Source organism: Pantoea sp. RIT413 (assembly GCF_003057675.2).
In the GTDB taxonomy this organism is placed as follows: domain Bacteria; phylum Pseudomonadota; class Gammaproteobacteria; order Enterobacterales; family Enterobacteriaceae; genus Pantoea; species Pantoea eucrina.
On sequence record NZ_QBJB02000001.1, the window covers coordinates 744,197 to 790,266 of the forward strand.

Annotated in this window: 44 protein-coding genes (1 of these 44 cut by a window edge); 22 read left to right on the plus strand and 22 right to left on the minus strand. The window is 56.6% G+C overall.

Annotated elements, in window-relative coordinates; translation table 11 throughout:
* Together pflB and pflA are read left to right on the plus strand one after the other, a co-directional pair.
* Positions 1-1,692: the 3' portion of a formate C-acetyltransferase gene (gene pflB / locus DBY66_RS03475; RefSeq protein ID WP_108569200.1), read on the plus strand. 591 nt of this gene lie to the left of the window's left edge; 1,692 of the gene's 2,283 nt are visible here — the last part of the coding sequence; its start codon lies beyond the left edge, outside the window; its stop codon occupies positions 1,690-1,692.
* Positions 1,693-1,839: 147 nt separating this feature from the next.
* On the plus strand, positions 1,840-2,580 hold the full coding sequence (gene pflA / locus DBY66_RS03480; RefSeq protein WP_039383546.1) for a pyruvate formate lyase 1-activating protein: 741 nt from the start codon (positions 1,840-1,842) through the stop codon (positions 2,578-2,580).
* A gap of 39 nt (positions 2,581-2,619) precedes the next feature.
* Here pflA and DBY66_RS03485 read toward each other — a convergent pair whose 3' ends face one another.
* Entirely contained in the window at positions 2,620-3,771 is a 1,152-nt protein-coding gene (locus DBY66_RS03485; protein WP_108569199.1) for an MFS transporter, read from the minus strand.
* 13 nt (positions 3,772-3,784) lie between these two features.
* On the opposite strand from DBY66_RS03485, the gene DBY66_RS17845 reads away from it, so the two are divergent.
* Positions 3,785-3,931 (plus strand): hypothetical protein, encoded by a 147-nt coding sequence (locus DBY66_RS17845; protein WP_158249855.1) that lies wholly within the window; start codon positions 3,785-3,787, stop codon positions 3,929-3,931.
* A 158-nt stretch (positions 3,932-4,089) separates the two neighbouring features.
* Here DBY66_RS17845 and serS read toward each other — a convergent pair whose 3' ends face one another.
* The 5 genes from serS to lrp all read right to left on the minus strand — a co-directional run bounded on the left by serS (position 4,090) and on the right by lrp (position 11,677).
* Positions 4,090-5,382, minus strand: a complete 1,293-nt coding sequence (gene serS / locus DBY66_RS03490) for a serine--tRNA ligase (RefSeq protein ID WP_039383543.1) — start codon at positions 5,380-5,382, stop codon at positions 4,090-4,092.
* Between the two features lie 96 nt (positions 5,383-5,478).
* Positions 5,479-6,825, minus strand: coding sequence for a replication-associated recombination protein A (locus tag DBY66_RS03495; protein WP_108569198.1), 1,347 nt, complete (start codon positions 6,823-6,825; stop codon positions 5,479-5,481).
* Positions 6,826-6,832: 7 nt separating this feature from the next.
* Positions 6,833-7,444 carry an outer membrane lipoprotein chaperone LolA gene (lolA, locus tag DBY66_RS03500; RefSeq protein WP_039383538.1) on the minus strand — a complete coding sequence of 204 codons (612 nt, stop codon included), beginning with the start codon at positions 7,442-7,444 and terminating at the stop codon, positions 6,833-6,835.
* Between the two features lie 178 nt (positions 7,445-7,622).
* Positions 7,623-11,063 (minus strand): DNA translocase FtsK 4TM domain-containing protein, encoded by a 3,441-nt coding sequence (locus DBY66_RS03505; protein WP_108569197.1) that lies wholly within the window; start codon positions 11,061-11,063, stop codon positions 7,623-7,625.
* 119 nt (positions 11,064-11,182) lie between these two features.
* Positions 11,183-11,677, minus strand: coding sequence for a leucine-responsive transcriptional regulator Lrp (gene lrp / locus DBY66_RS03510; RefSeq protein ID WP_006118610.1), 495 nt, complete (start codon positions 11,675-11,677; stop codon positions 11,183-11,185).
* A gap of 520 nt (positions 11,678-12,197) precedes the next feature.
* On the opposite strand from lrp, the gene trxB reads away from it, so the two are divergent.
* The 5 genes from trxB to infA all read left to right on the plus strand — a co-directional run bounded on the left by trxB (position 12,198) and on the right by infA (position 18,081).
* A complete protein-coding gene (gene trxB, locus DBY66_RS03515) occupies positions 12,198-13,163 on the plus strand; it encodes a thioredoxin-disulfide reductase (protein ID WP_071668681.1) in 966 nt (321 codons plus the stop codon).
* Positions 13,164-13,306: 143 nt separating this feature from the next.
* Entirely contained in the window at positions 13,307-15,088 is a 1,782-nt protein-coding gene (gene cydD, locus DBY66_RS03520) for a cysteine/glutathione ABC transporter permease/ATP-binding protein CydD (protein ID WP_108569196.1), read from the plus strand.
* Complete coding sequence (gene cydC, locus DBY66_RS03525) at positions 15,076-16,791, plus strand: cysteine/glutathione ABC transporter ATP-binding protein/permease CydC (RefSeq protein WP_108569195.1); 1,716 nt, start codon at positions 15,076-15,078, stop codon at positions 16,789-16,791. Before cydD ends, cydC begins: the two co-directional genes overlap by 13 nt.
* A 32-nt stretch (positions 16,792-16,823) precedes the next feature.
* Positions 16,824-17,516 (plus strand): leucyl/phenylalanyl-tRNA--protein transferase, encoded by a 693-nt coding sequence (gene aat / locus DBY66_RS03530; protein WP_104084718.1) that lies wholly within the window; start codon positions 16,824-16,826, stop codon positions 17,514-17,516.
* A gap of 346 nt (positions 17,517-17,862) precedes the next feature.
* Complete coding sequence (infA, locus tag DBY66_RS03535; protein ID WP_002211347.1) at positions 17,863-18,081, plus strand: translation initiation factor IF-1; 219 nt, start codon at positions 17,863-17,865, stop codon at positions 18,079-18,081.
* Positions 18,082-18,171: 90 nt separating this feature from the next.
* On the opposite strand, the gene clpA is transcribed toward infA, so the two are convergent.
* Together clpA and clpS are read right to left on the minus strand one after the other, a co-directional pair.
* Positions 18,172-20,451, minus strand: coding sequence for an ATP-dependent Clp protease ATP-binding subunit ClpA (gene clpA, locus DBY66_RS03540; RefSeq protein WP_108569194.1), 2,280 nt, complete (start codon positions 20,449-20,451; stop codon positions 18,172-18,174).
* A gap of 55 nt (positions 20,452-20,506) precedes the next feature.
* Positions 20,507-20,827, minus strand: coding sequence for an ATP-dependent Clp protease adapter ClpS (clpS, locus tag DBY66_RS03545; RefSeq protein WP_039385772.1), 321 nt, complete (start codon positions 20,825-20,827; stop codon positions 20,507-20,509).
* Positions 20,828-21,150: 323 nt separating this feature from the next.
* Between clpS and cspD the strand changes: the two genes are divergently transcribed.
* A complete protein-coding gene (gene cspD, locus DBY66_RS03550; protein WP_071668677.1) occupies positions 21,151-21,372 on the plus strand; it encodes a cold shock-like protein CspD in 222 nt (73 codons plus the stop codon).
* Positions 21,373-21,449: 77 nt separating this feature from the next.
* Here the strand turns inward: cspD and DBY66_RS03555 are convergent, their stop codons facing one another.
* A complete protein-coding gene (locus tag DBY66_RS03555; RefSeq protein ID WP_108569411.1) occupies positions 21,450-23,078 on the minus strand; it encodes an ATP-dependent endonuclease in 1,629 nt (542 codons plus the stop codon).
* Between the two features lie 141 nt (positions 23,079-23,219).
* Between DBY66_RS03555 and DBY66_RS03560 the strand changes: the two genes are divergently transcribed.
* The 3 genes from DBY66_RS03560 (at position 23,220) to ltaE (ending at position 27,026) form a co-directional block, all read left to right on the plus strand.
* Entirely contained in the window at positions 23,220-24,116 is an 897-nt protein-coding gene (locus DBY66_RS03560; RefSeq protein WP_071668675.1) for a lysine exporter LysO family protein, read from the plus strand.
* 113 nt (positions 24,117-24,229) lie between these two features.
* Entirely contained in the window at positions 24,230-25,951 is a 1,722-nt protein-coding gene (gene poxB, locus DBY66_RS03565; protein WP_108569193.1) for a ubiquinone-dependent pyruvate dehydrogenase, read from the plus strand.
* 67 nt (positions 25,952-26,018) lie between these two features.
* A complete protein-coding gene (gene ltaE / locus DBY66_RS03570; RefSeq protein WP_104084715.1) occupies positions 26,019-27,026 on the plus strand; it encodes a low-specificity L-threonine aldolase in 1,008 nt (335 codons plus the stop codon).
* A gap of 3 nt (positions 27,027-27,029) precedes the next feature.
* On the opposite strand, the gene DBY66_RS03575 is transcribed toward ltaE, so the two are convergent.
* Both DBY66_RS03575 and DBY66_RS03580 read right to left on the minus strand, forming a co-directional pair.
* Positions 27,030-27,854, minus strand: coding sequence for an N-acetylmuramoyl-L-alanine amidase (locus DBY66_RS03575; protein ID WP_108569192.1), 825 nt, complete (start codon positions 27,852-27,854; stop codon positions 27,030-27,032).
* Positions 27,854-28,174, minus strand: coding sequence for a heavy metal-binding domain-containing protein (locus DBY66_RS03580; protein ID WP_039383506.1), 321 nt, complete (start codon positions 28,172-28,174; stop codon positions 27,854-27,856). The genes DBY66_RS03575 and DBY66_RS03580 overlap by 1 nt, the downstream gene beginning before the upstream one ends.
* A gap of 109 nt (positions 28,175-28,283) precedes the next feature.
* On the opposite strand from DBY66_RS03580, the gene DBY66_RS03585 reads away from it, so the two are divergent.
* The 6 genes from DBY66_RS03585 (at position 28,284) to artJ (DBY66_RS03610) (ending at position 32,809) form a co-directional block, all read left to right on the plus strand.
* Positions 28,284-28,823, plus strand: a complete 540-nt coding sequence (locus DBY66_RS03585; RefSeq protein ID WP_094111971.1) for a lipoprotein — start codon at positions 28,284-28,286, stop codon at positions 28,821-28,823.
* 236 nt (positions 28,824-29,059) lie between these two features.
* On the plus strand, positions 29,060-29,788 hold the full coding sequence (artP, locus tag DBY66_RS03590) for an arginine ABC transporter ATP-binding protein ArtP (protein WP_039383501.1): 729 nt from the start codon (positions 29,060-29,062) through the stop codon (positions 29,786-29,788).
* A 15-nt stretch (positions 29,789-29,803) separates the two neighbouring features.
* The gene (artJ, locus tag DBY66_RS03595) at positions 29,804-30,535 is read left to right on the plus strand and encodes an arginine ABC transporter substrate-binding protein (RefSeq protein ID WP_071668670.1); all 732 of its coding nucleotides are present in this window, start codon (positions 29,804-29,806) and stop codon (positions 30,533-30,535) included.
* A gap of 6 nt (positions 30,536-30,541) precedes the next feature.
* A complete protein-coding gene (gene artQ / locus DBY66_RS03600; protein WP_071668669.1) occupies positions 30,542-31,255 on the plus strand; it encodes an arginine ABC transporter permease ArtQ in 714 nt (237 codons plus the stop codon).
* 3 nt (positions 31,256-31,258) lie between these two features.
* Positions 31,259-31,927, plus strand: coding sequence for an arginine ABC transporter permease ArtM (gene artM / locus DBY66_RS03605; RefSeq protein WP_094111973.1), 669 nt, complete (start codon positions 31,259-31,261; stop codon positions 31,925-31,927).
* Positions 31,928-32,077: 150 nt separating this feature from the next.
* Positions 32,078-32,809, plus strand: a complete 732-nt coding sequence (gene artJ, locus DBY66_RS03610; RefSeq protein WP_039383495.1) for an arginine ABC transporter substrate-binding protein — start codon at positions 32,078-32,080, stop codon at positions 32,807-32,809.
* 24 nt (positions 32,810-32,833) lie between these two features.
* Here artJ (DBY66_RS03610) and rlmC read toward each other — a convergent pair whose 3' ends face one another.
* The 10 genes from rlmC to DBY66_RS03660 all read right to left on the minus strand — a co-directional run bounded on the left by rlmC (position 32,834) and on the right by DBY66_RS03660 (position 41,653).
* Complete coding sequence (gene rlmC, locus DBY66_RS03615; RefSeq protein WP_104084712.1) at positions 32,834-33,976, minus strand: 23S rRNA (uracil(747)-C(5))-methyltransferase RlmC; 1,143 nt, start codon at positions 33,974-33,976, stop codon at positions 32,834-32,836.
* A gap of 41 nt (positions 33,977-34,017) precedes the next feature.
* Positions 34,018-34,482, minus strand: a complete 465-nt coding sequence (locus DBY66_RS03620) for a YbjO family protein (protein WP_039383491.1) — start codon at positions 34,480-34,482, stop codon at positions 34,018-34,020.
* A gap of 66 nt (positions 34,483-34,548) precedes the next feature.
* Complete coding sequence (gene potI / locus DBY66_RS03625; RefSeq protein WP_071668666.1) at positions 34,549-35,394, minus strand: putrescine ABC transporter permease PotI; 846 nt, start codon at positions 35,392-35,394, stop codon at positions 34,549-34,551.
* Positions 35,391-36,347, minus strand: a complete 957-nt coding sequence (gene potH / locus DBY66_RS03630) for a putrescine ABC transporter permease PotH (protein ID WP_108569191.1) — start codon at positions 36,345-36,347, stop codon at positions 35,391-35,393. Before potH ends, potI begins: the two co-directional genes overlap by 4 nt.
* 9 nt (positions 36,348-36,356) lie before the next feature.
* Complete coding sequence (gene potG / locus DBY66_RS03635) at positions 36,357-37,490, minus strand: putrescine ABC transporter ATP-binding subunit PotG (protein ID WP_148310066.1); 1,134 nt, start codon at positions 37,488-37,490, stop codon at positions 36,357-36,359.
* A 119-nt stretch (positions 37,491-37,609) separates the two neighbouring features.
* On the minus strand, positions 37,610-38,719 hold the full coding sequence (potF, locus tag DBY66_RS03640) for a spermidine/putrescine ABC transporter substrate-binding protein PotF (protein WP_108569190.1): 1,110 nt from the start codon (positions 38,717-38,719) through the stop codon (positions 37,610-37,612).
* 460 nt (positions 38,720-39,179) lie between these two features.
* Positions 39,180-39,659: a YbjN domain-containing protein gene (locus DBY66_RS03645; protein WP_039383479.1), complete on the minus strand. Its 480-nt coding sequence runs from the start codon at positions 39,657-39,659 to the stop codon at positions 39,180-39,182.
* Positions 39,660-39,746: 87 nt separating this feature from the next.
* Entirely contained in the window at positions 39,747-40,649 is a 903-nt protein-coding gene (gene rimK / locus DBY66_RS03650) for a 30S ribosomal protein S6--L-glutamate ligase (RefSeq protein WP_108569189.1), read from the minus strand.
* A gap of 17 nt (positions 40,650-40,666) precedes the next feature.
* A complete protein-coding gene (nfsA, locus tag DBY66_RS03655) occupies positions 40,667-41,389 on the minus strand; it encodes an oxygen-insensitive NADPH nitroreductase (RefSeq protein WP_039383474.1) in 723 nt (240 codons plus the stop codon).
* Positions 41,390-41,401: 12 nt separating this feature from the next.
* Positions 41,402-41,653, minus strand: a complete 252-nt coding sequence (locus DBY66_RS03660) for a DUF1418 family protein (RefSeq protein WP_108569188.1) — start codon at positions 41,651-41,653, stop codon at positions 41,402-41,404.
* A gap of 196 nt (positions 41,654-41,849) precedes the next feature.
* Here DBY66_RS03660 and DBY66_RS03665 point away from each other — a divergent pair, with 196 nt between their 5' ends.
* The gene (locus tag DBY66_RS03665) at positions 41,850-42,113 is read left to right on the plus strand and encodes a GrxA family glutaredoxin (RefSeq protein WP_039383469.1); all 264 of its coding nucleotides are present in this window, start codon (positions 41,850-41,852) and stop codon (positions 42,111-42,113) included.
* 25 nt (positions 42,114-42,138) lie between these two features.
* Here DBY66_RS03665 and ybjM read toward each other — a convergent pair whose 3' ends face one another.
* On the minus strand, positions 42,139-42,507 hold the full coding sequence (gene ybjM, locus DBY66_RS03670) for an inner membrane protein YbjM (RefSeq protein WP_039383466.1): 369 nt from the start codon (positions 42,505-42,507) through the stop codon (positions 42,139-42,141).
* Between the two features lie 251 nt (positions 42,508-42,758).
* On the opposite strand from ybjM, the gene DBY66_RS03675 reads away from it, so the two are divergent.
* From DBY66_RS03675 to ybjG, 3 genes are all read left to right on the plus strand, one after another.
* A complete protein-coding gene (locus tag DBY66_RS03675; RefSeq protein WP_108569187.1) occupies positions 42,759-44,447 on the plus strand; it encodes an aspartate:alanine antiporter in 1,689 nt (562 codons plus the stop codon).
* Positions 44,448-44,646: 199 nt separating this feature from the next.
* Entirely contained in the window at positions 44,647-45,402 is a 756-nt protein-coding gene (locus DBY66_RS03680; RefSeq protein WP_108569186.1) for a phosphatase PAP2 family protein, read from the plus strand.
* Complete coding sequence (gene ybjG, locus DBY66_RS03685) at positions 45,389-45,994, plus strand: undecaprenyl-diphosphate phosphatase (protein WP_071668662.1); 606 nt, start codon at positions 45,389-45,391, stop codon at positions 45,992-45,994. Before DBY66_RS03680 ends, ybjG begins: the two co-directional genes overlap by 14 nt.
* Positions 45,995-46,070 lie beyond the last annotated feature (76 nt).

The window sequence follows — 46,070 nt, forward strand, 5'->3', positions numbered from 1 at the left end:
GTGGCGCAGTTCACATCGCTGCAGCACGATATGGAAAACGGCGTGGATCTGGAAGCCACTATTCGCCTGCGCGAGGAGATCGCTGAACAGCATCGCGCGCTGGGCCAGATCAAAGCGATGGCGGCAAAATATGGTTGTGATATCTCGCTGCCGGCTACCACCGCACAGGAAGCGGTACAGTGGACCTACTTTGGTTATCTGGCGGCAGTAAAATCGCAAAACGGTGCCGCCATGTCGTTTGGCCGCGTGTCTACTTTCCTCGATATCTATATTGAACGTGATATGCAGGCTGGCAGGCTCACCGAAGAGCAGGCGCAGGAGTTGATTGACCATCTGGTCATGAAGCTGCGCATGGTGCGTTTCCTGCGCACGCCGGAATATGATGAGCTCTTCTCAGGCGACCCTATCTGGGCGACCGAATCACTCGCCGGTATGGGCGTTGACGGGCGCACCCTGGTGACCAAAAATACGTTCCGCTTCCTGAATACGCTGTACACCATGGGTCCCTCCCCTGAACCCAACATGACCATTCTCTGGTCCGAGAAGCTGCCGCTCAACTTTAAGAAATATGCGGCTAAAGTCTCCATCGATACCTCGTCGCTGCAGTATGAAAATGACGATCTGATGCGTCCTGACTTTGATAATGACGACTACGCTATCGCCTGCTGCGTCAGCCCGATGATTGTCGGCAAGCAGATGCAGTTCTTTGGCGCACGCGCCAACCTGGCTAAAACGCTGCTGTACGCTATCAATGGCGGGGTTGATGAAAAACTCAAAATGCAGGTCGGACCGAAAGAAGCGCCGATTACTGATGAAGTACTCGACTTTGACACGGTCATGGCGCGTATGGATCACTTTATGGACTGGCTGGCGAAGCAATATGTCACCGCGCTGAACATTATCCACTTCATGCATGATAAATACAGCTATGAAGCTGCGCTGATGGCGCTGCACGATCGCGACGTTTATCGCACCATGGCGTGTGGTATTGCCGGGCTATCAGTGGCAGCGGACTCCCTCTCCGCCATCAAATATGCACGGGTAAAACCGGTGCGTGATGCGGATGGGCTGGCCACCGACTTTGAGATTGAGGGCGACTATCCGCAATTTGGTAATAACGACCCGCGCGTAGACGATCTGGCCTGCGACCTGGTAGAGCGGTTTATGAAGAAAATTCAGCAGCTGCAAACCTATCGTAATGCCGTGCCGACCCAGTCCGTGCTGACCATTACCTCAAATGTGGTATACGGTAAAAAAACCGGTAATACCCCGGATGGCCGCCGCGCCGGTGCGCCGTTTGGTCCGGGGGCTAACCCGATGCACGGACGCGATCAAAAAGGTGCCGTGGCCTCGCTGACCTCGGTGGCTAAACTGCCATTTGCCTATGCAAAAGATGGTATCTCCTACACCTTCTCTATCGTGCCCAACGCGCTCGGCAAAAATGATGAGGTACGAAAATCAAACCTGGCGGGCCTGATGGATGGCTATTTCCATCATGAAGCGGCGCTGGAAGGCGGTCAGCATCTGAATGTTAACGTCATGAATCGCGATATGCTGCTGGACGCAATGGCGCATCCGGAAAATTATCCGCAGCTCACCATACGCGTTTCAGGTTATGCGGTACGGTTTAACTCGCTGACCCGGGAGCAGCAGCAGGATGTGATCACCCGGACCTTCACTGCCTCACTCTGATGATAAACAGGGCTCCCTGACAGGAGCCCTGCTTCAGAGTCCGTTTTGCCAGCGTGCTGACGCGGGAACGCTGGCAAAACGGACTTCCCTGCTGAGCACAACAGAGATTGTGCTGCCTGAAACAGGCCAAACCGGAGAACCATCGCTATGTCTGCTGTCGGTCGCATTCACTCTATTGAATCCTGCGGGACCGTTGACGGTCCTGGCATCCGTTTTATCACCTTTTTTCAGGGCTGCCTGATGCGCTGCCTCTACTGCCATAATCGCGATACCTGGGATACTCACGCGGGTAAAACAGCGACGGTTGAAGAGCTGATGCGGGATGTGATCGCCTGTCGCCATTATATGAACGCGTCAGGCGGTGGTGTGACCGCCTCCGGCGGAGAAGCGATCCTGCAGGCTGAATTTGTGCGCGACTGGTTCCGCGCCTGTAAGCAGGCGGGCATTCACACCTGCCTTGATACCAACGGCTTTGTGCGGCGCTACGATCCGGTAATCGATGAGCTGCTGGAGGTCACCGACTTAGTGATGCTCGATCTGAAACAGATTAACGATGAGATCCATGAAATTCTGGTCGGCGTTTCCAATCACCGCACGCTCGATTTTGCCCGCTACCTGCAGAAGAAAAACAAACGCACCTGGATCCGCTACGTGGTTGTGCCGGGCTATTCAGATGATGACGACTCTGCACACCGCCTCGGCAGGTTTACCGCTGACATGCAGAATGTGGAAAAAATAGAGCTGCTTCCCTATCACGAGCTGGGCAAGCATAAATGGGAGGCTATGGGGGAAACGTACCAGCTGGCTGGCGTCAGGCCACCAGCCAGAGAGACGATGGAGCGGATTAAAGCGATTCTGGCAGGCTACGGGCACAGCGTGATGTACTAAGACCCGCGCGCGCGACCTGCTCTCTGATATTTACACCTGTCAGGCGTGCGCCACCGGCGTCGCATGATGATCGGCTTTGCGCAGCAGCATGACCAGATAGACCAGTGCCACCGCAGCGATCATCACAAACAGCAGCTGGTCAGAGTAACGCTGCATTAGCATTGAAGTCATTGCCGGCCCCACCAGGCTGCCCACGGTATAGCTGAACAGCAGCGCCTGATTCATCGCCACCAGCTCATGGTGCGCAACGGTTTCACAGGCCCATGACATGGCAACCGGATAGAGCGTAAAGCCTGCCAGCCCCAGCACAAACAGCGCCGGCGCCATCGCCGTATCGCCCAGCATCGCCACGGCGCCGAGGATCACGACAAACACCTGCACGCGCAGGACCATCAGGCGTCCAAAGCGATCGGCCAGACGCCCGACGGGCCACTGTCCGATAATACCGGAGCTCACCAGCAGCGCCATCCAGTAGCCTACTGAGGCGTCACTCATACCGCGATGCGACAGATAGAGCGGCATCAGTCCATAGAGCGAGCCCAGCACAATGCCGGAGATGATGCAGCCATTGATGCCCAGACGTGAACTGCGGCGGCGCAGCATGCTCCAGATACGCGTAGTGGACGCCTCTTCGCTCTCTCCGGCCGTGCTCACCTGCACAAAAAGCAGTGGCAGCATAGCGCAGACAATCAGTGCCGTGACCCAGGGGATCACGTGCAGCAGTTCAGTGGACACGCTGCTGACCAGCAGCTGCCCGGCTACCGTACCGAGATAATAGACAATCATATAGGCAGCCAGCAGCTGACCGCGGTTACGCACCGTACCGCTGCAGAGCAGAGCGCTTTCAACCACTACCCAGATCAGCGCGCAGCCCACGCCGGCGCTGAAGCGCAGCAGCGTCCAGCTGGAGAAGCCTTCCAGCAGCACCATTCCCATCGTCGACAGGGCAAACAGCACGCTGGCGAAATAGAAGCAGCGATTAAAGCCGTAGCGCGCAATCAGCCAGCCAGCCAGCAGCGTACCCGCCAGATTCCCGGTGTAATAGGCGGAACTCGCCATCCCTACCTGCCAGGTAGGCAGCTGCTCATGGGCAAGCCAGAGCGGCACCAGCGTATTAAGCACAGCGATAGAAACCGTCATCAGCATTAAGCCGCAGAGCAGCAGCAGGACGGGGCGCGACCAGGTAAGCATAAGGATAAAACCAATGGAAAGAAGCGAGAATTGCGCGCAGTTTGCCACTGGAAAATGGAAAGTCAACGAACAGAAAAACAGCACCGCACAATTTGCTGCTGAACAATTTATTTTTTTTATCTTCAGGAGGTTAGAAGCATCATCGCCAGAGCAGAATTAAAATCTATCGCTATGAATTTACAGATTTTTAGCGCTTAACCGCTGCTTCTCTTCGATAACGTTTATTTGTGATAGCTTTGCCGCAAAATCGGATTGCTGCGCACGGCATCGCCCATAAAAAAACCCGGCCAGAGCCGGGTTCTTTTAATCAGCGGACAATCAGCCGATATACTCCAGACCGCCCATATAAGGACGCAGTACGTCCGGTATGGCAATGCGGCCATCTGCCTGCTGATAGTTTTCCAGAACCGCGACCAGCGTACGCCCCACCGCCAGACCCGATCCGTTCAGCGTGTGCAGCAGACGCGGCTTTTTATCGCTCTTGCTGCGGCAGCGTGCCTGCATACGACGCGCCTGGAAATCCCACATGTTGGAGCAGGAAGAGATTTCACGATAGGTATCCTGCGCCGGCAGCCAGACTTCGAGATCGTAGGTTTTAACCGCGCCAAAGCCCATATCGCCGGTGCAGAGCAGCACTTTACGGTATGGCAGATTAAGCAGCTGCAGCACTTTCTCCGCATGACCGGTCAGCGCTTCCAGCGCATCCATAGAGGTTTCCGGCGCCACAATCTGCACCATTTCCACTTTATCAAACTGATGCATACGGATCAGCCCGCGCGTGTCGCGGCCGTATGAACCCGCTTCAGAGCGGAAACAGGGCGTGTGTGCGGTCAGCCTGATCGGCAAACTCTCTTCTTCAACGATTTCATCACGCACCAGGTTGGTCAGCGGCACTTCCGCGGTAGGGATCAGCGCATAGTTGCTGCTACCCGCTTCTTCACCCAGCGGTTTGGTGTGAAACAGATCTTCGCCAAATTTTGGCAGCTGCCCGGTGCCATACAGCGTATCGTGGTTAACCAGATACGGCACATAGGTTTCCAGGTAGCCATGTTCCTGCGTGTGCAGATCGATCATAAACTGGCTCAGAGCGCGATGCAGACGCGCAATCTGGCCCTGCATGACGATAAAGCGAGAGCCGGTCAGTTTAACAGCGGCGGCAAAATCGAGCCCCCTGACAGATTCACCCAGCTCTACGTGATCTTTTACCGGGAAATCAAACTGGCGCGGCTCGCCCCAGCGGCTGATTTCCAGATTCTCACTGTCATCTTTACCCAGAGGAACGTCATCAGCTGGCAGATTGGGCAGCGCCAGCGCAAAATCGCGGATCTCATTTTGCAGCACATCCAGTTCCGCTTTTGCCGCATCCAGACGTTCACCCAGCGTATTCACTTCCTGACGCAGCGGCTCGATATCTTCCCCACGGGCTTTTGCCTGGCCGATGGATTTGGATCGGGCATTACGCTCAGCCTGCAGATTTTCGGTTTCGACCTGCAGTACTTTGCGGCGCTCTTCTAAGGAGCGCAGCGTATCCACATCCAGTTTAAATCCCCGGCGTGCCAGTTTTTCTGCGACTGCGTCTGGCTCGTTACGCAGCAGATTGGGATCGAGCATGCTTATCCTGTGTAATAAAAGGTTGATTGAAAAATGAGGGGTTGCATCCCACTGGAATGCAATGAATTCCTTACTCACCTTACCGTAACGCGTTTATCAGCGGTAGCGTTTTATCGGGCTATTTTCATCCTGCTCAGCCAGCCAGGCGAGTTTTTCACCGATCTTTCCTTCCAGTCCGCGCGGCACAGGATGGTAATAGCGGACATCGCGCATTTCCGGCGGGAAAAAGACTTCGCCGGCCGCATAGGCGTTGGGTTCATCATGCGCATAGCGATAGCTTTTACCCAGCCCCATCTCTTTCATCAGCTTTGTCGGCGCATTACGCAGATGATCCGGCACATCGTAATCAGGATGCTCGCGCGCATCGCGCAGCGCCGCTTTGAAAGCCGTGTACACTGCGTTGCTTTTCGGCGCACATGCCAGATAGACAATCGCCTGCGCAATCGCACGCTCGCCTTCTGCCGGCCCGACGCGCGTAAAGCAGTCCCAGGCTGAAATGGCTACCTGCATGGCGCGCGGATCGGCATTTCCGACATCTTCCGAGGCGATAGCCAGCAGACGCCGTGCGACATAGAGCGGATCCCCGCCGGCGGTAATAATCCGGGCGTACCAGTAGAGCGCCGCGTCGGGCGCAGAGCCGCGCACCGATTTGTGCAGCGCCGAGATGAGATCGTAAAAGCGATCGCCCTGGTTATCAAAGCGCGCCGCACGCTCGCCAGCCACTTCGGTCAGCAGCTGCGGCGTCAGCTCCCGCTTGCCCTGCGCGCTGACATCTGCCATATCCGTCATCATTTCCAGCGTATTCAGCGCACGGCGCGCGTCACCGCTTACCAGTTCGGCAATCATCCGGCGCGTGGCGTCAGGCAGCACGATATCACTGTCACCATAGCCGCGAGTGCTGTCTTCCATCGCCTGCGTCAGCACCTGCTCAATCTCCTCTGTCGTCAGTGATTTGAGCAGATAGACGCGCGCACGCGACAGCAGCGCAGAGTTGAGTTCAAACGAAGGGTTTTCCGTGGTAGCACCGATAAATGTGATGGTGCCATCTTCAATATGTGGCAGAAAGGCATCCTGCTGGCTTTTATTGAAGCGATGGACCTCATCCACAAACAGGATAGTGCGGCGGCCGGCGTGGCGGTTTTGCCGGGCGCGCTCAATTGCCTCACGAATATCTTTTACGCCTGACGTGACCGCTGAGATGCGTTCCACATCAGCATTACCGTAGTGCGCGATGATCTCTGCCAGCGTGGTCTTGCCGGTGCCCGGCGGTCCCCACAGAATCATCGAGTGCAGCTGCCCGGCTTCAATCGCCCGCGGCAGCGGTTTGCCAGGGGCCAGCAGATGCTGCTGGCCGATATACTCCTGAAGCGTCGTAGGCCGCATTCTGGCGGCCAGCGGTTTAAACGCATTTGAAGGGGCAAAATCCAGAGAGAGATTACTCAACTCAACCTCACTGACGCTGGTCGTCTACCGTTACCCCTTTTGGTGGCGTAAAGGTAAATTTATCGGGACTGATAGCACCATTTTTCTGGCTCTTCAGCTGGTAGCTGCTGCGCTGGCCATCCTGCTCAACCGCGCTGAACTGATTGATAGTGCCCGATGACGATACGTTGATGGTGAACTGTTTCAGGTTGCCGTCGCTGTTTTTTGGCGTCAGCTCAAAGCTGTCACCCTGCTGTTTGATGTTGTACTGCTTCCAGTCGCTGGGCTGATTGCGGGCAATAAGCATAAATGGCGTATTGCTGGTGGCATTCTGCAGCAGGCTCACGCTGGCCTGTTCAACAAACGGATTGTAGAACCACAGGTTTTTACCGTCGGAGACAATAACGCTCTCATCCGGCGCCGTCATGTGCCAGTTAAACAGGCTGGGACGCTTAACCCACAGCTCGCCTTCACCATCCTGCACATTGGCACCGCTGCCGTCGGTGACTTTCTGGCTAAAGCTGGCATGGAAACTGTTTACTTTGTTCAGGCGCTGCTGCAGGTCGCCGGAGGCATCCGCCAGCGCTGATGCTGAAACAAAACCGGCCAGCAGGCCACAGGCAATAACGCGTAATTTCATCTGATTCGATTCCTTATTCACTGTTCCTGATACTCACTGCTATTAAACGTAGTTGCCGTATTGTCTCTTCGACAGAAGAAAAAGCCGAAAGGTCCCAAAGATATGGGGATTGCGCAACAGATAAACAATGGGCCAGTTGTTAACTGGCCCATCAGGAAAGTTGTGCTGTCAGCCGGCGTTACATTTCATGTGGCGGCGGCGAAAGCACCTCGCGGTTACCGTTATGGCCCGGCTCAGAAACAATCCCCTGCGCTTCCATCTGCTCAATGATACGTGCCGCACGGTTATAGCCGATACGGAACTGACGCTGCACACCAGAGATAGAGGCGCGACGTTTCTCAACCACAAAGGAGACGGCCTGATCGAATAGCGGATCGAGCTCTTCATCACCATCCATCCCGCCTGCGCCGCCTTCGCTCTCCTCGCCCGCGGTGATGCTGTCGATATACTGCGGGCGTCCGCGCGCTTTCCAGTCCTGCACGACAGCATGAACTTCCTGATCGCGCACGAATGCGCCGTGCACGCGTACCGGCATTGAGGAGTTAGGTGGCATATAGAGCATATCACCCATTCCCAGCAGCGATTCTGCGCCGCCCTGATCGAGGATGGTACGCGAGTCAATCTTACTTGATACCGTAAAAGCGATACGCGTAGGAATGTTGGCTTTAATCAGACCGGTAATCACGTCAACCGACGGACGCTGGGTTGCCAGCACCAGGTGAATACCGGCAGCACGCGCTTTCTGCGCCAGACGCGCTATCAGCTCTTCTACCTTTTTACCCACCGCCATCATCAGGTCGGCAAACTCATCCACCAGCACAACGATATAGGGCAGCTTCTCGAGTACGGGCGGCGTCATGTCCATGCTGTCACCCGGCTTCCAGAACGGATCGGGAATCGGACGGCCCATCGCCGCAGCCTGCTCAATTTTTTCGTTATAACCGGCGAGGTTACGTACGCCCAGCGCAGACATCAGTTTGTAGCGACGCTCCATCTCCACCACGCTCCAGCGCAGCGCGTTAGCAGCGTCTTTCATGTCGGTGACCACCTCGGTAAGCAGGTGCGGGATCCCTTCATAAACTGACAGCTCAAGCATTTTCGGGTCGATCATGATAAAGCGCACCTCTTCCGGGGTCGCTTTATAGAGCATACTGATAATCATGGTGTTAACGCCAACCGACTTACCGGAACCGGTGGTACCGGCAACCAGCAGGTGTGGCATTTTTGCCAGATCGGCGACAACAGGCTGTCCGGATATATCTTTACCCAGCACCACTGACAAAGGAGAAGGATTATCGCGGAACTTATCGCAATCCAGCACTTCACGCAGATAGACCGTCTGACGATGTTTGTTCGGCAGCTCAAGTCCAACGTAAGGTTTACCGGGGATCACCTCTACCACACGCACTGCCACGGCTGACAGTGAACGCGCCAGATCGCGGGAAAGGTTTGAGATCCTCGCCGCTTTAACGCCCGGCGCCAGATCGAGCTCAAAGCGGGTGATCACCGGACCCGGAGAGATCCCTACCACTTCCGCTTTTACCCGGTAGTCAGCCAGACGCGCTTCTACCAGGCGCGCCGTCTGTTCCAGAGCAAACATATCCACCGGCTCTTCTTCTTCCGGAGGAGCCGTCAGCAGCTCAAGTACCGGAAGCGGCGTGGAAGGTTTTTCCAGCGGTCGTTCATGACGCACCAGGAAAGGGTGAAACAGACTATCCTGCGCCGGTACGGCCGGTGCTGCGGCAGGCTCTGCTGCCGGTGCAGCTGGCTGCTGCCACTCTACGGCTGGTTCGGCTGCCGGTGCGGCTGGCTGCTGCCACTGCGCGGCTGGTGCTGCTGCCGGTGCGGCTGGTTCGGCTGCCGGTGCGGCTGGCTGCTGCCACTGCGCGGCTGGTTCGGCTGCCGGTGCAGCTGACTGCTGCCACTGCGCTTCAGGCTCCGGCGTTGCCGCAATAGTAAACAGCGGTTCACTCGGCGTATCATCAACCAGATCTTTCATCGGCGAGAAGTCAAAAGCAGCCGAGGTATCCAGATTAAACACCGGCGCTTTTTCTTCCTGCGGTGCGCTGTAACGCTGCTGCTGCTGCGCCGCAAACTGGCTCGCCAGCTGCGCCTGATGCTGCGCCTCCTGATCGTCCTCTTCAGTATGCGACTCCCAGCTTTCACCATAGCGCTGCTGCTGCTGTGACTGAAATGCATCACGCAGCTGCGCTTCCTGAAGCGTAGCCTCTTCCTCATACTGTGGCTGATGCAGCGTGGCGCTCACGTCGGGCTGTTGCTGCTCTGCTTCTTCGCGCGCTTTCTCCTCTGCCATACGCTGTGAAGGCAGTTTGATGCCATAAGAGGCGAGTTCACGTCGGGTCGGCAGTTTAACTTTGTTAGGTCGCGGCAGCTCCGGACCAATCCCCTGTTTTACCTGCGGGTTACGATCGCGCTCAGGCACAATGTCAAAAACAGGCGACAGCGACTCTTCCGCACGCTGTACGGCCGCGGTGGCAGCACCTGTGGCCGCGGCGGCCGTGAATGCAGGGGCGGCAGCAGAGAAGCGATCGGCACTTTGCCAGTCGCCCATGCGCGGGCCATCTTCATCCGGTGCAGCAGGCGACGCGACAGGCTCTGCCGGCAGTTCAAAATGATAAAGCGGTGGCGTCTGCGGTGCTGGCGTGGCGGTCACAACCGGTTGAGATGTGACCGGTTGCGGCACGGCAGCCTGCGTAACTGCTGGCTCCGCCGTCGGTGCAGGTTCTGCTACGGCAGCCGAAGCGGGCGGTGCCTGACGGGCAGCTTCACTGACCGCAGAAAGCGCCGCAGCGGTTGCGCTGGACGCTTTAGCCAGCAGCGGTTCGCTGGCCAGCTCAGCAGAGAGTGCAGGCGCAGACGCAGGCGCTCGCGGCGCAGCCAGCAAAACATCCTCTTCGTCAGCAGCCTGAGACGCCACAACCGGGCGCAATGGGATATTCGCTTCCTCTTCATACTCATCCTCTTCCCAGCGATCGTCATGACGAGAGCGGTTGCTGGCAAAAGTCAGCACGCCCATCACTACGCTCCCGATTTTTTCAGCGATAGCGAGCCATGACCAGCCGGTATAGAGCGTGATGCCTGCGGCCCAGATACAGAGCAGCGTCAGCGTGCCGGTTGCACCATGCAGCCACGGCGCCATGGCATTGCTGACCAGACTGCCAATCACCCCGCCTGAGGCAAAGTACCAGATATCATCCACGTTCAGCGCAGCCAGTCCGCAGGTGGTCACCACCAGTGCCAGCACGCCTATCAGGCGCAATCCAACGGCAAAATAGTCGATATAATCCTGCCGATCGCGCTGACGGAAAGTGATCCAGCACAGCCCCAGGATAACGGGTGGAATGGCATAGGCCATCACGCCAAAGATAAACAGCAAAGTATCTGCCAGCCAGGCACCTGGACTACCCCCGATATTGTGGATAGGTTCATGCCATGCGGTCTGGGACCAGCTGGGATCGGAAGGGTTAAAACTGACCAGTGACACCATCAGATAGATGGCGAACAAGGCTACAAGGATGAGCAACGCCTCGAGCAGACGACGTCCACTGCTCAGCGGTTGTAACGAAACATCTTTATCTTCTGTGTATTCCTGGCTCAAGAGAACTCTCCAGGTGCCTGTAAAATAAGAAGGCAACAGCGCCGGAAGAGCCCGACGCTGGTCCTGTATGAATTCACAGGAGTGTACCTAAATCCTGCACGCTTTGCACCTTCCCTGCGTTAGCGGGTTTTAATGACCAGCCGGTTACTCTGTTTCACCTCTTCCATCACGACATAGGTGCGGGTGTCGTTTACGCCTGGCAGGCGCAGCAAGGTTTCTCCCAGCAGTTTACGATAGGCAGACATATCAGGCACGCGGGTTTTCAGCAGATAGTCAAAGTCACCGGAAACGAGGTGACACTCTTGAGTTTCCTCAAGTTTTTGCACTGCGGCGTTAAATTGCTCAAACACGTCAGGGGCACCGCGATTCAGAGTAATCTCAACAAATACCAGCAGGGATGCATCAAGGTAGTGCGGGTTAAGCTGAGCGGTGTAGCCGAGGATAAAGCCCTGTCGCTCCAGGCGGCGAACACGCTCAAGGCATGGCGTTGGCGAAAGGCCTACGCGCTTGGAAAGCTCAACATTGGAGATACGGCCATCTTTTTGCAGTTCATTCAGGATATTTCTGTCGATACGATCCAGATCTTTTCCGGGGCGCTTTTTATTGTCTACCATTATTATTGTCTCTCTTAATTCCTTCCCTATGCCTGCCACAACCCTGAAAAATGCGTATTCCAGAGCCTTACTGAATTGAAGACCATAAGCCTGTGCAGTCGCGCACCATCCGTATGACGCATGCTGTCTGTCCACATCATGCGTCATTACCAATGTCAGGCTGAGATTTTCTGACGCCACCGCGCAAAACAGCAATCAATTACCGTTCTGAACCGCCAGAGACTCTCTGCTTCTTCCAATGTTTTCGCAAATGCGCAGGCGATTGTCAAAGTAAAACATCTAAATTCAGTACAAGATGCCAGATACCGTGCTGGAGCCCTGTTTTTAAATGATATTTTCAGGGCGGTGATGCCTTTTATTTACTCAGAATGCACTCTTTTAGCGCAACGCTGCAGCAAAGATGCGTTTCATCGTCTACGCCGCTTGCAGCAATTGCTAACAAAATGGTGCAAAGCTTTTTTTGCTGTCCTAATTTCCCTACAATCAAAATCACTGTTGTCAGAAACACACTGAGGAATGCATGAGTACGGCCAAACACAGCAAACTGCTTATCCTGGGCTCAGGCCCAGCCGGTTATACCGCTGCAGTTTATGCGGCACGCGCTAACCTGAATCCGGTTCTGATTACCGGTCTGGAAAAGGGCGGCCAGCTTACGACGACCACCGAAGTTGAAAACTGGCCAGGCGACCCGCATGACCTGACCGGGCCGTCGCTGATGGAGCGTATGCATGCGCATGCCGAAAAATTCAACACTGAAATCCTGTTCGATCATATTCATACCGTTGACCTGCAGCAGCGCCCTTTCCGCCTGACCGGCGACAGCGGCGAATATACGGCGGACGCCCTGATTATTGCGACGGGTGCATCTGCACGCTATCTGGGTCTGCCTTCTGAAGAGGCATTTAAGGGCCGTGGCGTCTCTGCCTGTGCGACCTGCGACGGTTTTTTCTATCGCAACCAGAAAGTTGCGGTGATCGGCGGAGGCAATACTGCTGTTGAAGAGGCGCTGTACCTTGCCAACATCGCGTCTGAGGTGCACCTGATTCACCGCCGCGACACCTTCCGCGCAGAGAAAATTCTGATCGACCGGCTGATGGAGAAAGTGCGCAGCGGCAACATTGTGCTGCATACGCACCGCACGCTGGAAGAAGTGACCGGTGACCAGATGGGTGTGACCGGCGTGAAGCTGCTGGCAACTAACGGTGAGCCTGCAGAATCGCTTGAGGTCGCAGGCCTGTTTGTCGCCATCGGCCACAGTCCAAACACCGCCATTTTTGAGGGCCAGCTGGCGCTGGAAAATGGCTACATTAAGGTGCAGTCCGGCCTGCACGGTAACGCCACGCAGACCAGTATTCCGGGCGTCTTTGCCGCAGGCGATGTGATGGATCACACTTATCGTCAGGCGATTACCTCTGCCGGTACCGGCTGTATGGCAGCGCTGGATGCAGAGCGCTATCTGGATGGGCTGGTTAAAACCGATCGGTAACGTGTTAATAACCTGATCATAATCAAAGTGAGGCGACCTGTTCAGGTCGCCTTTTTTATGTACCGCGTGCTAAAGTGCTGCCGACCGCAATAACCGGATACTTTATCGGGTTTTCGCCCTGTTTCAGAAGAGCAGACGACAGTATGAATAAATCACGGCAAAAGCGCCTGCTGGGCTGGTTACGGCAGCAGCGGGCCTCCGGCGCTACCGCCCTGCGGCTGGCTGCGCTATGCGGCTTTGCCTCCGCACTCGTTCTTATCGCCCAGGCGTGGCTGATGGCTACGCTACTGCAGCAGCTGGTTGTCTCCGATTGGCCCCGCTCGTCGCTGGTCACTCAGTTTCTGCTGTTGCTGTTCTGTTTTCTGTTGCGTGCCAGCTTTAACTATGGCCGGGAGATGGCAGGCTTCCGCGCCGGTCTCGCCATCCGGCGGGCGCTGCGGCGCCAGCTGCTTGATCGCATCGATGCGCTCGGACCGGCCTGGATACAGGGCAGACCTGCCGGCAGCTGGTCAACGCTGCTGCTTGAGCAGATTGAACAGCTGCAGGAATATTATGCGCGTTATCTGCCACAGATGACGCTGGCGGTTGCTATTCCCTGCGCAATTTTGCTAGCTGTGTTTCCCGTTAACTGGGCTGCAGGGCTGATCCTGCTGGTCACCGCTCCGCTGATCCCGCTATTTATGGCGCTGGTGGGCATGGGCGCAGCGGACGCCAGCCGGCGTAACTTTCTCGCGCTATCGCGCCTGAGCGGCGATTTTTACGATCGTCTGCGCGGACGCGACACGCTGCGGCTGTTTCACCGTGCAGCGGCTGAGAAGCAGGCTATTGCCGCCAGCACCGATAGCTTTCGGCAGCGGACAATGGACGTGCTGCGCCTCGCTTTTCTCTCCTCGGCGGTGCTGGAATTTTTCGCCTCGCTGGCGATTGCCGTTGTCGCCGTCTATTTTGGTTTTTCTTACCTTGGCGAATTTAATTTTGGTCATTATGGTACTGGCGTAACGCTGTTTGCCGGCTTTCTTGCGCTAATCCTTGCGCCGGAGTTTTTCCAGCCGCTGCGCGATCTGGGTACCTTTTATCACGCCAAAGCGCAGGCGGCAGGCGCAGCAGATGCGCTGGAAACGTTTCTGCAGGCGACACCGGATGCCCGGCCACAGGGGCCAGTTCGCCCGTGGTGTGACGAGGCTCCTCTGACGCTGACCGCAGAGGATCTGGTGGTAATGAGTCCTGGCGGCCACGCGCTGACGCAGCCGCTTAACTTTACCCTGCGCGCAGGCTGCCGGGTCGCGCTGTTCGGTGAAAGCGGCGCAGGCAAAACCGTGCTGATGAACGCGCTGCTCGGTTTTCTGCCCTGGCAGGGCGTGCTGCGGGCCAATGGCGTGGATCTGCGCCATATCGATCGTGCAGAGTGGCAGCGGCAGCTTGCCTGGGTGGGACAGAATCCGCAGCTGCCTGCACAAACGCTGCGCGATAACCTGATGCCGGATCGACCCGTTGAGGAGAGCAGACTGCAGGCTGTATTAGCCCAGGCTGGCGTAAGCGCATTTCTGACGAGCCTGCCGCTGGGGCTGGATACGCCGACTGGCGAGGATGGTGTCGGGCTTTCTGTTGGTCAGGCTCAGCGGATTGCGGTTGCCCGTGCGCTGCTGAAGCCGGCAAAACTGCTGCTGCTGGATGAACCGGGTTCAGGTCTGGACAGCACCAGCGAATATCACGTCATGCAGGCGCTTAACCAGGCGGCACGGCAGCAGACAACGTTAATGATTACGCACCAGCTGCACGATCTGGCGCAGTGGGATGAAGTGTGGGTCATGCAGCAGGGTGCGCTGGTACAGCAGGGAAGCTGGCAGCAGCTCAGCAGGCAGCCCGGGCTGCTGCAGGAGATGATACGGCAACGTCAGCAGGAGGTTTCACTGTGCGCTCAATAATGCCTTTTCTGCGTCTGTTCCGGCAGCACCCCTGGCGCCTGGGATTGGGGATCGCGCTGGCTATCCTCACCCTGCTTGCCAGTGTGAGCCTGCTTACGCTCTCGGGCTGGTTTCTGGCTGCCTCCTCGCTGGCAGGGCTGGCCGGGCTCTACGCCTTCAACTATATGCTGCCGGCGGCAGGCGTGCGCGGTGCCGCGATTATACGCACCGCCGCGCGTTATTTTGAGCGTCTTGTCAGTCATGACGCCACTTTCCGGGTGCTGCAGCATCTGCGTGTCTACACCTTCAGCCGCCTGATGGCGCTGGCACCTGAGCAGCTATCGCGCTTTCGTCATGGCGAGCTGCTGAATCGTTTTGTCAGCGATGTCGATACGCTCGATCATCTCTACCTGCGTATTATTTCGCCCCTGGCCGGTGCGGCAGTGGTCATTATCGTCGTAACCTGCAGTCTCTCTCTGCTCAGCCTGCCTCTGGCGCTGCTCTTAGGCGGCAGCATGCTGCTGACCCTGCTGCTGCTGCCCGCCCTCTTCTGTTATTTTGGTCAGGCTTCCGGCGCGCGTATCGCCCGCTCTCAGGCGAGCTGGCGGCTGCAGCTTGCTGGCTGGCTCATGGCTCAGGCTGAGCTAAAAATCTATGGTGCAGCGACGGCCTGGCGTCAGCGGCTGGACAGCACAGAGCAGCAGTGGCAGCGCGCGCAGCAACAGCAGCATCACCTGCAGGCGTTTGCGCAGAGCCTGCTGCTGCTGATAGCCGGTCTGACCGTAACGCTGTTGCTGTGGGTGTCAGCTGCTTCTGTCGGGGGCGCAGCGATTGCGCTGTTTCTGTTCTGTGGCCTCGCGGCGTTTGAAGCGCTGGCACCGGTTGCCGGCGCTTTTCTGCCGCTGGCGCAGGTCAGCAGCGCCGCACGGCGCGTGCAGGAGATTATCGATCAGCCGCCTGCCATCCATTTTCCGCCAGCCATGCCGAATACGGCGCCGGGTATCAGCCTCACGCTGGATAACGTTTCATTTAGCTATCCGCAGCGCCCGGAGCCGGTATTAGCGCATTTTTCACTGCAGCTGCGACAAGGCGAACGTATCGCTCTGCTCGGCCCGACCGGCTGCGGTAAATCGAGCCTGCTGGCGCTTATCACCCGCAGCCGGGAAGCCACTGCGGGAAGTATTCAGCTTAATGATACTCCGCTCTCACAGTGGGATGAGACCAGCCTGCGGCAGCGTATCAGCGTGGTGACGCAGCGCGTGCATCTTTTCAGCCAGACGCTGCGGGACAACCTCTTACTGGCGCGCCCCACGGCCAGCGACAGTGAGCTGACAGCCGCTCTGACACAGGTCGGGCTCGGCTTTCTGGCTGAACAGCCTGGCGGACTGGATAGCTGGATGGGTGAAGGCGGCAGACCCCTTTCCGGCGGCGAACTGCGGCGGCTGGCCATCGCCCGCGCCCTGCTGCACAACGGCGATCTCTGGCTGCTGGATGAACCCACTGAAGGGCTGGACGCCACGACCGAGCAGCACATTCTGCAATTACTGCTGCGGGTCAGCAAGGGTAAGACGCTGATTATGGTGACACATCGCCTGCAGGGTCTGGAGAAGATGGATCGCATCTGCGTCATGGATCAGGGCGCCATTGTGGAATCAGGTTCTCATGACGTATTAATCTCAAAAGCGGGTCGCTACTGGCGTTTCCGTCAGCGCTTTGCGTTATAGTCTGGAGATGACGCTTCTGAGTAGCTGATGCCATGAGACTGGTACAACTTTCACGTGATTCACTGCACTTCCCGCCGCCGGAAATGGCGCTGCGCGAACCAAACGGTTTGCTGGCGATGGGCGGCGATCTCTCGCCTGCACGTCTGATTAACGCCTACCAGCACGGTATTTTTCCCTGGTTTTCGCCCGGCGATCCGATTCTCTGGTGGTCGCCCGATCCGCGGGCCGTGCTGATGCCAGACGCCTTTCATCTCAGCCGGAGCATGGCGCGTTTTCACCGTCGCTCTCCCTATCGCGTGACCATGAACCACGCCTTTGCACAGGTACTTGAAGGCTGCGCGACCGGACGTCAGGAGGGAACCTGGATCACCTTTGAGGTCAAACGCGCCTGGCTGCGCCTGTATGAACTGGGGCATGCGCACTCTGTTGAAGTGTGGCATGAAAACAGCCTGGTCGGGGGTATGTACGGTCTGGCGCTCGGCCAGATGTTCTGCGGAGAATCGATGTTCAGCCGGCAGGAAAACGCTTCAAAAACCGCGCTGTGGGTATTTTCGCAGCACTTCCGGGCTCATCAGGGCAGGCTTATCGATTGTCAGGTGCTTAATCCCCATACGGCATCGCTCGGCGCAACGGAAATTCCGCGCGCTGACTATCTGCAGGAGCTAAAAAAGCTGGCGTGGCAGCCGGTTGCTGAAGGATGCTGGCAGACGCAGACCCTTTTTTAGCCCTCTCCGCAGATGTTTTGCACACAAATCCACATAAAAGTGATACAATAAGCGAGTTTGGTATGTCGTCCGCGCTTCGCTGTGGCGAGCCGGAATTGCCAGGCTGGGAATCTCACCTGTTTCCTGAAACTGTTTCATCCACCCCAGCCGGGCCGGTTGCTGCAGATTCTTAGCCCGCTAATCCCCCGCAGACGTCAACAACACCCGAATTTATCCGTACTGCACGCGCGACAGCGCGACGCACGGCGAAGCGTTGGCAAAAACAGCCAACGTTTCTTTACATAAATCATGGAATTCGGCATTATCTTGCCGGTTCAACAGTTTGGTAGTTCACCCAGAGGATTCGATGGCCAAAGAAGACAATATTGAAATGCAGGGTACCGTACTGGATACGTTACCTAACACCATGTTCCGCGTAGAGCTTGAAAACGGGCACGTGGTTACCGCTCATATCTCCGGTAAAATGCGCAAAAACTATATCCGCATCCTGACGGGTGACAAAGTCACTGTAGAGTTGACCCCGTACGACCTGAGCAAAGGCCGCATTGTCTTCCGCAGTCGCTAAGCTGCTGCACACGTCGCGGGCTGGTTAAGTTTCCAGCCGCAAAAAAAAAGGCCGGATAATTATCCGGCCTTTTGTTTTATTGCCCTGGCATTAGTGCACAGTGCCTTCCGTTTTGCGCTTCTCTGCGCTCAGGAAGTGATAAGTAAGCTGGTTTTTTTCTTTATCCAGCGCCACTGACACAGAGCCACCATCCACCAGCGAACCAAATAGCAGTTCATTGGCCAGCGGTTTTTTCAGGCTTTCCTGAACCGTACGCGCCATCGGACGCGCGCCCATCGCCTTATCGTAGCCTTTTTCTGCCAGCCAGTCGCGCGCGTCGTCGCTCACTTCCAGTGAGACGCCCTTCGCATCCAGCTGCGCCTGCAGTTCAACAATAAACTTATCGACGACCTGATGGATCACCTCAGTAGAGAGGTGACGGAACCAGATAATGTTGTCGAGACGGTTGCGGAACTCTGGCGTAAAGATCTTTTTGATCTCCTCCATCGCATCCGTACTGTTATCCTGCTGAATCAGACCGATTGACTTACGTTCAGTTTCGCGTACGCCGGCGTTAGTGGTCATGACCAGCACCACATTACGGAAGTCCGCTTTACGCCCGTTGTTGTCGGTCAGCATACCGTTATCCATAACCTGCAGCAGCAGGTTAAAGACATCCGGGTGCGCTTTCTCAATTTCATCCAGCAGCACCACAGCGTGCGGATGCTTGATCACCGCATCCGTTAACAGACCGCCCTGGTCAAAGCCCACATAGCCAGGAGGTGCGCCAATCAGACGGCTGACCGTATGGCGCTCCATATATTCCGACATATCAAAACGCAGCAGCTCAATGCCCAGCGCTTTCGCCAGCTGCACGGTGACTTCTGTTTTACCTACCCCGGTCGGACCGGCGAACAGGAAGGAGCCGACCGGCTTGCGATCCTGACCCAGACCAGCGCGACTCATTTTAATCGCTTCGGTCAGTGCCTCAATCGCATTATCCTGGCCAAATACCAGCATTTTCAGGCGGTCGCCCAGGTTTTTCAGCGTATCGCGATCGGTGGCCGATACGCTCTGTTCCGGTATACGTGCAATCCGTGCCACAACCGATTCAATATCGGATACGTTAACGGTTTTCTTACGCTTGCTCACCGGCACGAGACGCGCCCGCGCGCCCGCTTCATCGATGACGTCAATGGCTTTATCCGGCAGATGACGATCGTTGATATATTTGACCGCCAGCTCTACCGCGGCACGCACCGCCTTCGCGGTATAACGCACGTCATGATGCGCTTCATATTTCGGCTTCAGTCCGTTGAGGATCTGCACGGTCTCTTCAACCGAAGGCTCAGTAATATCAATTTTCTGGAAGCGGCGCGCCAGTGCGCGATCTTTCTCGAAAATATTGCTGAACTCCTGATAGGTTGTGGAACCCATCACGCGGATTTTACCGCTGGAGAGCAGTGGCTTAATCAGGTTAGCGGCATCCACCTGCCCGCCCGATGCTGCACCGGCACCGATGATGGTGTGGATCTCATCAATAAACAGGATGCTGTTGTTATCCTGCTCCAGCTGTTTGAGCAGCGCTTTAAAGCGCTTTTCAAAATCGCCGCGATATTTGGTGCCCGCCAGCAGAGAGCCGATATCCAGTGAATAGATAGTGCACTCTTTCATCACCTCAGGTACATCACCCTGCACAATACGCCAGGCGAGCCCTTCAGCAATCGCGGTTTTACCTACGCCCGATTCACCCACCAGCAGCGGATTGTTTTTACGCCGGCGGCACAGCACCTGCACGGCGCGCTCCAGCTCTTTTTCACGCCCGATAAGCGGGTCGATACCGCCAACGCGAGCAAGCTGGTTAAGATTGGTGGTGAAGTTCTCCATACGCTCCTCCCCGCCTGCCTGCTCTTCATTGACCGGATTGTCCGCGTTATTCTGCGACTGGCCGGGCTCATCTTTACGTGTGCCGTGAGAGATGAAATTCACCACATCGAGACGGCTGATTTCATGTTTGCGCAGCAGATAAGCCGCCTGCGACTCCTGCTCGCTGAAAATGGCAACCAGGACATTGGCGCCTGCAACTTCACTGCGACCGGAAGATTGAACGTGGAATACCGCCCGCTGCAGCACGCGCTGGAAGCTGAGCGTAGGTTGCGTATCGCGCTCAGCTTCGCCGACCGGCAGCACCGGCGTGGTTTGTTCGATGAAGGCTTCGAGTTCCTGACGCAGAGCCACAATATCCACCGTACAGGCTTCCAGTGCCTCTCTGGCCGACGGGTTACTGAGCAGTGCCAGTAACAGATGTTCGACGGTCATAAACTCGTGACGGTGCTCGCGCGCTCTGGCGAAAGCCATGTTTAAACTGAGTTCCAGTTCTTGATTGAGCATTTGGCACCTCCCCCAATTATCGCTCTGACTGCCTGTTTCCTATATGGAGACAGGTTCAGGCTTTTTCCAGCGTACACAGCAAAGGATGTTGATTCTCTCTGGCATAGTTGTTCACCTGCGCAGCTTTTGTCTCTGCTACTTCAGCGGTGAAAACACCGCAGACTGCCTTTCCATGATAGTGAACTTTCAGCATCAGTTGCGTGGCGCGTTCAATATCATAAGAAAAGAACTTTTGCAGAACGTCAATAACAAATTCCATAGGTGTATAATCGTCATTATTCAGGATGACTTTATACATTGAAGGCGGCTTTAACCCTTCACGTACTTTGTCTTCGGCCAGGTGTTCAAAATTAAGCCAGTCGTTTGTGTTTGCCATAATCGTCCATTGGAATTCTGCGTTGCGGTCATGCATTTTAGCCTGCAGTAACCTGAAGTTTAACACGTCTGTCAAGCCGGGTTTGCTATCGCTGCTATCGGTACGAAAAGCAGATGCGCGACCTGTATCACAAAATTTTCAATAGCGTTAACTGCCTCAAATTTTGGTGATTTTCTGCCCATGCATCCGGGTCGATTGCTTGACGATAAGGTCCGTTTCTCTACATTCTACATGCACAAGCTGATTGAGTTTTAAACAACCTCGACTCACAGCTGCGATGACCTCACCTACTTATCAGAATGTCTTGCGAGGGAAGTAAAAGCATGGAGACGGGTACTGTTAAATGGTTCAACAACGCCAAGGGCTTCGGCTTTATTTGTCCGGTTGGCGGTGGCGATGACATCTTTGCGCACTACTCCACCATTCAGATGGAGGGTTACAGAACGCTTAAAGCGGGTCAGCACGTTCAGTTTGATGTTCACGAAGGGCCAAAAGGCAACCATGCCAGTCTGATTGTCCCCTGTGAGGCGTCGCTGCATTCCTGACCGGCGCAGCGCGCGGTTATTCTGACCACTCCGCCCCTGAAATGCCAGCCGGTAACGCTGGCATTTTACTTTTCATCCTATCCTGCACGCCGCTGTGCCAGCATTTTCACCTGACTAAAAAGCGCTCTGAACAGCGGCGGAATCGCCTGCGGACCGCGCTCCCCGGCTGCCAGCGCCACGGCAATGGCCAGCTCAGGCTTAGAGCTGTGATGGATCGCCTGCGTAATAATACGCCGTGGCGTCATCGCAATGTTTAACGGCAGGTGCGCCATCTGATGATAGACCGCGCGGAATCCGTGCTGATAGAGAAAGTGTTCAATGTCAGCTGCCGGAAACTGCGTCAGGTGCACCTCTTCCTTTTCGTGGGTCAGCAGCTGGCTGCGGGTGGTCGCCGCATATTTCTTTCCTGCCTCATCGCCATCGGTCAATACGTGCCAGGCAATTCCCATACGCCGGGCAAATTTCAGCAGTGGCTTCAGGCCTGCCTGGGCAAACTCGATCACCCGGATCCCTTCTGCGGCAAAATGATCGCCCTGCTGTCGCGCCAGCTCGTTAACGATCCACACCTCCGTCTCGCCCTCTACCAGCAGCCAGCAGCGGGCAAACAGCGCGGCGGGTCGATTAACGCGAATATGAAACGCGATGCGGCGATGATCCTCGGCGCTCAGCCCCGCTTCGCCGATACGCCACGCCGCTACGCGGCTCGCTTCACGCACCAGACGGCAGAGGTTTTCCAGCGGCGTCTGGGAAACCAGTTCACCTGAATTGGTGGTGACCAGCCGCTGCAGCGGCAGCAGCGTCAGTAAATTCCAGGTAACCGAAAGCATTATCGGGTGCAGCCGGGTTTCAGGATCCTCGACCAGCAGAACAGGCTGGGCGCCGTCTGGCAGCGCATTGCTGCCGGGCAGCAGTGCCAGCAGCCGCAGCTGCACCTCGCGACGATGCTCTGCACTAGCCCCCGCCAGCAGCCGGTTAAGCGCATCCAGCGCCTGCCAGCCTGCGCTGCCGTCGCGCAGTTCCGGTGCCATTCGCGGGTGACTGACGCCGGGTTGCTGAACGAGAAAATAGTGCGCCATCAGCTGCTGCATTGTCTGTACGCCCCGCAGCAGCACCTCATCGCTCACCGCCCGGCCGCCCGCCGCGCGATTGAGCTGCTGTAACACGCTCTGCAGCGCCTGCAGACCCGGATCCCGACCCTCACCGCCTGGTTCATGCGTCCGATGGCGCTGTCCGAACCGTGCATCGCGTAAACGCAGCACCGGATGGTGCTGCCGCAGCCAGCTTATCGCCGCCGCCGTCGGCTCCGCTGCCAGCAGCTGATTACGCGCGTCAATAAAACGCCAGCTGCTTTTCACGCCGTCCGCTTTGCAGGTAGCCCGCAGACTAAAGCGCAGATAACTCCCCTGCTCATCGTGCTGCCAGAAAGGCTGCAGCAGGGTGTTTTCCCGCTCTGCTTCACAGGCGCGAAAGCGCACCACTATCTGTAGTGTGCGCCAGCGTGCCGCGGGGGCCGCGGCGGGGAAATGGAAATCCTCTTCGCTGAGGGTGGCGTGCGCGCTGGCCGGATCCAGCATGAGTGAGAACGCGTCCAGCAGGCTTGATTTGCCCCAGGCGTTTTCACCTATCAGAAGATTCGTCATCGTAAGCGGCAGCGAGAGCTGATTAATGCCGCGAAAGCCGCTGATATCAATATGATCCAGAATCATAGGGTTATCCTGTACAGAGGTTGCCTGAGCATGGTGTACGGTGGCGTATGGGTCAAGGCGCAGATTATCCGCAGACGGTGATTTACAGCGTGCGCTTTTTTGATTAGCGTGGCGTCCTTTTCCCACGGACGGATGTTCGCTATGTATGGTCTGATGATTATTCTGCTGCCGCTGATCGCTGGTTATCTGCTGCATCTGCAGCAGCCGGTACTGCTACGCGCGGTGGCACGGCTGCTCAGTGCGCTGGTCTATATCATTCTGTTTTTTATGGGCGTGAGTCTGGCATTTCTTGATAATCTCAGCACGAATTTGCTCACCATTTTTTATACCGCTTTTATCTCTGGTCTCTTGATTCTCGCCTGTTCGCTGCTGGCGTTCTGGCTGCTTGAGCAGCGTCTGCCGTGGCGGCATCAGCATAAAGCGCAGGCGCTGCCGTCGCGTCTCGCGATGGCGCTGGACTCACTCAAGCTGTGCGGCTCGGTGCTGGGCGGATTTCTGCTCGGCCTGACGCAGTGGGCTCCGCTGCGCCATGCGGCCACCGTCAGCGAATATGCCCTGATCCTGATGCTGTTTCTGGTGGGCGTTCAGTTGCGCAGCAGCGGCATGACGCTGCGGCAGATTACGCTTAACCGGCGGGGTGCGCTGGTGGCGGCCGTGTCGCTGGCTGGCGCACTGGCCGGAGGCGCACTCGCCGCTGTCTGCCTTGGACTGCCGCTCAAAACCGGCCTCGCGCTGGCCAGCGGCTTTGGCTGGTATTCGCTTTCAGGCATTCTGATGACGGACGCGTTTGGTCCCGTTATCGGCAGCGCAGCGTTCTTTAACGATCTGCTGCGTGAGCTGATCACAATTATGCTGATCCCGCTGCTTATTACCCGGCACCGCAGTATGACGCTGGGCCTGAGCGGTGCCACCTCCATGGATTTCACCCTGCCGATTCTGCAGCGCGCCGGCGGCATGGAGATCGTCCCTGCAGCCATCGTGCACGGCTTTATTATGAGCCTGCTGGCCCCGGTGCTGATCGCCTTTTTTTCCGCCTGACGGGTCTGCAGCGCACTTTTTCACGGCTGGCGCGCAGCGGCTTCGTCTACGCTTTCTGACTGACAGATTTTTGCCATCAGCATAGATGGCCCCCCATCAGAAAGGAGCAAATGATGAAACAAACTGTGGCCGCCCTGCTGGCACAAACGCTGGAGAGCGCAGGCGTAAAACGTATCTGGGGCGTAACCGGTGATTCGCTTAACGGCCTGAGTGACAGCCTGAATCGCATGGGTACGATTGAATGGATGCCAACGCGACATGAAGAGGTGGCCGCGTTTGCCGCCGGTGCAGAAGCGCAAATCAGCGGCGAGCTGGCGGTCTGCGCCGGCTCCTGCGGTCCCGGTAACCTGCACCTGATTAACGGGCTGTTTGACTGCCATCGTAACAATGTGCCGGTGCTGGCGATTGCCGCGCATATTCCTTCCAGCGAAATTGGCAGCGGCTATTTTCAGGAGACGCATCCGCAGGAGCTGTTTCGCGAATGCAGCCACTACTGTGAGCTGGTCTCTAATCCGGAGCAGCTGCCGCAGGTTCTGGGCATCGCCATGCGTAAAGCGATCCTCAACCGCGGGGTCTCTGTGATTGTCCTGCCGGGTGACGTGGCGCTGCAGCCCGCCCCGAAAAGTGCACGCAGCGAATGGTATCCGCCGCAGCTGCCGCAGGTCGTGCCGGCCGCAGCGGAGCTCGCTACCCTGGCGGAAACGCTTAACGGCGCGGGCAATATTACGCTGATGTGCGGCAGCGGCTGCGCCGGTGCCCATGCTGAAGTTGTCGCCCTGGCGGAACGGCTTAAGGCGCCGGTAGTGCATGCGCTGCGCGGCAAAGAACACATCGAATATGACAACCCGTATGATGTTGGTATGACCGGGCTGATTGGTTTCTCTTCCGGCTATCACGCCATGATGAATGCCGACACCCTGATCCTGCTCGGCACGAAATTCCCCTATCGTGCCTTCTATCCTTCCAGCGCGCGTATCATTCAGATCGATATCAACCCCGGCAGCCTGGGGGCGCACAGCCATGTCGATATGCCACTGGTAGGTGACGTTAAAGCCACGATCCAGGCGCTGCTGCCGCAGCTTGAGATGCATGACGATCGCCATCATCTCGATCGTGCGCTGGAGCACTACGCTGACGCCCGCAAGAGCCTGGACGATCTGGCAACCGCAAACGACAACCAGGCGATCCATCCCCAGTATCTGGCACAACAGATCAGCCGCTACGCCGCTGACGACGCCATCTTTACCTGCGATGTCGGCACGCCCACCGTCTGGGCGGCGCGCTATCTGCAGATGAACGGCAAACGGCGCCTGCTGGGCTCGTTTAATCACGGCTCTATGGCGAATGCGATGCCGCAGGCGCTGGGTGCGCAGGCTATCAACAGAGAGCGTCAGGTGGTGGCGCTGTGCGGCGACGGTGGCTTCAGTATGCTGATGGGAGACTTTATCTCGGTAGCGCAGCTGAAACTGCCGGTTAAGCTGGTGATTTTTAACAACAGCGTGCTGGGCTTTGTGGCAATGGAGATGAAAGCGGGCGGTTATCTTACCGACGGCACCGACCTGGAAAATCCTGATTTTGCTGCGATTGCCGCCGCCTGCGGCATCAAAGGTATCCGGGTTGAAAAAGCGTCAGATCTCAATGCGGCGCTGGAGCAGGCTTTTGCGCATGATGGCCCGGTCCTGGTGGATGTGCATACGGCTAAAGAGGAGCTGTCGATGCCGCCGCAAATCAAAGCGGAGCAGGCAAAAGGCTTTAGTCTCTATATGCTGCGCGCCATCCTCAACGGACGCGGCAATGAGATCACCGAGCTGGCGAAAACCAACTGGCTGCGGTAAAACAAAGCTCCTGCCGGACAGGCAATAATGCGGGCGAACAGCCCGCTTTTTCTTTCAGGAGAGCCACGTGATCGATTTGCGCAGTGATACCGTAACCCGCCCGAGTGCGGCGATGCTGGACGCCATGATGAACGCCGCCACCGGAGATGACGTCTATCGTGACGATCCCACGGTCAATGCACTGGAAGCCGAAGCGGCAGCGACAAGCGGCAAAGCGGCCGCGCTGTTCTTTCCTACCGGCACCCAGGCTAATCTGGTGGCGCTGCTGTGCCACTGCCAGCGCGGCGATGAATATATCGTTGGCCAGCAGGCGCACAACTACAAATATGAAGCGGGGGGCGCGGCGGTGCTGGGCAGTATTCAGCCTCAGCCAATCCTTGCCGCGGAGGATGGTACCCTGCCGCTGGCGGACGTGGCCGCTGCGATTAAGCCGGACGATATTCATTTTGCCCGCACCCGCCTGCTGAGTCTGGAAAATACCCATCACGGCAGAGTACTGCCGCTCAGCTATCTGGAGCAGGCGTGGCACTTTACCCGCGAACGCGGGCTGGCGCTGCATATTGATGGCGCACGTATCTTTAATGCCGTGGTGGCACAGCAGGTGACGCTGGCAGAAATTGCACGCTACTGCGATACGCTGACTATCTGCCTCTCAAAGGGACTGGGCACGCCGGTAGGCTCGCTGCTGTGCGGCGACAGCGCTTATATAGAGCAGGCGCGGCGCTGGCGTAAAATGACCGGTGGCGGTATGCGCCAGGCGGGCATTCTGGCGGCGGCCGGACGCTATGCGCTGCAGCACAACGTGACCCGGCTGCAGGAGGATCATGACAACGCCGCGTGGCTGGCAGAGCAGCTGCGCGCGCTGGGTGTGGAGGTGATAAGCCAGCAGACAAACATGCTGTTTGTGCAGGTTCCGCCAGAGCAGACAGATGCGCTGCAGCGCTGGATGCACGCCGCCGATATTCTTATCAGCGTGGGCGCCCGGACGCGCATGGTGACCCATCTCGATGTGTCCCGCGCCGATCTGCAGCAGGTCGTCGCACGCTGGCAGGCGTTTCTGCAATCAGCGGGCTGACCGCTAGCGCGCTGCGCCATACTGTGCCAGCAGCGCCCGGGCTATCGCCAGCGTCTCTGCGTCAGCAACGCCCCGGTAGTCGCGCGGGCGGAAGTGCATCTGAAAGGCCGCAATCAGCCGGCGCTGCATCTCAGGCGTTGTCGCGCCCGCCACGTCATAGCCATACTGCTGCAGCGCTGCCAGCAGCGGCTGCGGATCTACAACGGTGCTGGCAGACTGCCCCGCCAGATAACGGGCAGTAATCGCCGGATCGGGCCAGGCGCCGCTTCCCTGCGCGGCCAGCTGCTGCCAGGGAAAGAGCGGACCCGGGTCCTGCTTGCGCTGCGGCGCAATATCGCTGTGGCCCACGATATTTTCGGGCGCAATAGCGTAACGCTGCTGCAGATCGCGCAGCAGCGCCGCCAGTACGGTGATTTGATCGGCTGTATAAGGCTGCCACCTTAGCCCGGTTAGCGTACGCTGATAGCCTGCATTGACTATCTCAATCCCTACAGACGTGTCATTAATCCGGGTTGCACCGCGCCAGAAACTGGGCCCGGCATGCCAGGCAAGCTGCTGCTCCGGCACCAGCTGCCAGACCACTCCCCTGCCCGCTCTCTGCGGCGGCTGGCGCGGGATCAGATAGTGTGCGCTGACCTGCCGATCGGTCAGGGTTGCCAGCGAAGAGGAGAAATCGTCCGCGGTGTAGTGGATCACTACAACTTTAATGCGCGGTCGCGCCCCCTGCGCCGGATGAGTGGTATCGGCCCAGTAACCCTGACGCGCTTCCATTGAGGAGTGACAGGCGCTGAGCAGCAGCGCCATCGCTGTAACCAGCAGTAAACGCATTAGCGCACGATAACGGCGGTGCCGGAGACGCTGACCATCAGCATACTGCTGTCTTTACCCACGGTTTCGTAATCGATATCGATACCGACTACCGCGTTAGCGCCCAGCGCTTTCGCCTGATCGCCCAGCTCCTTAAACGCAATCTCCCGCGCCTTGCGCAGCTCTTTTTCATAGGCACCTGAGCGGCCACCTACGATATCGCGGATACCGGCGAAGAAATCGCGAAAAATATTGGCGCCCAGAATCGCCTCGCCGGTCACAACGCCGCAGTATTCAGTAATGCTGTGGCCTTCCAGAGTTGGTGTCGTCGAAAATTTCATGGTTATCTCCTGAAGATGTCGATGGAACCCGCACACATGGTGCTGAAAAAGCACGACTATACTCTATGCTAAAACCCATGCTTTGCCACAGAACAATAAGGAACCGGAGATGAGAATCAAAGCCCTTGCACTGCTGGCATCAGCAGCAACGCTGCTGAGCGCCTGTACCACCGTAGAGCCGGTTATCAGGGATAATGGCCCGCGCAGTGCGTCCTGTATCGATGGCGGGCCGGATAGCGTGGCGCAACAGTTTTATGATTTACGCGTGAAGGCACCCTCAGCAGGCCTGCCTGACCCTGCGCTGCTGGCCAGATATCGCCCTTATCTGAGCGATCATCTTTATCAGACGCTGCTGCAGGCGCGGGAAAAACGCAATCAGCCGGCAGAGTGGCGTCAGGGCGATCTCTTTTCCAGCCTGGCGCAGGGGCCGGATGCTGCTGAGGTTGACAGCGCCTCTTCGATCCCCAATCGCGATGCGCGAAATATCCCGCTACGCGTTACGCTGACACGCGGTGATAAACAGTGGCGCGATGAGGTGCTGATGATCCGCGAAGGCGAGTGCTGGGTGGTGCAGGATGTGCGCTATATGGCAGCGTGGCCGCATGCCGGTGGCGGCTCACTCAGCCAGCTGCTGGAGCAGAAAAAATAGCGCATTTTTTTGTTATCCTGCTCACACATTAGGGTGCCACATCGGTAGAGAGCCCCTGACCGGTGTTAACGTCAGGCGTGAAAGTCGCGCAAACCACGCCTGATGCAGGCCGTACAATTTTCTGCTGCACCGGAGCGGGTAATGCGCTGTTTAATAAATTTTAAGTCACCCGATTTGCATAACTATGCCGGGAACGTTAAGATTTGCGGCACTATTTGCTCTCTATTTTTCCGCGCATGAGTATTCAATTAAACGCTATTAACTGCTTTTACGGTGCCCATCAGGCGCTGTCTGACATCAACCTGGAGTGTCCGCAGGGAGAGACGCTGGTGCTGCTTGGTCCCAGCGGTGCCGGGAAGAGCTCACTCCTGCGCGTACTCAATCTGCTGGAGCTGCCGCGTTCTGGTACGCTGCAGATTGCCGGCAACCAGTTTGACTTTACCAAAACGCCTGCTGACAGCGCGATTCGCGAGCTGCGCCAGAACGTCGGCATGGTATTCCAGCAATATAACCTCTGGCCCCACCTGACGGTTATGCAAAACCTCACTGAGGCTCCCTGCCGGGTGCTGGGCCTGACAAAAGAGGCGGCGCGCGCGCGTGCCGATAAGCTGCTGGAGCGCCTGCGCCTGACGCCTTATGCCGATCGTTTTCCGCTGCACCTCTCCGGTGGTCAGCAGCAGCGCGTGGCGATTGCCCGCGCGCTGATGATGGAGCCGCAGGTGCTGCTGTTCGATGAGCCCACCGCCGCGCTCGATCCGGAAATTACCGCGCAGATCGTGACGATTATTCGTGAACTGGCACAGACGCAGATCACGCAGGTTATTGTGACCCATGAGGTAGAAGTGGCGCGCAAAACCGCCAGCCGCGTGGTCTATATGGAGAATGGTCACATCATTGAACAGGGTGATGCCAGCCGCTTTACACAGCCGCAAACCGATGCGTTTGCACACTATCTTTCGCACTAAGTCAGGATGCTAATAATGAAAAAAGTTGTACTTGCTGCCCTGCTCACCACGCTGAGCCTGAGCGCTTCCGCTGCACAGACGCTGCGTTTCGCTACCGAAGCCTCTTATCCGCCGTTTGAATTCGTTGACGCTGAGAACAAAATTCAGGGATTCGATGTCGATCTCGCTAACGCCCTTTGCAAAGAGATGGATGCGACCTGCACCTTTACTAATCAGGCGTTCGACAGCCTGATCCCCAGCCTTAAATTCCGCCGTTTTGACGCGGTAATGGCCGGTATGGACATCACGCCGGAACGTGAAAAGCAGGTGCTGTTCAGCAAGCCTTACTACGATAACTCTGCCACCTTTATTGCGCAGAAAGGCAAGCTGGCTGATGTTGCTGCCCTTAAAGGCAAGCGCGTCGGCGTACAAAACGGTACCACCCACCAGAAGTTCCTGACTGACAAGCATAGCGACATTACTATCGTGCCTTACGACAGCTATCAGAACGCCGTACTGGATCTGAAAAATGGCCGCATCGATGCCGTCTTTGGTGATACCGCCGTGGTCAATGAGTGGCTGAAGCAGAACGCAACGCTGGCGCCGCTGGGTGAAAAGGTCACGGATAAAGATTACTTTGGCACCGGCCTGGGCATCGCCGTGCGTCAGGGCAACGCTGAACTGCAGGGTAAGTTCAACGCGGCACTGGATAAGATCAAAGCTGACGGCACCTACAAGACTATCTACAGCAAATGGTTCCAGCAGTAATCTCTGATGAATGAAATGATCTCACTTGCAAGTGCCGCCGGGATAACCGTCGGCCTTGCTGTTTGTGCGCTGATCGCCGGCCTTGTGCTGGCAATGCTGTTTGCTGGCTGGGAGTCGCTGCGCATAAAACCGCTGGCGTGGGTCGGCACCGTGCTGGTCACGCTGATCCGCGGTCTGCCGGAAATCCTGGTCGTCCTTTTTATCTATTTTGGTGCCTCACAGCTGCTGCTGACGCTCTCTGACGGTTTCAGTCTTAATCTGGGCCTGGTGACTATTCCGGTGCAGCTGCAGATTGAGAACTTTGATGTCAGCCCGTTTCTCTGCGGGGTGATTGCGCTGGCTATGCTCTATTCCGCCTATGCATCACAGACGCTGCGCGGTGCGCTGAAAGCAGTACCGGCAGGCCAGTGGGAATCTGGTCAGGCGCTGGGGATGAAAAAGTCTGCCATCTTTTTCCGGCTGATTATGCCGCAAATGTGGCGACATGCGCTGCCGGGCCTCGGCAACCAGTGGCTGGTGCTGCTGAAAGATACGGCGCTGGTGTCGCTGATTAGCGTTAACGACCTGATGCTGCAGACGAAAAGTATCGCTACGCGTACGCAGGAACCTTTTACCTGGTATCTGGTGGCTGCCGCTATCTATCTGTTGATTACGCTCTTCAGTCAGGCGATTTTACGCCGTATTGAACTACGCACCACGCGTTTTGAGCGGGGAGCCTGACGCATGCTCGACTATTTACCCGAACTGTTAAAAGGTCTGCATACCAGCTTAACGCTGACGCTGGCCTCACTGGCGGCCGCGCTGCTGCTGTCGCTGCTCTGTACTGTCGTGCTGGCGCTGAAAGTCCCGGTCGCCAGCCTGCTGGTAAGAGGCTATATCACGCTGTTTACCGGTACTCCCCTGCTGGTGCAGATTTTCCTGATCTACTACGGGCCAGGCCAGTTTCCCGCTATTCAGAGCGTACCCTGGCTCTGGCATCTGCTGTCGCAGCCCTGGCTGTGCGCGATGCTGGCGCTTTCGCTCAACAGCGCCGCCTACACCACCCAGCTATTTTATGGTGCGGTACGCGCTATTCCGGCGGGTCAGTGGCAGTCATGCGCCGCGCTCGGCATGAACCGCAAAGATACGCTGCGTATTTTGCTGCCCTATGCGTTTAAGCGCGCCCTCTCCTCCTATTCCAACGAGGTGGTGCTGGTGTTTAAAAGCACCTCGCTGGCCTACACCATTACGCTGATGGAAGTGATGGGCCACGGTCAGATGCTCTACGGACGCACCTATGACGTAACGGTCTATGCGGCGGCGGGTCTGATCTATCTGGTGGTTAACGGCGCGCTGACGCTGCTGATGCGGCTGATAGAGAAACGCGCACTGGTATTTGAGCAGCGCAGCTAATCGCCACCGGAGCGGTTGCTTGTGCGCCATGCCGGCGTCAGAGCAGCCGCCCATTACAAAGCCTTAATTATCCAAAATAATTGCATAAAAATTCATTCAATGGCATTGTGTCACGCATTCCGCTTCTGGCTTGCTTATGAGAATGACATGATGAAAAAATGGATTATCGCCGCAGCGCTCGCTGCGGTTACTGTGAATGCTTATGCAGCTGAAAAAATACGTTTTGCCGTTTCCGCTACCTATCCGCCGTTTGAATCACTGGATCACGACAATCAGATTGTGGGCTTTGATATCGATCTGGCGAAAGCGCTCTGTGCAAAAATCAAAGCGGAGTGCACGTTCACAAATAATGCGTTTGACAGCCTGATCCCGTCACTGAAGTTCCGCCGTTATGATGCGGTGATTTCCGGTATGGATATTACCGCCGAGCGCAGTAAGCAGGTCGATTTCAGCCAGCCTTACTATGCCAACTCCGCTATCGTCATTGCCCGTAAAGGAGAGTTCAGCGATTTCAGCCAGCTGAAAGGCAAGCGTATCGGCGTAGAGAACGGCACCACTCACCAGAAATATCTGACTGAAAAGCATCCGGACGTGGTAGCGGTCGCGTATGACAGCTATCAGAATGCGATTCTCGACCTGAAAAACGGCCGCCTCAATGGCGTATTTGGCGACAGCGCCGTGGTCAGTCAGTGGCTGAAAGCCAATGAGGATCTCACTACCGTGGGCGAGCACGTGACCGATGCCGGATACTTTGGCAACGGGCTGGGTATTGCCGTGCGTAAGGGTAACAGTGACCTGCTGAATGAGTTCAATACCGCGCTGGCGGCTCTGAAAGCTGACGGCAGCTGGCAGCAGATCAACCAGAAGTGGTTCCCTGAGTAATTTCTCTTCTCAGCGCGTGCTGCGTTATGCAGCACGCGCCCGATCGTTACGCGTCAGCAGACATAACACTTCAAAATGAGCAGTGTGCGGGAACATATCAAACAGCTGCACTTTTTGTATGTTGTAATCACTAAGCCGGGCAATATCCTGCGCCAGGGTGGCAGGATTGCAGCTGGAGTAAAGAATAAAAGCCGGAGCCATGTTGCTTAAATAGTCGCACAGCTCGCTGCCAATGCCGCGGCGCGGCGGATTAACCAGCACCAGCTGCGGGACATCTTCCCGTGAGGTAGCGAAACGGGTGGAATCCAGAGCGGCAAAGTGCACCTTCTCCAGCCCCAGCTGCTGCGCCGATTGCTGCGCACAGGCTATCGCTTCAGAGCTGATTTCAATGCCCGTCAGCGTCATCTCCGGGGTGGCGCAGTGCAGGCCAAATCCACCCACGCCGCAAAAAAGATCCCACATACTGGTCACGTCCAGCTCCGCTACCCAGTCGCGCGCGGTGGCGTAAAGCGCGGCCGCCACCTGCGGGTTGGTCTGGAAAAAGCTTTGCGGACGGATATAAAGCGGTACCTGGTTAAAGCGTTCCGGCAGCGCCTGCTGCGCGGTGAGCGCAATCTCTTCCTCCCCCTCCAGAATCGCCATATGTACCGGCTGAATATTGGCAGAGATCACCTTCAGCTGCGGCAGCTGCTGCTGCAGCCACGGCAGTGCCGCCTGCAGCTGCGGCACCTTACTGGCTGAACGCAGCACAAAACGCAGCATCATGCCGCCCTCGCTGCTTTCTGTCAGCAGCAGAAACTTCAGTTCGCCGCGCCTGCGCGTCACGCTGTAAGGCGTAAGACCGGCACGGGCGATAAAGGGTTTGAGCAGCGCAAACACCGGCGCAAAGCTGGCGGGATAGAGCGGACAGGCGCAGAGATCGACCGGCTCGCCGTCAGGTGCCACCAGACCAAAAACCGGGCGCTCCACGCTGCCGCTGACGACCATTTTGGCCTTATTGCGAAACCCCTGCTCCGCCGACGTCACCGGACGCCGCCAGTCGCTGACCGGCATCGCTGCAAGCAGCTGAGCAAGCCGCGCCTGCTTATCGCTGACCTGCTGCGGATAGGGTTTCTCCAGCCACTGACATGAACGGCAGCGGCCAGCGTCATAAAGCGCGCAATGCATGGAACAACCTGTACTCGGAGAAAAAATGGGGGGCGATTGTATCACCGGATGCGGAAAAATGCGCGACTGCTGGCCGGCACAAACAGCAGCAGCACAATCAGCACGTCCGGCAATTTCTGCTGCAGCGTGTGGTGAATAATCTGCAGATTGTTTTCACCCGAAATACTGAATATCTCCGGATAGATCCAGCCCACCGACGCCATCAGCATATAGAACAGCACCACAACCTGGCTGAGCGTATAGCCCCAGCGGCCGCGATTGCTGCCGCGCATCAGGGTAAAAGCACAGCGCAGTTCAAACAGAAAAATCAGCTGGCTGGCGATAAATATCAGGGTGGAGTCCCAGGCCTGTGCGCTGCGGTGCACAAAGTTAGCCATCTCCTCATAGCCCAGCTCGCCAGCCATCATCATCACGCTGAGGCAGCGGGTAATAATAATCGCGATACCGGCAATCGTTACCGGCACCGGCGTTGAGCTCAACACAGCGTTTTTCAGCGTTTCCGACATCACCCAGGCTCCATAAGAAAAGGCTGGCAACGCCAGCCTTGCTTATAGTGGCAAACTCACGGGATTTCAGCCACGTTTTGCTTTCTGAATATCACGCAAACGCTGTTTTTCTTCATGCGCCATAAAGCGCCAGGCGATGAAACCGACCAGCCCGACCACAAACAGAATAATCGACGCCAGCGCGTTGATCTCCGGATTCACCCCGCGTCGTACCGTGGCGAAGATCGCCATCGGCAGCGTGGTCGCTCCCGGACCGGTAACAAAGCTGGCGATCACAAGGTCATCAAGCGACAGCGTAAAGGCCAGCAGCCAGCCGGTTACAATGGCGGGCGCAATCATCGGCACGGTGATCACAAAGAACACCTTCAGCGGCGTGGCGCCCAGATCCATCGCGGCCTCTTCAATAGAGCGATCCAGTTCGCGCAGGCGGGCGTTGATCACTACCGCAACATAAGCGGTACAGAATGTGACGTGCGCCAGCCAGATAGTCAGCATGCCGCGGTCGCCCGGCCAGCCCAGCGTGTTCGCCATCGCCACAAACAGCAGCAGCAGCGACAGACCGGTAATCACGTCAGGCATAACCAGCGGTGCGGTCAGCATAAAGGCGAAACCGCTGTGACCGCGAAAGCGGCCAAAGCGCACAATGATCACCGCCGCCAGGGTACCCAGTATCACGGCCATGGTGGCTGAAAGCCCGGCAATGGTCAGGCTCAGCCCGACGGCATCGAGCATCGCCTCATCCTGAAACAGCACGCGATACCAGTGAAAAGAGAAGCTCTCCCACACCGTGACCAGCTGCGAGCTGTTAAAGGAGTAAACCACCAGCAGCAGCATGGGCGCATAGAGAAACAGAAAGCAGAGCACCAGAATAGCGGTACGCCACGGCGAGCGAATAACCGGTAGCTGATTCATGCTTTCTCTCCCGCAGCGCGATTTTGATGCTTGTGGAACCAGATAATCGGCAGGATCAGGATCAGCAGAATGGTTACCGCCAGCGCGGAGGCCACCGGCCAGTCGCGGTTATTAAAAAACTCCTGCCAGAGAATGCGGCCAATCATAATACTGTCCGGGCCGCCCAGCAGTTCCGGGATCACATACTCCCCTACCGCCGGTATGAACACCAGCATCGACCCGGCGATAATGCCGCCTTTGGTCAGCGGCACAATCACGCTGAAAAAGGTTTTCAGCGGACGCGCGCCTAAGTCCAGCGACGCTTCCACCAGCGAATAGTCGATACGCGTCAGCGCGGTATAGATCGGCAGCACCATAAAGGGCAGATAGCAGTAAACAATACCGATATAGACCGCCGTATTGGTGTAGAGGATCACCAGCGGATGATCGATAACGCCAAGCCACAGCAAAAAGCGATTCAGAATGCCGTTATTGTTCAGTAACCCCATCCAGGCGTAAACGCGCACCAGGAATGATGTCCAGGAGGGCAGGATCACCAGCAGCAGCAGTATGGTGCGCATCGACGGCTTGCTGTGCGCAACCGCCCAGGCGAGCGGATAGGCGATAAGCAGGCAAATTACCGTGGAGATCGCCGCCACTTTAAGCGAGGTCAGGTAGGCTTCAGCGTAAAGCGGATCGTCCGCCAGCGTAAAATAGTTGCCGAGGTTCAGCACGACATTCAGCTGGTCATCCGCCCAGGTCACCAGGTCAGTGTAAGGCGGGATGGCGCGGGCGATATCGGCAAAGCTGATTTTAAGCACAATCAGAAACGGCAGCAGGAACAGCAAAATCAGCCACAGGTAAGGCAGCGCAATCACCAGTTTGCGTCCGTGCTGCATCTTCATGCGGGTCGCCCAGCGCTGCAGTGGCGTGCCCGCCAGTACCGGCTGAGGCCGTGGAGAAATCTGACTCATAACCGCCCCCTAGACCGTCAGAACCACACAGCTGTCCGCATCCCAGCAGAGACGCACTTCATCTCCCCAGACGGGCGCACCTTTGCGAAAACGATGCGCGTTCTGCAGCTGCGCGCTGATCATCTGTCCACTGTGCAGGCGCACGTGGTAAATCGACAGATCGCCCAGATAGGCGATATGCGCCACCTCGCCCACGGCAAAGTTGCAGCCGTCAGCCGGTACCGTATCGCACAGCATCACCTTTTCCGGGCGCAGCGCAATGTGGACCGGGACATTGTCGACAATGGAGACATCCGTCTGGACCTTCAGCGGATGCATCAGGCCGGGGCTATCAATCACCACGCCCTCGTCACGCCGCTCGCGCAGCAGCCCCTCAAACACGTTAACCGAGCCGATAAACTCTGCGCTATAGCGGCTGGTAGGATGCTCATAAATCTCTTCCGGCTCACCAATCTGCACAAACTTACCGCGATTCATGATGGCAATACGTCCGGCCATAGTCATCGCCTCTTCCTGATCGTGCGTGACCATGACGCAGGTAGCACCCACGCGCTCCAGAATATCCACCACCTCATGCTGCATGCGATCGCGCAGTTTTTTATCCAGTGCACCCATCGGCTCATCCAGCAGCAGCAATTTAGGCCGTTTTGCCAGGCTGCGGGCCAGCGCCACGCGCTGACGCTGCCCGCCTGAGAGCTGATGCGGTTTGCGGCTGGCGTACTCCTGCATATGCACCAGCGCCAGCATCTCCGCCACGCGGCTGGCGATTTCTGCTTTGGATAATTTATCCTGCTTCAGGCCAAAGGCGATGTTTTGCTCCACTGTCATATGCGGAAACAGCGCGTAGGACTGAAACATCATATTGATAGGGCGCTGATAGGGCGGCACGTGAGAGAGATCCTGACCATCCAGCACGATCTGGCCGCTGCTGGGGATCTCAAATCCTGCCAGCATGCGCAGCAGCGTCGATTTGCCGCAGCCAGATGCACCCAGCAGGGCAAAGATTTCACCTTTGTAGATAGTCAGGCTGACATCATCTACGGCGTGCTGACCCTCAAACGATTTGGTCAGGTTACGGATCTCCAGCAGCGGCGTTAATGCCTTTGCTGATTTACTCTGGGGACGGGAAATCGCGTCGTTCACTAACATTTCTCCGGCGCTAAGCGGGGTAGCGCGGCACAGCCAGCCGCTGGAATGGCACAGCAGAGGCCCGTACTGCGCCTCTGCTGTGGTTACCGGTCAGGGATATCGTTCAGAACGAATCACTTACCACTTTTTACTTTAGTCCATGCGCGGGTGCGTGCGCGATCCAGTTTCGGATCCTGGACCTTGAGCACAAACAGCTTTGCCATCGCGTCCGGCGTCGGGAAGATGCCCGGATTGTTGCGGACGTCGGCGTTAATCAGCGGCAGCGACGCTTTATTGCCGTTGGCATAATTGATTTTGTTGGATATCTCAGCGATCACTTTCGGCTCCATGATGTAGTTCAGCCACTGATAGGCAGCATCCATATTTTTCGCATCTTTCGGGATCGCCATCATGTCAAAGAACGCCAGGGCGCCCTCTTTCGGCACGCTATAGCCCAGGTGAACGCCGTTATTTGCTTTTTCAGCGCGATCTTTCGCCTGCAGAATATCGCCAGACCAGCCTATCGCCACGCAGGTGTTACCATTCGCCAGGTCGTTGATATATTGCGACGAGTGGAAATAGCGAATATTTGGCCGCAGTTTCATCAGCAGATCGGTCGCCGCTCCGGTGTAATCTTTGGCGTCAGCGCTGTTGGGATCTTTGCCAAGATAGTTCAGCACCGTGGCGAAGATCTCTTCCGGCGCGTCCAGGAAAGAGACACCGCAGCTTTTCAGTTTTTCGAGGTTTTCCGGTTTCAGCACCAGATCCCAGCTGTTAACCGGCGCGTCCGCACCGAGCGCGGCTTTGACTTTCTCAACGTTATAACCGATGCCGGTGGTGCCCCACAGATAAGGAATCGCGTATTTATTGCCAGGATCGTGCTGTGCCACTTTGGCCATCAGGTCCGGATCGAGGTTTTTGTAGTTCGGCAGTTTACTTTTGTCGAGTTCCTGAAACACGCCCGACTGCAGCTGGCGCGCCAGAAAACTGGATGAGGGCACCACAACATCATAGCCGGTGCTGCCCGCCATCAGTTTGCCTTCCAGCACTTCATTGGAGTCAAAGACGTCATACACAACTTTGATGCCGGTCTGCTTTTCAAAGTTGGGCACCGTATCGGCCGCAATATAATCGGACCAGTTATAGACGTGCAGCGTTTTATCTTCTGCCTGAGCAGCAACAGCTGATGCCATTACCACACCAGCCACTGCGGCTGGCAACCATTTTTTTGTCTGGTTGTTCATCTGTTATTTTCTCCTGAACGGGTCAATAAACGCTGCATACAGCCGATCCGATGATTTCCTGTCTGAAAATAGCCAGACATACAATGAATCACTCTTCAGCGGACGTTAAATAGTAAATACCTATAGCCAGTCTCGGGAGAGTGAGCCAGCAACCTGCAAATGGGTAGCTATGCAGATGCGTAACGGCGGGCCTTCCCTGAAATCAGTATAGCGCTGCTGAGCGGTAGCCTGTCCGGCACAGCTTCGCAAGAATAGCCCCCCTGATCTCTGCGCACCAGACCCCAGCGTAAAAAACGCCTTTTTACGATATTTTATGCACTTTTGTGCTATGTGGTCTGGCAGTTACGGCATAAAGCATGACTAAAATCTGGCGGGAGCGGGCAAATAACAGAATAAAAAATGGCAGGAGAAAATCAGAAAGAAAACTGCCGCAGTCTGCGGCAGTGAATATAAAGCGGAATTAGTGTAAAACCCCTGAACTGCTGACCCCGGAAGGACGCTCCTCCTCCTCACCCATCATCAGCAGGTGATTCGCAAAGGCTTCCATAATCACCATAGAAACCCCCTCTTCACTCTGCTTCATAAAGTGCGTGAACTGACTGAAGGTGATGCCGGCGGTAACACTCAGGGACTGACAGACAATCAGCTTGGGCAGATTATCATCCTGAATATCGATAAAAGCTTTGATGGTCAGCGAGCTGGCATTAATTTGCGACAGATCGCCGACCAGCGGAATAAGCGCTGTGGGTTTAACTTCAGCCAGCGCAGAAAACAGAATAACGTTATCCACCAGGTCAATTTTTGCGTCAAACACCCCGTCAAAATTCTGCATGTGCGGCAGATGTAATGCCTGGCAGGCATCACATTCGAACCAGGTGATATTTTGTTGATCCAGCCAGCGACGCAGCATGTCGATGTCAGGAACGACCAGTGAATCCATCGCTATTTCCTGTGGGGTGAATAAATAAGCGCCTTAGCTTACGGAAAAATGGGGTCAGATGCCACGAAAACCACCGGAAAACGCTATCTAGCCACCGGTTTTAGGACGATAGCCGGGGCAGGCGTGCTGCTCAATCCAGTCGATCATCATAGTGGCAATATCCAGGCCCGTGCAGCCCTCAATACCTTCCAGACCGGGTGAGGCGTTGACCTCCATAACCAGCGGACCGCGGCTGGCACGCAGAATATCGACGCCCGCCACGGCCAGCCCCAGCGTTGCCGCGGCTTTAATGGCGATGTCACGCTCCCGGTCGCTGATAGTAACAGGGTGCGCGGTGCCGCCACGATGCAGATTTGAGCGGAATTCCCCCTCTTTTGCCTCACGCCCGATGGCAGCCACCACGCGATCGCCAATAACCAGACAGCGAATATCGCGGCCCCGCGCTTCTTTAATAAACTCCTGCACCAGAATATGCGCATTGAGACCGCGAAACGCATCAATCACGCTTTCGGCGGCCTGACGCGTCTCTGCCAGCACGACGCCAATCCCCTGGGTGCCTTCCACCAGCTTAACCACCAGCGGCGCCCCGCCCACCATGCGGATCAGATCGCCGGTATCATCCGGCGAGGAAGCGATACCGGTCACCGGCATATCAATGCCCTCGCTCGCCAGCAGCTGCAGCGAGCGCAGCTTGTCGCGGGCGCGGGTGATCGCCACCGATTCATTGAGCGGGTAGCTGCCAAGCAGCTCAAACTGGCGCAGCACCGCGGTGCCATAAAAAGTTGTGGCCGTGCCGATTCGCGGGATCACCGCATCAAAATGACCGAGTATCTCACCCTGATAATGCACGGCCGGCAGCGCTGCGTTGATATTCATATAGCAGGAGAGCGGATCGATCATCGCAATCTGATGCCCGCGTGCCTCAGCGGCTGCGCGCAGCCGCTGACTGGAGTAAAGCGTGCTGTCGCGGGTAAGAAGCGCCATTTTCATGCGGCAGTCCTCCTGACTTAACGCGTCGCCCAGCCCTGACTATGCAGATAGTCGAGCATAAACGGACGCGTCTCTTTAACGATCAGGCGCTGGATGAGATCGCTCCAGGTTTCGGAACGCTGGTTGCTGTCGCGCTGCTGATAGTACTCCGTGATTTGCTGGTCATACTCTGCCAGCACTGTTTTATCTACCTGATGATAGCTGTTTTCATGGACCAGCATCGCCTGCGGCATACGGGGTTTCACATCCGGAGAGGCTGACGGATAGCCGATACAGAAGCCAAACAGCGGCAGCACAAATTTTGGCAGCTCCAGCAGCGCGGTCACGTCCGCAATGTTATTGCGGATCCCGCCGATAAAAACGCCACCCAGCCCAAGCGACTCGGCGGCCACCATCGCATTTTGCGCCATTAGCGCGGTATCCACACAGCCCAGCAGCAGCTGTTCAGCACGACCCAGCTGAGCATCCGGGCAGATTTGCAGATGGCGGTTAAAATCGGCGCAGAAGACCCAAAACTCCGGTGCATCCGTTACCCAGGACTGGCCGCCCGCCAGCTCCGCCAGCGCGCGGCGCTTTTCGCGATCGGTGATGCGTACGATGGATGAGCACTGCAGAAAACTGGAGGTAGAAGCCGCCTGCGCTGCAGCAATAATCGCGCGGCGCTGAGCGTCATCAATACCCTGCTCAGTAAAAGCACGAATGGAACGGTGGCTGCATAGCAGATCGATTGTCGGCGTCATTATGTTCTCCGGTTATTTCCTGGTGTGAGTATGATCAAAAAGGTGCGGGGCCATGACTTTGGCGGTACGCCACATAATCAGCCATGCCGCAGGCAGCATCAGCGCAATGCCCAGCAAAAAAAGTAGCGTAGCCAGCGGCTTTTGCCCAATCGCGGCAGGCGCTGGCAACCAGTTATTCATCAGCAAAAGCGCGCCGGCTACTGCGCAGGCGCCCAGCGCCTCAAGCAGCAACACGGGTTTTGGCAATTTTGCAAAGTTACGCATCGTGATACCTCTGCTGTTTGCGGGTCTGGTTCGGCGTATCGCTGCTGCCAGCATAGCCCGTCAGGGATAGCGTACATCCATCAGAGTAACAGGTATTTTCTGCTTCTCTTAAGCAGCATGAGCGGGCATGATGTGAACCATTATTCACGCTGTGCTGTGACTTTGCTCACAAAACAGCAGCGGAAGGAGAGAAGCAATGATTGCAGTGATTTTTGGCCGTTCAGGATGCCCTTATTGCGTACGCGCTAAAGAGTTAGCCGCTAAGCTGACCAGCGACCAGGATAGCTTCAACTACCAGTATGTTGATATTCAGGCAACCGGCATCACTAAAGCCGATCTGGAAGCGCGCGCCGGTAAACCAGTGACCACGGTGCCGCAGATTTTTATCGACGATCGACACATCGGTGGTTACACCGAATTTGCTGCCTGGACCAAAGAGAATCTTGGCATAGAGGCATAAAAAAACGGGCCATAAGGCCCGTTTTTTAATCGATGCGCATAGCCAGCATAATGCGCAGCAGACGAACCAGTAGCGCACCACACCCTGCCCAGAATAACGCACTCAGACTCCAGGCCAGCCCCATCAGCGGCGTATGACTGACCTGCTCTGTCAGCATGACCCAGCTCATCCCCAGCAGCGTTCCCGCTATCGCTGACCACAGCGTTGACACCATCGGGCTGGCGGGCTGCAGCAGCGCAATCGCTACCCCAGGCAACAGAAACAGCAGGAGTTCTGGCTGACCATGCCGCATATGGAGCGGCACGCTCCAGAAGTGGTGGGCAAAAATAAACACCAGCGTATAAAGCGTCGCGCCTGACGCGAATGCGGACCAGCGATGGCTGCGCTGCAACATAACAATCCTCAACGTTAACGTTAAAACAGAACTTTTAATGCCTGGCGCACATGCGTGGAAATAAATAGAAACAGCTGCAAACAGAAAGAGTGAGCAATGCGGATAGCTGAAGCAAATAATAATGTTTAGAATAATGTCGCTTCAGAATCGGGCGGGACAGGAAGGCCAGCCCCGGCGTTTACCGCTCTGATTAAGATAGCTAAAAATCCTCCTCCTATCAACCTGTTACACGTGAATAAGAAGTTAAAACTGTGAACATTAACGTCGCAGAATTGTTAAGCAAAAATGACGTTCTGTTATTATTTGTCGTATTAGCGCTCGGCCTCTGTCTGGGAAAACTGCGTCTTGGTTCCGTCCAGCTGGGTAATTCAATTGGCGTACTGGTTGTCTCTCTGATTTTAGGCCAGCAGCATTTTGCGATTAATACCAACGCTCTGAGCCTGGGTTTTATGCTGTTTATTTTTTGTGTCGGCGTGGAGGCGGGACCCAACTTCTTTTCTATCTTTTTCCGCGACGGTAAAAACTATTTTTTCTTAGCCATTGTGATGGTGGTCAGCGCGCTGCTGGTCGCGCTTATTCTTGGCAATCTGTTTGGCTGGGATATCGGCCTTACGGCGGGCATGCTGGCAGGGTCAATGACCTCAACGCCGGTGCTGGTCGGTGCCGGCGATACGCTGCGGCAGAGCATCAGCGATCCGCGTCAGTTAAGTATGATGCAGGATAATCTGAGCCTCGGCTACGCCCTGACCTATCTGGTGGGGCTGGTCAGCCTGATTTTCGGCGCCCGCTATCTGCCCCGGTTGCAGCATCAGGATCTGCCCACCTGCGCCCAGCAAATTGCCCGCGAACGCGGTCTGGATGCTGACAGCCAGCGTAAGGTTTTTTTACCGGTGATCCGCGCCTATCGCGTCGGACCGGAGCTGGTAGCCTGGAGCGGCGGCAAAAACCTGCGCGAGCTGGGTATCCATCGTCAGACCGGCTGCTATATAGAACGTCTGCGGCGTAACGGCATTCTCGCCAGCCCGGACGGAGATGCCATGCTGCAGCTGGGCGATGAGATCTCACTGGTAGGTTATCCTGACGCCCACGCCCGGCTCGATGCCAGCTTCCGCAATGGTAAAGAGGTGTTCGACCGCGATCTGCTCGATATGCGCATCGTCACCGAGGAGATTGTGGTCAAGAACCACAATGCGGTAAATAAGCGGCTCAGCCATCTTAAACTCACCGATCATGGCTGCTTTCTGAATCGGGTGATCCGCAGCCAGATTGAGATGCCGATCGATGACAGCATCATGCTCAATAAAGGCGATGTGCTGCAGGTCAGCGGTGAAGCGCGCCGTGTTAAAAGCCTGGCCGATCGCATCGGCTTTATTGCCATTCACAGTCAGATGACTGACCTGCTCGCTTTCTGCGCCTTTTTTATCATCGGCTTGATGATAGGGATGATCACGTTTCAGTTCAGCAATTTCAGCTTTGGTATTGGTAACGCTGCCGGCCTGCTGTTTGCCGGCATCATGCTGGGCTTCCTGCGCGCCAACCACCCTACCTTTGGCTATATTCCGCAGGGTGCCCTGACCATGCTGAAAGAGTTCGGACTGATGGTCTTTATGGCAGGCGTCGGGCTCAGCGCCGGCAGTGGACTGCAGCACGGGCTCGGCAGCGCCGGTGCCCTGATGCTGCTGAGCGGGCTGCTGGTCAGCCTGGTGCCGGTGGTTATCTGCTATCTGTTTGGCGCTTACGTGCTGCGCATGAACCGCGCGCTGCTGTTTGGTGCCATCATGGGCGCACGCACCTGTGCGCCAGCCATGGAGATTATCAGCGATACCGCACGCAGTAATATTCCGGCGCTGGGCTATGCCGGCACCTATGCGATTGCCAATGTGCTACTGACGCTGGCCGGCACGCTGATTGTGATTATCTGGCCGGTGCTGGCGGGATAAATTATTTTTGTCTGTCGGGAACCTTTACCGGCCGCCAGCGTCTGAATAAGTGCCACTGCTTTTCTTTGAAATCCCCGGATTGAGGAGCCCGCCAGTCTTTTTGACTGACGGGTTTTTTTATATCTGACGCGGGTGCCTTAAGGTTGCGCTAAGCGAATCGCGCCATGCTGTGATCCTGACTTTTTAACGATCACTCTTCATGCAACTGTCATCAAAGTTAAACACTTCCACAACCTGCTACCGGAATCGGAGCGGGACTATTTATTCTTTATCACTCCGCTTTTACGCTATCAACTTCATTTTACTGGCAATTCTGGCAGCCCTGTTTATTTACTTATCACGTAATGAGCAGCCTGACATCGCTTTCAGCCAGTACTGGTTTGATCCGCTTACGCAGCGCTTTCCCTGGCAGCACAACCGCTGGCTGGATCTCATTAATCATCGCATCGCTAAGGATGTGATTATTGCCGGGGCCGTGCTGCTGCTGTTTCAGGGTATACGCACCCGCAATGCGCGGCAGATGCTGGTTGCGCTGCTGTTTGGTCTTGGCCCGCTGGTGGTGGGGATCATCAAAGCACACAGCGCGCACTCCTGCCCCTGGGATCTGGCGATGTTTGGCGGTAAGGCGCTCTCTTTTCCGTTGCTGGGCAGCGTACCTGCCGGCAGCGGACCCGGCGGCTGCTTTCCGGGCGGACATGCATCGAGTGGCTTTGCGGTGATGGCGCTGTTTTTTCTCTGGTGGCCGGAGCATCCACGCCGCGCCCTGCTGGCGCTGCTGGCAGGTGTCGCCCTGGGTTTACTGATGGGTTTTGGTCAGGTAATGCGCGGTGCGCACTTTTTTTCGCACAATTTATGGGCCGGCTGGTGGGTCTGGCTGGCACAGCTGCTGACAGTGGCCGGTATATCTTTTTGGGTTAACAAAACGAGGATAGCTAAACGGGATGGAAGCAATTAACCACACCCTTTTTTTATGGATCAATGCCACGCCAGCGTCACCGGCCTGGCTGCTGAATCTGGCAACGTTTGTCGCCAAAGATCTGATTGCGATTGTGCCGCTGCTGATTGTGGCTCTCTGGCTGTGGGGACCGCGTGAGCAGGTGCAGTCTCAGCGCGCGCTGGTACTGAAAACTGGTATAGCGCTTATCTATGCGCTGCTGATCTCCTGGTGTACCGGCCAGCTGCTGCCCCATCCGCGCCCCTTTGCTATCGGCTTTGGACACCAGTTTCTGATGCACGCCGCAGATGACTCCTACCCGAGCGATCACGGCACAACTATTTTTACCTTTGCCCTCGCCTTTATTTTCTGGCACCGGCTCTGGTCCGGCATCCTGCTGCTGGCTATCGGCAGCGCTATCGCCTGGTCGCGCGTCTATCTGGGCGTTCACTGGCCGCTGGATATGATCGGCGGGTTCCTGGTCGGTATGCTGGGCTGCCTGGCCTCGCAGATGGCATGGCAGCTCTATGGCGATCGCCTGCTGGCACTGACGCATCAGGTTTATCGCGTGCTGTTTGCAATGCCGATTCGTAAGGGCTGGATCAGGGATTAGGAGCACTGAGCAGCGCGGGGCTGGGTGCTGAGCAGGGCTGGACTGTGCGCTAAGCAGCGCGCGGCTCTGAAGGGGT

Excerpts from the sequence above, each read along its gene's own strand:
- pflA (WP_039383546.1), top strand. The coding sequence starts at position 1,840 with ATGTCTGCTGTCGGTCGCATTCACTCTATTGAATCCTGCGGGACCGTT.
- DBY66_RS03485 (WP_108569199.1), bottom strand. The coding sequence starts at position 3,771 with ATGCTTACCTGGTCGCGCCCCGTCCTGCTGCTGCTCTGCGGCTTAATG.
- DBY66_RS17845 (WP_158249855.1), top strand. The coding sequence starts at position 3,785 with ATGGAAAGAAGCGAGAATTGCGCGCAGTTTGCCACTGGAAAATGGAAA.
- serS (WP_039383543.1), bottom strand. The coding sequence starts at position 5,382 with ATGCTCGATCCCAATCTGCTGCGTAACGAGCCAGACGCAGTCGCAGAA.
- lolA (WP_039383538.1), bottom strand. The coding sequence starts at position 7,444 with ATGAAATTACGCGTTATTGCCTGTGGCCTGCTGGCCGGTTTTGTTTCA.
- lrp (WP_006118610.1), bottom strand. The coding sequence starts at position 11,677 with ATGGTAGACAATAAAAAGCGCCCCGGAAAAGATCTGGATCGTATCGAC.
- trxB (WP_071668681.1), top strand. The coding sequence starts at position 12,198 with ATGAGTACGGCCAAACACAGCAAACTGCTTATCCTGGGCTCAGGCCCA.
- cydD (WP_108569196.1), top strand. The coding sequence starts at position 13,307 with ATGAATAAATCACGGCAAAAGCGCCTGCTGGGCTGGTTACGGCAGCAG.
- aat (WP_104084718.1), top strand. The coding sequence starts at position 16,824 with ATGAGACTGGTACAACTTTCACGTGATTCACTGCACTTCCCGCCGCCG.
- infA (WP_002211347.1), top strand. The coding sequence starts at position 17,863 with ATGGCCAAAGAAGACAATATTGAAATGCAGGGTACCGTACTGGATACG.
- clpA (WP_108569194.1), bottom strand. The coding sequence starts at position 20,451 with ATGCTCAATCAAGAACTGGAACTCAGTTTAAACATGGCTTTCGCCAGA.
- clpS (WP_039385772.1), bottom strand. The coding sequence starts at position 20,827 with ATGGCAAACACAAACGACTGGCTTAATTTTGAACACCTGGCCGAAGAC.
- cspD (WP_071668677.1), top strand. The coding sequence starts at position 21,151 with ATGGAGACGGGTACTGTTAAATGGTTCAACAACGCCAAGGGCTTCGGC.
- DBY66_RS03555 (WP_108569411.1), bottom strand. The coding sequence starts at position 23,078 with ATGATTCTGGATCATATTGATATCAGCGGCTTTCGCGGCATTAATCAG.
- DBY66_RS03560 (WP_071668675.1), top strand. The coding sequence starts at position 23,220 with ATGTATGGTCTGATGATTATTCTGCTGCCGCTGATCGCTGGTTATCTG.
- poxB (WP_108569193.1), top strand. The coding sequence starts at position 24,230 with ATGAAACAAACTGTGGCCGCCCTGCTGGCACAAACGCTGGAGAGCGCA.
- DBY66_RS03575 (WP_108569192.1), bottom strand. The coding sequence starts at position 27,854 with ATGCGTTTACTGCTGGTTACAGCGATGGCGCTGCTGCTCAGCGCCTGT.
- DBY66_RS03580 (WP_039383506.1), bottom strand. The coding sequence starts at position 28,174 with ATGAAATTTTCGACGACACCAACTCTGGAAGGCCACAGCATTACTGAA.
- DBY66_RS03585 (WP_094111971.1), top strand. The coding sequence starts at position 28,284 with ATGAGAATCAAAGCCCTTGCACTGCTGGCATCAGCAGCAACGCTGCTG.
- artP (WP_039383501.1), top strand. The coding sequence starts at position 29,060 with ATGAGTATTCAATTAAACGCTATTAACTGCTTTTACGGTGCCCATCAG.
- artJ (WP_071668670.1), top strand. The coding sequence starts at position 29,804 with ATGAAAAAAGTTGTACTTGCTGCCCTGCTCACCACGCTGAGCCTGAGC.
- artQ (WP_071668669.1), top strand. The coding sequence starts at position 30,542 with ATGAATGAAATGATCTCACTTGCAAGTGCCGCCGGGATAACCGTCGGC.
- artM (WP_094111973.1), top strand. The coding sequence starts at position 31,259 with ATGCTCGACTATTTACCCGAACTGTTAAAAGGTCTGCATACCAGCTTA.
- artJ (WP_039383495.1), top strand. The coding sequence starts at position 32,078 with ATGAAAAAATGGATTATCGCCGCAGCGCTCGCTGCGGTTACTGTGAAT.
- rlmC (WP_104084712.1), bottom strand. The coding sequence starts at position 33,976 with ATGCATTGCGCGCTTTATGACGCTGGCCGCTGCCGTTCATGTCAGTGG.
- DBY66_RS03620 (WP_039383491.1), bottom strand. The coding sequence starts at position 34,482 with ATGTCGGAAACGCTGAAAAACGCTGTGTTGAGCTCAACGCCGGTGCCG.
- potI (WP_071668666.1), bottom strand. The coding sequence starts at position 35,394 with ATGAATCAGCTACCGGTTATTCGCTCGCCGTGGCGTACCGCTATTCTG.
- potH (WP_108569191.1), bottom strand. The coding sequence starts at position 36,347 with ATGAGTCAGATTTCTCCACGGCCTCAGCCGGTACTGGCGGGCACGCCA.
- potF (WP_108569190.1), bottom strand. The coding sequence starts at position 38,719 with ATGAACAACCAGACAAAAAAATGGTTGCCAGCCGCAGTGGCTGGTGTG.
- DBY66_RS03645 (WP_039383479.1), bottom strand. The coding sequence starts at position 39,659 with ATGGATTCACTGGTCGTTCCTGACATCGACATGCTGCGTCGCTGGCTG.
- rimK (WP_108569189.1), bottom strand. The coding sequence starts at position 40,649 with ATGAAAATGGCGCTTCTTACCCGCGACAGCACGCTTTACTCCAGTCAG.
- nfsA (WP_039383474.1), bottom strand. The coding sequence starts at position 41,389 with ATGACGCCGACAATCGATCTGCTATGCAGCCACCGTTCCATTCGTGCT.
- DBY66_RS03660 (WP_108569188.1), bottom strand. The coding sequence starts at position 41,653 with ATGCGTAACTTTGCAAAATTGCCAAAACCCGTGTTGCTGCTTGAGGCG.
- DBY66_RS03665 (WP_039383469.1), top strand. The coding sequence starts at position 41,850 with ATGATTGCAGTGATTTTTGGCCGTTCAGGATGCCCTTATTGCGTACGC.
- ybjM (WP_039383466.1), bottom strand. The coding sequence starts at position 42,507 with ATGTTGCAGCGCAGCCATCGCTGGTCCGCATTCGCGTCAGGCGCGACG.
- DBY66_RS03680 (WP_108569186.1), top strand. The coding sequence starts at position 44,647 with ATGCAACTGTCATCAAAGTTAAACACTTCCACAACCTGCTACCGGAAT.
- ybjG (WP_071668662.1), top strand. The coding sequence starts at position 45,389 with ATGGAAGCAATTAACCACACCCTTTTTTTATGGATCAATGCCACGCCA.